Origin of the sequence: Pseudomonas profundi (assembly GCF_008638305.1) — a bacterium.
GTDB classification, from domain to species: Bacteria; Pseudomonadota; Gammaproteobacteria; order Pseudomonadales; family Pseudomonadaceae; genus Halopseudomonas; species Halopseudomonas profundi.
This window is the reverse complement of the sequence record NZ_VTPZ01000003.1, coordinates 1-57,671: the sequence shown is the minus strand read 5'-3', so window position 1 is coordinate 57,671 and position 57,671 is coordinate 1. Positions and strand designations below refer to the sequence as shown.

General features: G+C 59.6%; 49 protein-coding genes (1 of these 49 running past the window's edge). 24 read left to right on the top strand and 25 right to left on the bottom strand.

Annotated features, from left to right (window positions below; translation table 11 throughout):
- Both FZE95_RS05315 and FZE95_RS05310 read left to right on the top strand, forming a co-directional pair.
- A protein-coding gene (locus FZE95_RS05315) for an NAD(P)/FAD-dependent oxidoreductase (RefSeq protein ID WP_150299810.1) crosses the window boundary here: on the top strand, positions 1-1,029 show its 3' portion. The gene continues 126 nt to the left of window position 1, outside the view; 1,029 of the gene's 1,155 nt are visible here — the last part of the coding sequence; its start codon lies beyond the left edge, outside the window; the stop codon is at positions 1,027-1,029.
- Positions 1,030-1,417: 388 nt separating this feature from the next.
- On the top strand, positions 1,418-1,690 hold the full coding sequence (locus FZE95_RS05310) for an HU family DNA-binding protein (protein ID WP_150299809.1): 273 nt from the start codon (positions 1,418-1,420) through the stop codon (positions 1,688-1,690).
- An 85-nt stretch (positions 1,691-1,775) separates the two neighbouring features.
- Here the strand turns inward: FZE95_RS05310 and FZE95_RS05305 are convergent, their stop codons facing one another.
- The 3 genes from FZE95_RS05305 to FZE95_RS05295 all read right to left on the bottom strand — a co-directional run bounded on the left by FZE95_RS05305 (position 1,776) and on the right by FZE95_RS05295 (position 6,325).
- A complete protein-coding gene (locus FZE95_RS05305) occupies positions 1,776-3,179 on the bottom strand; it encodes an aminoacyl-tRNA deacylase and HDOD domain-containing protein (RefSeq protein WP_150299808.1) in 1,404 nt (467 codons plus the stop codon).
- A gap of 134 nt (positions 3,180-3,313) precedes the next feature.
- Positions 3,314-5,398 (bottom strand): ATP-dependent DNA helicase RecG, encoded by a 2,085-nt coding sequence (gene recG, locus FZE95_RS05300; RefSeq protein ID WP_150299807.1) that lies wholly within the window; start codon positions 5,396-5,398, stop codon positions 3,314-3,316.
- A 3-nt stretch (positions 5,399-5,401) separates the two neighbouring features.
- Positions 5,402-6,325 carry a hydrogen peroxide-inducible genes activator gene (locus FZE95_RS05295; protein ID WP_150299806.1) on the bottom strand — a complete coding sequence of 308 codons (924 nt, stop codon included), beginning with the start codon at positions 6,323-6,325 and terminating at the stop codon, positions 5,402-5,404.
- 72 nt (positions 6,326-6,397) lie between these two features.
- Between FZE95_RS05295 and FZE95_RS05290 the strand changes: the two genes are divergently transcribed.
- Positions 6,398-7,243, top strand: coding sequence for an SDR family oxidoreductase (locus FZE95_RS05290; protein ID WP_150299805.1), 846 nt, complete (start codon positions 6,398-6,400; stop codon positions 7,241-7,243).
- Positions 7,244-7,317: 74 nt separating this feature from the next.
- On the top strand, positions 7,318-7,743 hold the full coding sequence (locus tag FZE95_RS05285) for an OsmC family protein (RefSeq protein ID WP_150299804.1): 426 nt from the start codon (positions 7,318-7,320) through the stop codon (positions 7,741-7,743).
- A gap of 72 nt (positions 7,744-7,815) precedes the next feature.
- Here FZE95_RS05285 and FZE95_RS05280 read toward each other — a convergent pair whose 3' ends face one another.
- The 5 genes from FZE95_RS05280 to FZE95_RS05260 form a co-directional block, all read right to left on the bottom strand.
- A complete protein-coding gene (locus FZE95_RS05280; protein ID WP_150299803.1) occupies positions 7,816-8,196 on the bottom strand; it encodes a RidA family protein in 381 nt (126 codons plus the stop codon).
- Between the two features lie 14 nt (positions 8,197-8,210).
- A complete protein-coding gene (gene spoT, locus FZE95_RS05275) occupies positions 8,211-10,352 on the bottom strand; it encodes a bifunctional GTP diphosphokinase/guanosine-3',5'-bis pyrophosphate 3'-pyrophosphohydrolase (RefSeq protein WP_150299802.1) in 2,142 nt (713 codons plus the stop codon).
- A gap of 64 nt (positions 10,353-10,416) precedes the next feature.
- Positions 10,417-10,674, bottom strand: coding sequence for a DNA-directed RNA polymerase subunit omega (gene rpoZ, locus FZE95_RS05270; protein ID WP_150299801.1), 258 nt, complete (start codon positions 10,672-10,674; stop codon positions 10,417-10,419).
- 65 nt (positions 10,675-10,739) lie between these two features.
- Entirely contained in the window at positions 10,740-11,378 is a 639-nt protein-coding gene (gene gmk / locus FZE95_RS05265; RefSeq protein WP_150299800.1) for a guanylate kinase, read from the bottom strand.
- A 127-nt stretch (positions 11,379-11,505) separates the two neighbouring features.
- The gene (locus FZE95_RS05260) at positions 11,506-12,408 is read right to left on the bottom strand and encodes a LysR family transcriptional regulator (RefSeq protein WP_150299799.1); all 903 of its coding nucleotides are present in this window, start codon (positions 12,406-12,408) and stop codon (positions 11,506-11,508) included.
- 103 nt (positions 12,409-12,511) lie between these two features.
- Between FZE95_RS05260 and FZE95_RS05255 the strand changes: the two genes are divergently transcribed.
- Complete coding sequence (locus FZE95_RS05255) at positions 12,512-13,345, top strand: DODA-type extradiol aromatic ring-opening family dioxygenase (protein WP_150299798.1); 834 nt, start codon at positions 12,512-12,514, stop codon at positions 13,343-13,345.
- A 45-nt stretch (positions 13,346-13,390) separates the two neighbouring features.
- On the top strand, positions 13,391-13,912 hold the full coding sequence (locus FZE95_RS05250; RefSeq protein WP_150299797.1) for a cytochrome b: 522 nt from the start codon (positions 13,391-13,393) through the stop codon (positions 13,910-13,912).
- A gap of 31 nt (positions 13,913-13,943) precedes the next feature.
- On the opposite strand, the gene FZE95_RS05245 is transcribed toward FZE95_RS05250, so the two are convergent.
- Complete coding sequence (locus FZE95_RS05245) at positions 13,944-15,233, bottom strand: MFS transporter (RefSeq protein WP_190324501.1); 1,290 nt, start codon at positions 15,231-15,233, stop codon at positions 13,944-13,946.
- Positions 15,234-15,392: 159 nt separating this feature from the next.
- Between FZE95_RS05245 and FZE95_RS05240 the strand changes: the two genes are divergently transcribed.
- Positions 15,393-16,682 carry a DUF2254 domain-containing protein gene (locus tag FZE95_RS05240; protein WP_178100934.1) on the top strand — a complete coding sequence of 430 codons (1,290 nt, stop codon included), beginning with the start codon at positions 15,393-15,395 and terminating at the stop codon, positions 16,680-16,682.
- Between the two features lie 32 nt (positions 16,683-16,714).
- On the opposite strand, the gene FZE95_RS05235 is transcribed toward FZE95_RS05240, so the two are convergent.
- From FZE95_RS05235 to FZE95_RS05225, 3 genes are all read right to left on the bottom strand, one after another.
- Positions 16,715-19,873 carry an efflux RND transporter permease subunit gene (locus FZE95_RS05235; RefSeq protein ID WP_150299796.1) on the bottom strand — a complete coding sequence of 1,053 codons (3,159 nt, stop codon included), beginning with the start codon at positions 19,871-19,873 and terminating at the stop codon, positions 16,715-16,717.
- A complete protein-coding gene (locus FZE95_RS05230; RefSeq protein ID WP_150299795.1) occupies positions 19,873-20,961 on the bottom strand; it encodes an efflux RND transporter periplasmic adaptor subunit in 1,089 nt (362 codons plus the stop codon). Before FZE95_RS05230 ends, FZE95_RS05235 begins: the two co-directional genes overlap by 1 nt.
- A 458-nt stretch (positions 20,962-21,419) precedes the next feature.
- A complete protein-coding gene (locus tag FZE95_RS05225; RefSeq protein WP_150299794.1) occupies positions 21,420-22,286 on the bottom strand; it encodes a YicC/YloC family endoribonuclease in 867 nt (288 codons plus the stop codon).
- Between the two features lie 143 nt (positions 22,287-22,429).
- On the opposite strand from FZE95_RS05225, the gene rph reads away from it, so the two are divergent.
- Together rph and FZE95_RS05215 are read left to right on the top strand one after the other, a co-directional pair.
- Positions 22,430-23,149, top strand: coding sequence for a ribonuclease PH (gene rph, locus FZE95_RS05220; protein ID WP_150299793.1), 720 nt, complete (start codon positions 22,430-22,432; stop codon positions 23,147-23,149).
- 260 nt (positions 23,150-23,409) lie between these two features.
- On the top strand, positions 23,410-23,781 hold the full coding sequence (locus tag FZE95_RS05215) for a DUF4870 domain-containing protein (protein ID WP_371923570.1): 372 nt from the start codon (positions 23,410-23,412) through the stop codon (positions 23,779-23,781).
- A 63-nt stretch (positions 23,782-23,844) separates the two neighbouring features.
- On the opposite strand, the gene FZE95_RS05210 is transcribed toward FZE95_RS05215, so the two are convergent.
- Positions 23,845-24,624 carry an exodeoxyribonuclease III gene (locus FZE95_RS05210; protein ID WP_150299791.1) on the bottom strand — a complete coding sequence of 260 codons (780 nt, stop codon included), beginning with the start codon at positions 24,622-24,624 and terminating at the stop codon, positions 23,845-23,847.
- Between the two features lie 70 nt (positions 24,625-24,694).
- Here FZE95_RS05210 and pyrE point away from each other — a divergent pair, with 70 nt between their 5' ends.
- Both pyrE and FZE95_RS05200 read left to right on the top strand, forming a co-directional pair.
- The gene (gene pyrE, locus FZE95_RS05205) at positions 24,695-25,351 is read left to right on the top strand and encodes an orotate phosphoribosyltransferase (RefSeq protein ID WP_150299790.1); all 657 of its coding nucleotides are present in this window, start codon (positions 24,695-24,697) and stop codon (positions 25,349-25,351) included.
- 32 nt (positions 25,352-25,383) lie between these two features.
- Entirely contained in the window at positions 25,384-25,983 is a 600-nt protein-coding gene (locus tag FZE95_RS05200) for a DUF4124 domain-containing protein (protein ID WP_150299789.1), read from the top strand.
- A gap of 29 nt (positions 25,984-26,012) precedes the next feature.
- Here FZE95_RS05200 and FZE95_RS05195 read toward each other — a convergent pair whose 3' ends face one another.
- The 5 genes from FZE95_RS05195 to coaBC are packed head-to-tail and all read right to left on the bottom strand — an operon-like array spanning position 26,013 to position 31,630.
- Positions 26,013-26,459: an acyl-CoA thioesterase gene (locus FZE95_RS05195; RefSeq protein WP_150299788.1), complete on the bottom strand. Its 447-nt coding sequence runs from the start codon at positions 26,457-26,459 to the stop codon at positions 26,013-26,015.
- Positions 26,459-27,364, bottom strand: coding sequence for an acetylglutamate kinase (gene argB, locus FZE95_RS05190; RefSeq protein WP_150299787.1), 906 nt, complete (start codon positions 27,362-27,364; stop codon positions 26,459-26,461). The genes FZE95_RS05195 and argB overlap by 1 nt, the downstream gene beginning before the upstream one ends.
- Positions 27,365-27,384: 20 nt before the next feature.
- Complete coding sequence (locus tag FZE95_RS19955) at positions 27,385-29,919, bottom strand: phosphomannomutase/phosphoglucomutase (RefSeq protein ID WP_306110146.1); 2,535 nt, start codon at positions 29,917-29,919, stop codon at positions 27,385-27,387.
- A gap of 31 nt (positions 29,920-29,950) precedes the next feature.
- Positions 29,951-30,406 (bottom strand): dUTP diphosphatase, encoded by a 456-nt coding sequence (dut, locus tag FZE95_RS05180; protein ID WP_150299785.1) that lies wholly within the window; start codon positions 30,404-30,406, stop codon positions 29,951-29,953.
- 9 nt (positions 30,407-30,415) lie between these two features.
- Positions 30,416-31,630, bottom strand: coding sequence for a bifunctional phosphopantothenoylcysteine decarboxylase/phosphopantothenate--cysteine ligase CoaBC (gene coaBC / locus FZE95_RS05175; RefSeq protein ID WP_150299784.1), 1,215 nt, complete (start codon positions 31,628-31,630; stop codon positions 30,416-30,418).
- Between the two features lie 212 nt (positions 31,631-31,842).
- Here coaBC and radC point away from each other — a divergent pair, with 212 nt between their 5' ends.
- From radC to rpmG, 3 genes are all read left to right on the top strand, one after another.
- A complete protein-coding gene (gene radC / locus FZE95_RS05170) occupies positions 31,843-32,517 on the top strand; it encodes a RadC family protein (protein ID WP_150299783.1) in 675 nt (224 codons plus the stop codon).
- 182 nt (positions 32,518-32,699) lie between these two features.
- Positions 32,700-32,936: a 50S ribosomal protein L28 gene (gene rpmB / locus FZE95_RS05165; protein ID WP_150299782.1), complete on the top strand. Its 237-nt coding sequence runs from the start codon at positions 32,700-32,702 to the stop codon at positions 32,934-32,936.
- An 11-nt stretch (positions 32,937-32,947) separates the two neighbouring features.
- Positions 32,948-33,103, top strand: coding sequence for a 50S ribosomal protein L33 (gene rpmG, locus FZE95_RS05160; RefSeq protein WP_150276539.1), 156 nt, complete (start codon positions 32,948-32,950; stop codon positions 33,101-33,103).
- 86 nt (positions 33,104-33,189) lie between these two features.
- Here the strand turns inward: rpmG and FZE95_RS05155 are convergent, their stop codons facing one another.
- Both FZE95_RS05155 and desA read right to left on the bottom strand, forming a co-directional pair.
- A complete protein-coding gene (locus tag FZE95_RS05155) occupies positions 33,190-34,080 on the bottom strand; it encodes a peptidoglycan DD-metalloendopeptidase family protein (RefSeq protein WP_150299781.1) in 891 nt (296 codons plus the stop codon).
- Between the two features lie 188 nt (positions 34,081-34,268).
- The gene (desA, locus tag FZE95_RS05150) at positions 34,269-35,462 is read right to left on the bottom strand and encodes a delta-9 fatty acid desaturase DesA (RefSeq protein ID WP_150299780.1); all 1,194 of its coding nucleotides are present in this window, start codon (positions 35,460-35,462) and stop codon (positions 34,269-34,271) included.
- Positions 35,463-35,612: 150 nt separating this feature from the next.
- On the opposite strand from desA, the gene FZE95_RS05145 reads away from it, so the two are divergent.
- From FZE95_RS05145 to FZE95_RS05130, 4 genes are all read left to right on the top strand, one after another.
- Positions 35,613-37,916, top strand: a complete 2,304-nt coding sequence (locus FZE95_RS05145; RefSeq protein WP_150299779.1) for a putative bifunctional diguanylate cyclase/phosphodiesterase — start codon at positions 35,613-35,615, stop codon at positions 37,914-37,916.
- Between the two features lie 250 nt (positions 37,917-38,166).
- Positions 38,167-41,553: an ammonium transporter gene (amt, locus tag FZE95_RS05140; RefSeq protein WP_150299778.1), complete on the top strand. Its 3,387-nt coding sequence runs from the start codon at positions 38,167-38,169 to the stop codon at positions 41,551-41,553.
- Between the two features lie 213 nt (positions 41,554-41,766).
- A complete protein-coding gene (locus FZE95_RS05135) occupies positions 41,767-43,899 on the top strand; it encodes a methyl-accepting chemotaxis protein (protein WP_223824975.1) in 2,133 nt (710 codons plus the stop codon).
- A gap of 352 nt (positions 43,900-44,251) precedes the next feature.
- Positions 44,252-45,331 carry a DUF1615 domain-containing protein gene (locus FZE95_RS05130; protein ID WP_190324500.1) on the top strand — a complete coding sequence of 360 codons (1,080 nt, stop codon included), beginning with the start codon at positions 44,252-44,254 and terminating at the stop codon, positions 45,329-45,331.
- A 9-nt stretch (positions 45,332-45,340) separates the two neighbouring features.
- Here FZE95_RS05130 and FZE95_RS05125 read toward each other — a convergent pair whose 3' ends face one another.
- The gene (locus FZE95_RS05125; protein WP_150299776.1) at positions 45,341-45,802 is read right to left on the bottom strand and encodes a methyltransferase family protein; all 462 of its coding nucleotides are present in this window, start codon (positions 45,800-45,802) and stop codon (positions 45,341-45,343) included.
- A 171-nt stretch (positions 45,803-45,973) separates the two neighbouring features.
- Between FZE95_RS05125 and FZE95_RS05120 the strand changes: the two genes are divergently transcribed.
- From FZE95_RS05120 to FZE95_RS05095, 6 genes are all read left to right on the top strand, one after another.
- Positions 45,974-46,492, top strand: a complete 519-nt coding sequence (locus FZE95_RS05120; protein WP_150299775.1) for an ATP-dependent zinc protease family protein — start codon at positions 45,974-45,976, stop codon at positions 46,490-46,492.
- 244 nt (positions 46,493-46,736) lie between these two features.
- A complete protein-coding gene (pdhA, locus tag FZE95_RS05115; RefSeq protein ID WP_150299774.1) occupies positions 46,737-47,828 on the top strand; it encodes a pyruvate dehydrogenase (acetyl-transferring) E1 component subunit alpha in 1,092 nt (363 codons plus the stop codon).
- Positions 47,821-48,813 carry an alpha-ketoacid dehydrogenase subunit beta gene (locus FZE95_RS05110; protein ID WP_150299773.1) on the top strand — a complete coding sequence of 331 codons (993 nt, stop codon included), beginning with the start codon at positions 47,821-47,823 and terminating at the stop codon, positions 48,811-48,813. Before pdhA ends, FZE95_RS05110 begins: the two co-directional genes overlap by 8 nt.
- The gene (locus FZE95_RS05105) at positions 48,810-49,928 is read left to right on the top strand and encodes a dihydrolipoamide acetyltransferase family protein (RefSeq protein ID WP_150299772.1); all 1,119 of its coding nucleotides are present in this window, start codon (positions 48,810-48,812) and stop codon (positions 49,926-49,928) included. Before FZE95_RS05110 ends, FZE95_RS05105 begins: the two co-directional genes overlap by 4 nt.
- 252 nt (positions 49,929-50,180) lie before the next feature.
- Complete coding sequence (locus tag FZE95_RS05100; RefSeq protein WP_150299771.1) at positions 50,181-50,573, top strand: DUF2946 family protein; 393 nt, start codon at positions 50,181-50,183, stop codon at positions 50,571-50,573.
- 63 nt (positions 50,574-50,636) lie between these two features.
- Complete coding sequence (locus FZE95_RS05095) at positions 50,637-52,694, top strand: TonB-dependent copper receptor (RefSeq protein WP_150299770.1); 2,058 nt, start codon at positions 50,637-50,639, stop codon at positions 52,692-52,694.
- Here the strand turns inward: FZE95_RS05095 and FZE95_RS05090 are convergent.
- From FZE95_RS05090 to FZE95_RS05075, 4 genes are all read right to left on the bottom strand, one after another.
- Positions 52,691-53,869 (bottom strand): GGDEF domain-containing protein, encoded by a 1,179-nt coding sequence (locus tag FZE95_RS05090; RefSeq protein ID WP_150299769.1) that lies wholly within the window; start codon positions 53,867-53,869, stop codon positions 52,691-52,693. The genes FZE95_RS05095 and FZE95_RS05090 overlap by 4 nt on opposite strands.
- Positions 53,870-54,042: 173 nt before the next feature.
- Positions 54,043-54,840, bottom strand: coding sequence for an undecaprenyl-diphosphate phosphatase (locus FZE95_RS05085; protein ID WP_150299768.1), 798 nt, complete (start codon positions 54,838-54,840; stop codon positions 54,043-54,045).
- Between the two features lie 151 nt (positions 54,841-54,991).
- Complete coding sequence (gene trhP / locus FZE95_RS05080) at positions 54,992-56,290, bottom strand: prephenate-dependent tRNA uridine(34) hydroxylase TrhP (RefSeq protein ID WP_150299767.1); 1,299 nt, start codon at positions 56,288-56,290, stop codon at positions 54,992-54,994.
- A gap of 155 nt (positions 56,291-56,445) precedes the next feature.
- Positions 56,446-57,522: an AbrB family transcriptional regulator gene (locus FZE95_RS05075; RefSeq protein WP_150299766.1), complete on the bottom strand. Its 1,077-nt coding sequence runs from the start codon at positions 57,520-57,522 to the stop codon at positions 56,446-56,448.
- Positions 57,523-57,671 lie beyond the last annotated feature (149 nt).

Here is a 57,671-nt window from a genome sequence, read left to right as displayed (position 1 = left end):
TACTCCAAGCCGTTGTTGTCCACCGGCTTCGCCAAGGGCAAGGAGGCCGACGAGCTGGCCATGCAGGATGCCGCTACGATGGCTGCTCAGCTCGATGCTGAAATACTCGTACAAACCCGGGTCGACGCTATCGATCCGGCCACGCGGAGTCTGATGGTGGGTGAGCGGCGGATGCAATACAGCGATCTGGTCCTGGCTACCGGCGCTTTGGCCCGACAACTTCCAGGGGCCGAGGCGTTGGGCGAGCACGTACTGTCGATCAATGATCTGACTGACTATGCACGCTTTCGTCGGGCGCTTGTTAGCAAGCGCTCAGTGGCAATTATCGGCGCTGGCCTGATCGGCAGTGAGTTTGCCAATGATCTCGCAGCCGCCGGTCTCGACGTTCAGGTGATAGCACCGGACCGGACGTTGATGGCTGGACTGATCCCTACGCAGGTGGCTGAACCTGTCAGGGCTTCGCTGGAAGACCTGGGAGTAGGTTTCCATTTGAGCAAGGGTATCCAGCAGATGGACCTGACCGACGCGGGCGTGTGTATCACGCTGGAAGATGGCACCCGTGTAGAGGCCGAGCAAGCCCTGTCCGCCATTGGTCTTGTGCCCAACCGGGGGTTGGCTGAAGCCGCTGGGCTGGAGGTGGCCAAGGGCATCAGCGTCGATCGCCAGTTGCGGACGTCAGCCGAGCACATCTACGCGCTGGGTGACTGCGCGGAAGTGGCGTCCTTGAGCTTGATGTATGTGATGCCGTTGATGACCTGCGCGCGAGCGCTTGCAAAAACGCTGACGGGCAATCCGACCGAGATTAGCTATTCGGCCATGCCGATCATGGTAAAGACGCCGGCCTGTCCCCTGGTGGTTTCGCCGCCGCTCACCGCTACCGAAGGCGAGTGGACCGTCACCGGCGAAGGCTCGGACCAGCGTGCTCTGTTTCATGATTCGCAGGGCGTTTTACACGGCTATGCATTGACCGGCGCGGCTGTGAGGGAAAAGCTGCAATTGAACCGGGAACTCCCTGGCTGGTTAGTGTAGAAACGGTTTGCCCTGGCTCGCCCTGTCGAGCCAGTTCACTGTCGGCCAGAGGGCGAAGAATTCCAAGCCCCTTCTCAAAAGCCCCCATTCTGATTGTTGAGCAAAGGTGCCACCCAGAGCGGTTCAGCGCTCAGTGATTGCATCTTGCCTTCTGTTCTGAGCCAGTTTCCTTTTCGAAGTTTGCCCAAATAAGCGTCTCGTTCCGGGGACTACACGCCTTTTGTCGGAAAAAACCGCTCTCCTATCGCGGATGACTTCATCAGGGGCTGGCGCATAGCCGCTACTTCTGCGATGCTGATCTGGCTATGCGGTCCGTCCGAGAGGGGTTGGCTGCTGGCGCCGCTGCGAAGGACGCGGCGGAAAACAACAACAGATAACGAGGCTCTATATGCGTAAACCGGATCTCGCCGCGGCAATCGCCGACAAGGCTGACCTAAGCAAGGAACAGGCAAGCCGTGTACTCAATGCAGTTCTCGATGAAATCACCCAGGCACTGAGCAAGAAGGAAACTGTGACTCTGGTAGGTTTCGGAACCTTTCTGCAACGACATCGTGGCGCCCGTACAGGTAAAAACCCGCAAACAGGCGAACCTGTCCAGATCAAAGCCAGTAATACCGTCTCCTTCAAGCCAGGCAAAAGCCTCAAGGATTCGATCAATTAAGTGGTTGTCGGAGGCTGCGGTGTTATCACTGAGCCTCCGATCGCAGTACGCCTTCCTGAATCATTCCACGCCCATTGCCCCGATATCAGCCGTGCTGGTACACAGTGACCAGTTTGCGCAGCGCATCGCGCGCTTCAAGTACTTTGTCTGCCGCCTTGGCAGCGCTTTCTGCAGTCAGGCCTAGCCGCTCCAACAGAGCGGGCGGTATTGGCATTTCAGACCCGCTACCTATTCCTCTTTCGCTCAGTAGCGCCAGGCTAAGATAGGCCAGGTTGGCATACAGGTGCAAATTGCCCTGATAGTCCGGATCGTGTTGGTAGCGGATGGCGGTGGATATCTCGGCAGGCATATCCCAGTAACGCATCAGCCAACTGCCGATCTGGTCACGCGTCACGCCCAGCAGATGCTGGTCCACGAGATGCGGTGGAACATGCGGGTTGGCTTCGACATGCCGGCAAATCATCTTGAAGTGGGGCGGGAAGATATACGCCAGCACCAGATAACCGAAGTTATGCAGCAACCCTGCGAGATAGTTCAGACCCATTTCGGGACGTTTCGCAACGGGCATGGCCCGAGCAAGGCCATCAATCACAGCAGCGGTGTAAATCGCCTGTTCCCAATAGGGTGTGGTGCGTTCGGCTGAGTCTCTTGGTAGCGTGAAGGTCTTGCCCAGCGCAAGGCCCACCGCCAGGTTGATAACCAGGTCGAAACCCAGCACCCGGCTGATGGCGTCCTCCACCGAGCGGATTTTGCCGGGCGCGGCATAGAACGGCGACGATGCCCAGCTGACGACCTGCGCAGCCAGGCTCGGATCGGTTTCCACCACGTCGGCAAGCTCTTCGATGCTGGCGTCCGGGTTGACGCGCAGCTTCATGACCTTCTGCGCGGACTGCGGCAGCGGCGGAATTTCTATGGTTTCTTCCAGACGCTGACGCATGCGCAGGGCAGTGAAGTTGCGCACGGCATTACTAAGGTCCTGTTGGTCCTGCTCGGGGTCATCGGGCAAGCTGGCCAGGCTGCTCAGTGGCACGGAAAAACGGCCTGAGCTGGCCTTCGCCATCAGCACACGGGCGTCGGCCTGATCGAGTTCCAGGCACCAGCCTTGCAGGCCGCTATCCATCCACACCACAGGCTCATCTCCGAGGCTCTGCTCGAAGATCGCCGGTGAGTTGAACAGCATTGGCAGACCCGGCAGTTGACTCAGCTGGTGCTGGGTCAGCAGTCGCTGCAGGCGCTGATCACGCAATGGCTCAAGCTCGCGTCCGAGCAGTTCACCGACACGTTTAAGGTCGAGCAGATGATCGCGCGGGAATAGCGCCAGCACGCTCCCATCGCTGTCGGACAACAGGCAGGCCTGCACGCGGCGTGGGGTGACCTCTGTCTGCCCTGCCTGGCGTAACCGGTAACGTATTCCCTGTTGTTGCAGCTGCTTTTCAATCAGATCGGGCAGGCTGATGCCGTCGGTTTCAGTGGCCGAATGGGTATTCATGAATTGTCCTTTTTGCCGGTACCGCCCAGGGAGGCTTTGCGCTGATGGTAGCACGCAGGAACCGGTCGTGCTGTCGGGCCCAGGGTCTGTTGCAACAGATCCTGGGCCTTGACGCGACTAATTAGGGGTACCCATCAGACCTGGGCGAACTGTTGGCCGTGGGCGAGCCAACGATCAACCAGCGGCTGGACCTGCTGAGGGTGCTGGGTGGCGAGACTCTGCGCGGCACGTTGTACATGGGGTAGCAGGTCTGCGTCGCGGACCAGATCGGCAACGCGAAATTGCACCAGTCCGGTTTGTCGGGTGCCCAGCACTTCACCTGGCCCGCGCAGCTCAAGGTCCTTCTCGGCAATGACAAAGCCATCGGAGCTTTCGCGCATGATGCCAAGCCGTTCGCGACCCAGCGCCGACAGCGGGGCGTGGTAAAGCAATACGCAATGGCTTGCCGTACTGCCGCGCCCGACCCGTCCACGCAATTGATGCAACTGTGCTAGTCCCAGACGCTCGGGATTCTCGATAATCATCAGGCTGGCATTGGGCACATCTACCCCGACCTCGATCACCGTAGTGGCGACCAGCAGATGCAGATCGCCGCCCTTGAACGCAGCCATGATGTCGGCTTTTTCCGCCGCTTTCATACGACCATGGATCAAGCCGATCGACAGCTCCGGCAGGCTTTCGCAGAGCTCCGCCCAGGTTACCTCGGCGGCCTGGGCCTGCAACTGTTCGGACTCCTCGATCAGCGTGCACACCCAGTAGGCCTGGCGTCCCTGGGCGCAACCGGCACGCACACGCTCGACCACTTCTTCGCGGCGCGTGTCAGCGACCAGTACGGTGTTGATGGGTGTCCGCCCCGGCGGCAGTTCGTCAAGGACTGAGGTGTCCAGATCGGCATAAGCGCTCATCGCCAGGGTGCGGGGAATGGGCGTGGCGGTCATGATCAGCTGATGCGGAGAGAAGCGCCCCGCCGCGCCCTTGTCGCGCAACGCCAGCCGTTGCTGCACACCGAAGCGGTGCTGTTCGTCAATAATCGCCAGCCCCAGATTGTTGAAGCGCACTTCGGGCTGGAACAGCGCGTGGGTGCCCACCACCATGGCTGCATCACCTGTTGCGATAAGTTGAAGCTGATTAGCCCGCGCCTTGCCTTTGAGTTTCCCGGCCATCCATGCCACGGAAATGCCCAGCGGCGTAAACCAGCGCTGGAAATTGATGAAGTGCTGCTCGGCCAGAATCTCCGTAGGCGCCATGAGCGCGACCTGCCAGCCAGCTTCCAGGGCGTGCAGTGCAGTCAGAGCAGCGACCACCGTCTTGCCGGCGCCGACATCGCCCTGAACCAGTCGCAACATTGGTCGTGGCTGCTGCAGGTCGGCGATGACCTCACCGGAAACTCGCTGTTGTGCGCCGGTCAAGGGGAAGCCAAGCAGTCGCAGATAGTCCTGGGCCAACGCACCGCTGGCATGCATCGCTGGCGCCGCGCGCGAGCGGATTTCGGCGCGCAGACGCAGCATTACCAGCTGGTGTGCCATCAACTCTTCAAACGCCAGGCGATGTTGAGCCCAATGCCGCCCTTCCTCCAGGGCTTCCAGGTCGATATCCGGCGGCGGACGGTGCAGAGTGTGAATCGCCTCGCGCAACGGGGCGAGCCGATACTGCTGGCTGAACTCGACGGGCAGCAGATCAACCAGGCTGTTGCCCTGGTCCAGCCACTGCAAAGCGGCCTCACTGAGATTGCGTAACCGCTGCTGTGACAAGCCTTCGGTTGCCGGGTAGATAGGCGTCAGGGTCTGTTCGACGGGCGCGGACTGAGCGCTGTCGAGGCTGGACATTTCTGGATGATAGATTTCCAGCCCTGACGCGCCGGGGCGCACTTCGCCATAGCAGCGCCAGTGGCTGCCACGTTGCAGGTTGCTCTTCAACGCACCTGAGAAGTAGTAGAATCGCAGACTGATGGTGCCGCTGCCGTCCTGCAGCCGAACCAGCAAACTCTTGCGCCGCCCCATGACGACATCCGCACCGGCTACCACGCCTTCTATAACCGCATCCATGCCCGGGCGAAGCGCGCCGATCGGCGTTACGCGGGTGCGATCCTGATACCGCAGCGGCAGGTGAAAGAGTATGTCCTGAACACTTTTCAGTCCGAGCCGCTCGAGCTTCTCGGCTACCGCCGGCCCGATCCCCTTGAGGACGGTGAGCGAGGTACGTTCCGGCGCCGAGAGCATTGGTTACTCGGCGTCCCTGGTCACTGGCTTGACCGAGCACAGGCGAATCGAGTCGCTCAGCAGTTCCACTGCCTTGGGTCGCGGGAAACTGGCGCGCCAGGCCACCGCAACCGTGCGGTAGGGTGCAGGCGTGGTGAAGTTCTTGGTGACCAGCAGGTCGGAGCTGTAGTAGCGGTCATCGGCGGCGGACATCGGCAGCACCGTCATGCCGATGCCCGAGGCGACCATGTGCCGGATGGTTTCCAGCGAGCTGGATTCCACCGTGGTGTGGCGATGCTGTTCTTCACCCTTGCGGATGGTCGGACAAGCCTCGAGCACCTGGTCGCGGAAACAATGGCCTTCACCCAGTAGCAGCAGCTTGTCATCATCGAGCTCATGGAGATCGACCTTGTCGCGCTTGGCCCAGGGGTGCGAGGCGGGCACCAGTAAGCTGAATGGCTCGTCGTAGAGTGGCCGGGTCAACACATCCGGCTCACTGAAGGGCAGGGCGACGATGATCGCATCCAGCTCGCCGTTGCGCAGTTTGTCACGCAGGATGTGGGTGAAATTTTCCTCGATATACAGCGGCATTTCCGGTGCAACGCGATGCAGCTGCGGCACCAGATGCGGGAACAGGTAGGGCCCGATGGTATAGATCGCGCCGACCTTCAGTGGCGTGGAAATCTGATTCTTTCCTGCACTGGCCAACTCGCGAATGGTCAGCGCCTCCTCGAGCACCTTTTGTGCCTGGGAGACGATGCGCTCACCGATGGGCGTTACCCGTACCGCGCTCTTGCTGCGTTCGAAAATCATCACGCCTAGCTCGTCTTCAAGCTTTTTGACGCCTACGCTCAGGGTAGGCTGCGAAACATGGCACCGTTCAGCCGCGTGGCCGAAATGCTGTTCCTGGGCAAGGGTCACGATGTAGCGCAGCTCGGTAAGAGTCATGGCGGTATACTGGGCCTCAATAGATAGACCGGCCCAGCATAACGGGTTGATCGATAGAGGAAAACAATCAGAATGAAACAGGTGGTTATAGCGGGTTGTGGTGATGTGGGTACGGCTCTGGGTGAGCGTTTGAGCGCGCGGGGCTGGAAGGTATTCGGGTTACGGCGTAACACCTCGAATCTGCCCGACAACATCGAGCCCATCGCGGCCGATCTTACTCAGCCCGACAAGCCGGACGGCTGGCCGGACAAGATCGATTACCTGGTGTATTGCCCGGCAGCCGGCAAGCGTGACCCTGAGCTTTACCGCAAACTGTACGTTGAGGGCCTGGAGCATGTGCTGGCCTGGGCCCGCTCCGGGCGCAAAAAGCCACAATTTCTTCTGCAGGTGTCAAGCACCGGGGTATACGGTCAGTCAGACGGGGAGTGGGTGACGGAGAACAGTCCGGCGCTGGCCGAATCGCCTACCTCACGGATTCTTGTCGAAGCCGAGGACGTTGCCCTGCGCGGTGGTATCCCCTCCGCCGTGGTGCGCCTGGCCGGTATCTACGGCCCGGGTCGCAACCGCTTGATCGAACAGGTGCGCGCTGGGCTGTGTGTGCCGGTCGAACCACCGCAGTACACCAACCGCATACATAGGGATGACGCTGCAGCGCTGCTGGAGCACTTGCTGCAACAGGCCGAGCAGGATGAACTGCTGGCGCCCTGTTACCTGGGCGTGGATGACGAACCCGCGCCGATGCACGAAGTGGCTGCCTGGTTGGCCGAGCAGCTTGGCGTGCAATTACTTGACGAAGGCCCGACCAGTGGGCGGACCGGAAGCAAGCGCTGCAGCAATGCGCTGGCGCGTGAAAGTGGTTGGGAGCCGCAGTATCCGAGTTATCGCGAAGGCTATGCCCGGATGTTGAAGGACGCATAGCACAGCATTGAGCGATCCGGGATTCGAGTTGTCTTACTAAGGGTCTGAAAGCTTCAACCCACCAGGAGTCAACTATGAACAAGACCGCATCAGCGCATTGGGAAGGTAGTCTCAAGGAAGGTAAAGGCACTCTGTCCACCGAGAGCGGTGCCCTCGAATACAGTCCTTACGGATTCAACACGCGATTCGAAGACGGGCCGGGAACCAACCCGGAAGAGCTGATTGGCGCCGCCCATGCAGGATGCTTTTCCATGGCCTTTTCCATGCTTCTGGGCGAAGCAGGGTTTACCCCCGAAAAAATCGCCACCAATGCCTCGGTGACATTGGAGAAGCTCGAAGAAGGCTATGCCATTACCGCGGTTCGCCTTGATCTTCAGGCGCGGATCCCCGGTATTGAACAGGCGCAATTCGAGGAAATAGCCGAGAAGGCCAAAGCGGGCTGCCCGGTTTCCAAAGTGCTCAACGCTGAAATCACGCTGGAAAAAAGCCTCGACGATTGAGGCTGTATGCCGGAACGAAAAGAGGCGCCCCCAGGCGCCTCGATTCGTTCAGCTGCATGTCCGGCTGGATCTTCAGCCGACGACCATGATGCCATCCATTTCCACCGGCACGCCCTTGGGTAGCGCGGCGACGCCGATCGCTGCGCGCGCAGGATAGGGCTTCTGAAAGTAACGGGACATGACTTCATTGACCAGGCCGAAGTGGCTCAGGTCAGTCAGGAAGATGTTCAGCTTGACAATATCCTGCAGCTTGCCGCCGGAGGCTTCAGCAACAGCTGTCAGATTGTCGAAGACCTGGCAGATTTGCTGTTCCATGCCTTCAACCACTTCCATAGTGGCTGGGTCGAGCGGGATCTGGCCTGACAGATAGACGGTGTTGCCTACCTTGATGGCCTGGGAGTAGGGACCAATAGCCGCAGGGGCATTGTCACTGGTGATGACTTGCTTGTTCATGAGTGCTCCAGAATTCAGTTTTTCATTCGGGTAATGCGCAGGACGCCGCTTTGTGCGCGGATGCGCTTGATAAGTTGTGACAGGTGCAGGCGATCGCGGACCCGGATGACCAGTTGCACTACGCTGGTTCGGCCGTCGCGCTCGTCGACGCTGATCTTGTCGATGCTCGCGTCAGCCATGGCAATGCCGGTGGCAAGCTGGGCGATAATGCCGCGTTGATGTTCCAGCTCGACGCGCAGTTCGACGGTAAATTCGCCGGTGACGTCCTTGTCCCAGGTGAGATGCAGAATCTTTTCATCGCTGTGGCGGTTGTCTGCCAGATTCCGACAGTTGGCCTGGTGAATCACCATACCCTTGCCGGATGACAAAAAGCCGACGATCGGATCGCCGGGGATCGGGTTGCAGCAACGCGCGAAACTGACGACCAAGCCTTCGGTACCGCGTATGGCCAGTGGCAACTCGCTGATATTCGACGTTTCCTGGGATTCAGCAGCTGCATTTTCCACACTGGAGGTAGCTTCGCTGGCAATCAGCCGGCGGGCGACAACATAGGCCATCCGGTTGCCCAGACCTATATCGGCCAAGAGGTCGTCCAGAGTCGGCATGCGCGAATCCTTCAGCACCTGGGCGATCCTGGCCTCGGAGATATCTTCGAGTCTGGTATTGAAGCTGGCCAGGACCTTGTCGAGCAACCGCTCACCCAGCACGATGGATTCGGAATGCCGCTGATGCTTGAGGAAGTGCCGGATATTGCCACGCGCCTTGCCGGTAATTACAAAACTCAGCCAGGCGGGGTTGGGGCGTGCACCCGCTGCGGTAATGATCTCTACCGTCTGCCCGCTCTGCAGCGGTTCGGACAGCGGTGCCAGCCGGCGGTTGACCCGGCAGGCGATACAGCTATTGCCCACATCGGTATGCACGGCGTAGGCGAAATCAACCGGCGTCGCGCCCTTGGGCAATTCCATGATCCGGCCCTTGGGCGTGAAGATATAGACCTCATCGGGGAACAGGTCGATTTTGACGTTCTCGATGAATTCCAGCGAATTACCGGCGCGTTGTTGCAGCTCGAGTACGCCCTTGAGCCACTGACGGGTACGGGCGTGGTTGCCGTTGATCACTTCATCGTTGGACTTGTAGACCCAGTGCGCAGCGATCCCATTGTTGGCGAGCTCTTCCATTTCCTCGGTACGGATCTGGATTTCAATCGGTACGCCATGCAGACCGAACAGGGTGGTGTGCAAGGACTGATAGCCATTGGATTTGGGAATCGCAATGTAATCCTTGAAACGGCCCGGGAACGGCTTGTACAGACTGTGCACGGCGCCCAGTACGCGATAACAGGTGTCCGGTTTGTCGACGATGATCCGGAAGGCATAGACGTCCATGATCTCGTTGAACGCTTTGCGCTTGCCGCGCATCTTCTGGTAGATGCCGTACAGATGCTTCTCGCGGCCCATTACCTTGCCGGGCAAACCTTCTCGCTCAAGACATTCCTGCAGGGTACCGAGGATCTTGCCCAGCAGCTCCTTGCGGTGGCCGCGTGCGCTGCGCACAGCGCGGTCAATCATCCGCGAGCGCATCGGATGCATGGCCTTGAAGCCCAGATCTTCAAACTCGGTACTGAGGCTGTGCATGCCCAGGCGATTGGCGATCGGCGCGTAGATCTCCAGCGTTTCCTTGGCGATCCGCCGGCGCTTCTCTCCGGACAGGGCGCCCAGGGTGCGCATGTTGTGCAAGCGATCGGCAAGCTTGACCAGAATCACGCGGATATCGCGCGCCATGGCCAGGGCCATCTTCTGGAAATTTTCCGCCTGGGCCTCGGCCTTGGTCTCGAAGGTCATCTGGGTCAGCTTGCTGACCCCGTCGACCAGTTCGGCCACGGTGTCGCCGAACTGGCTGACCAGTGCATTCTTGGGGATGCCGGTATCTTCGATAACGTCGTGCAGCATGGCTGCCATGAGACTCTGATGGTCCATGTGCATGCTGGCGAGAATATGGGCTACGGCTAGCGGGTGGGTGACGTACGGCTCGCCACTGCGGCGGGTCTGGCCGTCATGGGCCTGCTCGGCATAGAAATAGGCGCGCCGGACCAGGTTGACCTGGTCCGGCTCAAGATAGCTTCCGAGTGATTCTGCAAAGACTTCTATACCGGACATGTATATCTCCTGCACCCGGCCGAGCGGGCACGAACGTCAGAAATGCATGTCCTTCGCAAGGGCGTTACTCCGCCAAATCGGATTCCAGCGAGTACAGCGGTTCCTGCTGATCCTGAATCGCTTCCTGGGCAAGAATTTCATAGGTGACCAGGCCTTCAGCGATTTCACGCAGCGCGAGCACTGTGGGCTTGTCGTTTTCCAGCGGAACCTTGGGCTCCTTGCCGCCAGTGGCAATCTGGCGTGAACGCTTGGTAGCCAGCATGACCAGCTCAAAACGGTTCTCTACATTTTCAAGGCAGTCTTCAACGGTAACGCGGGCCATGTGTACTCCGGAGCAACTAAAAAAGAAACGGACGCGTACCGAACAGGGACGCGGGACCTGACAGTCTACTTAACTGCTGGTGCTTCTGACAAGAGCGCAGCGAGCAGGCCGGAATGCCGGGTCTGCTGGAATGGCAGGCTGAGACGGCCAGATCGCAGGATGGCCTTCAGATCGTCGAGTGCATCCTGGAAACGATCATTGATGACGACATAGTCATATTCCACATAATGGCTCATTTCCTCAACAGCCTGCTGCATGCGGCGGTCGATCACGCTTTCTTCATCCTGCTGCCGGTTGTTCAGGCGCTCACGCAGATCTTGCAGCGAGGGGGGGACGATGAATATCGAGCGCGCCTGGGGCAACTTGCGACGCACCTGCTGCGCGCCTTGCCAGTCAATCTCCAGAATCAGATCAAATCCCGCCGACAGCGTGTTTTCCACCGTACTTTGCGACGTGCCGTACAGATTGCCAAACACTTCCGCGTGCTCGAGAAAATCAGCGTGTTCCACGCGCTCGATGAACTGTTCCCGGCTGACAAAATGATAATTCACCCCATCCACCTCACCGGGGCGCGGTGCGCGTGTGGTGTGCGAAACAGAAACGCGCAGGCTGTCTATCTGATCGATCAGCGACTTTACCAGGCTGGTCTTGCCCGCGCCGGATGGAGCGGAAATGATGTAAAGGGTGCCTGTGGCTGGGGTCATTTGCGTGTCCTGCGTGTACGGCGGAGCGAATTGGCCTGTGATTATAGGATTATTCGCTAGCCCCGTCATGACGGTTTTCCTTGCCGGTCAGGCTGCATCACGCGGCCGTACCCTCGGCGTAACGGGTTCAGGGGGGAGACGAGGCGAATTGTTCTGCAAGATAATCGATCATTACCCGGACTTTGGCCGGAGGCCGGCGATCGGGCGGGAAAAGCACATGGATCCCGCCAAGCTCGATGACTGGCTGATCCAGCTCCAGGGCAATCAGCTCGCCGCGAGCCAGTGCCTCACCGACGATGAAATGCGGCTGGTAGATGATTCCCTGCCCGCCGACAGCGGCTGCCAATAGAGCATCGCCATTGTTAGCTAGCAGGTTGCCGGTGATGGGCACCCGTATTTCGCCCTTGCTGCCGAACGCCCAGGATTGGCTGCCTTGCATTGCTGACAGGGTGTAACTCAGGCAATTGTGCTGGGCCAATTCTGCAACGCGGCGCGGTGCGCCCCTTTGCGCCAGATACACTGGCGCAGCGCAGAGCAGCATGGCGCTGTCGCCAAGCTTTCGTGCTTGTAGCGGGCTGTCGGCGAGACGACCAATCCGCACGGCAAGATCCCAGCCGCCGGTAATCAGATCCAGCTGAGCATCGCTCAGGCCCAGTTCAACGGTCACTTCGGGATGCCGGCGGCTGAATTCAGGAATCAACGGAGCGACGAAGCGTGCACCAAAGGACAGCGGGACATTCAGGCGAAGCAGACCGCTTGCCCTGGTGCGTAGTGAAGCGGCTTCGGCTTCGGCTTCTTCTATATCGGGCAGAATGCGCTGGCAGGCATCCAGATAATTACTGCCTGCTTCGGTGAGGCTGAGCCGCCGCGTGCTGCGGTGGAAGAGTTTGACGCCGAGTCGCGCTTCCAACGCATCGACATGTTTGGTCGCCATGGCGGGGGACATGCTCAGATGGCGCGCCGCTGCTGACAGGCTACCTGCGCTGGCGGCTCGCACGAAAACCCGCATACCGGTAATCCGATCCAGCATTTCATTTCCTACTATGAGTGATAACTGTTAGCGCATTTTAGCTAGTTCTCTACCTATGGTTGACACCTCATACTCGATCCAGACTTTTTATGAGGACTTTGACATGAACGACAATGGCGACGCTGCAACTGCTAAAACCGGGCCGATGCCCGTGTTCTTTATTCCCCATGGAGCGGGCCCGTGTTTCTTCATGGATTGGAGTCCGACGGACACCTGGGTACGGATGGAGGCCTTTCTCAAGGGTGTGGCTGATACCTTGCCGGCGCGTCCAAAAGCCATTTTGTTGATCTCAGCCCATTGGCTGGAGCCTGCGTTCAGCCTCACCGGTAATCCCCGCCCGCCACTGATTTTCGATTACTACGGCTTCCCACAACATACCTATGAACTGACCTATCCGGCCCCGGGTAGTCCGGAACTGGCCGAGCGGGTAGCGCAACTGCTTCATGAGGATGGTGCTGACGCTCAGCTGGACCGCGAGCGCGGTTTTGATCATGGCGTGTTCATTCCCTTGAAATTGATGTTTCCCCGCGCCGATATTCCGGTTGTGCAGTTATCGCTTCGCCGTGATTTTGATCCGGCAGCCCATCTGGAAGTCGGTCGGTCTTTGGCGGCCTTGCGCGATGAGGGCGTGCTGATTGTTGGCAGTGGCATGAGCTTTCACAACATGCCGGGCTATGGGGATCCGCGCTTCGCGGCGATCTCGGCCGAGTTCGACGACTGGCTGAGCGCGGCGGTGGAAAGCCAGCCGGACCAACGTGACAGCCTGCTCGCAGCCTGGACGCAGGCGCCCAATGCCCGCTTGTGTCATCCGCCAGGCGGCGAAGAGCATTTGCTTCCGTTGCTTGTGGCGGCGGGCGCGGCGTCGGGCTCGAGGGGTATCAAGGTGTATTCCGAGCAAGTCATGCAAACCAGTATTTCCGCCTATCGGTTCGGTTAGTTGGCCGAACGTTGCAGAATTTTCCCGTTACAGCAGGAGCAGTAGATGTCTATCGACACAAAAGAACGGTACGGCAGGGTCACCCGTGTATTCCATTGGCTGATGGCGTTGCTTATCGGCTGGCGATTATTGAAGTTTTTCGACCGTATCGCTGAAGGTGAGCACTGGATCGGTGAGACGCTGGTGCCATGGCACATCTCGATCGGGGTTCTGCTGTTTGTGCTGATTGCGCTGCGCATCATCTGGGCGTTAACGCAGCGCAACAACAGGCCCGAGCAGGATCCGAAGACTGCGATGCTGGTCAAGGGCGGACACTTTCTGCTGTATGCGGCCATGCTGTTGATGCCACTGACAGGCGTTATGGTAATGCTGGGTAATGGATATGGATTGACGGCTTTCGGCGTGCAGCTGGCAGCCAAAGGCGATGAAATCCCCTGGGCCGCTGCAGTGGGCAGTCTGCATTCCCCGCTGGCCTGGTTCCTGCTGGTCATGGTGGTGGGCCATATCGGCATGGCGCTCTTGCACCACTTCATCAAGCGTGACGGTGTGCTGCAGCGAATGGTATAGGCACTGAGCCCCGGGATGCCCCGGGGTCAGATCATTTAGGGTTTTGCCCGGCGCCCTGAGCTGACAGGTGCTCGGGTGAGGCATCTTCAAAACGCGATACCTGGCGCAGGGACCTGAACGCCAGCGCCCAGCCACCCACCACGCCGAGGGTACAGAACCCGCCGAGCAACGCGGCCGGTACTGCGCCGACCCAGGCGGCGCTGGTCCCGGCGCGGAATACGCCCAGCTCGTTGGACGAGCTGATAAACAGCATGTTTACCGCGTTCACCCGCCCACGCATGTTATCCGGCGTCGAAAACTGGATCAGCGCGGAGCGTATGTACATGCTGACCATATCGGCTGCACCAGCCACCAGAAGCGCAGCGAAGGACAACCAGAACAGTGTCGACAGTGCGAACACGATATTGGCCACACCGAATATCGCCACCGCGATGAACATGGTGATCCCGACATGATTATTGAAGGGTCTGGCGCTGAGATAGATCCCCACCAGTATTTCCCCTATGGCCATGGCGCTGCGCAACAGGCCCAGCCCTTCGGCGCCGACATGCAGCACGTCGCTGGCATAGATCGGCAGCAGCGCCACCACACCGCCCAGCAACACCGCAAACAGGTCCAGCGAAATGGTTCCGAGCACGATCGGGCGCGAGCGGATGAACCGGATCCCGGCGGTAAAGCGCTGCCAGCCGGTGGTGTCCTGAGCGGCCGGGCTCTGGTCGGCATATCGCACCGGGACGCGGGTCAGTAACAGCAGGCCGCCGGCAAAGCAGGCCAGGCACACCGAGTAGGTCAGTACGCCTCCGTCTATCGCATAAAGCACACCGCCGAGTACCGGGCCGAGAATGGTTGCGGTGCGCATGATCATGCTGTTGGTGGCAATCGCCTGGGCAAGGTGATCGCGCGGCACGATCTGTGGCAGCAGGCTGGTCAGCGCCGGTCCGATGAAGGCCCGGGAACAGCCGTACAGCACCAACGCGGCATAGAACCAGTACGCATCTTCGGCTTCATGCATGGAGAGCCACAACAGCACGCCGCTGCACAATGCCGCGCCGGTCCAGCTCAGTGCCAGTACCCGCTTGCGGTTGTAGCGGTCGATCAGATCGCCGGCTGGCATCAGCAAAACCAGCATCGGAATGAATTGCGCCAGCCCCACGTAGGCCAGAGAAAGGGGCTCGCCGGTTATCTCATAGACCTGCCAGGCGACCACGACTGCCTGGATCTGCATGGCGAACACGGCGATCAATCGGGCAATCACGAAGGCGATAAAGCCTGGCTGACGGTAGACGTTGGGGCGGCCTGTGGGCGTGTGAATCCGGGACAAGGAAGGCTCTCTTCGACAGTGCGAGACGGCTTGGCTGGTGCGGCAAGCTGAGCACTATAAAGCCAATCGCGCGTGCCGTCAGGGACACTATTGGCGTATCGCTGGTCAATAGGTGGGAATACCTGCGGCGTGTCGACCAGATTCTGGCGGAGAGAACGAATGATATCGAAGTGGCAATGGATACTGAGTCAGATTGGCCGCATGCTGTGGGTTCGGGCTTCGTTGTTCGCGCTGCTGGGCATTGGCTCTGCGTTGCTCGCCACCGCTGCGGACCAGTTCTGGCCAGGTGAGGCGCCGATCGACATTGCCGCCGAAGCGATAAGCGATATCCTCAACATCCTGGCCTCCAGCATGCTCGCGGTCACCACCTTCTCCCTCACCGTGATGGTATCCGCCTACGGCACGGCAACATCCAACATTACGCCACGCGCGACCCGCCTGCTGATGCAGGACACCACGACGCACAATGTGCTGGGCACCTTCCTGGGCTCATTCCTGTTCAGCCTGGTCGGCATTATCGCGCTGCATACCGAGATCTACGGTGAGCGTGGCAGGATGATCCTGTTTGCCTTCACCCTGCTGGTCATCATTATCATCGCTGCGACCATGCTGCGGTGGATTGAACATCTCACGCATTTTGGCCGCATGGGGGATACCACCGCCCGGGTCGAAGCGGTAGTCCGCAAGGCGCTGACCACGCGGATTGATAACCCGGCCATTGGTGCTCAGGCACTTTACGACCCGGTAAACGAGATCCCGCAATCCGCGCTGCCGGTTTATCCGGGCTCGACGGGTTATATAGGTCATATTGATATCGGGGAGCTCTCTACATGGGCACAGGAGAATCACGCTCATGTGTATCTGGTGAGCACCACTGGCTCATTCGTTAATCCGCTTGAGCCGATGGTCTGGGTAGACTGCCAGGCCGGTGAATTGCCCGACAGTATTTGCGAAGCCTTCACCATCGGCTCTGAACGATCCTTCGATCAGGACCCGCGGTTTGGTCTGGTGGTGATGGCGGAGATCGCCTCGCGAGCCCTCTCACCCGGGATCAACGATCCAGGCACCGCGATAGACGTGCTTGGGCGCGTGGTACGGCTGTTCTCGCACTGGAACGACGACCCGGAAATCGGGCCCATGGGGACGATGGCACACGCGCGGGTACACGTACCGCCGATGCAGTTGGATGATCTGTTCGACGACATATTCACACCGATAGCGCGTGACGGGGCAGCGCTGATTGAAGTACAGGTGCGCCTGCAAAAATCGCTGAGAGCGCTCGCCGACCGTGGCGGGCTATTCGCCGCGAGTGCTGCAAAATATTCAGTCCTGGCGCTCAAGCGCGCCGAGCTGGCGATGAATATGGAGGAGGACAAGGAGCGCTTGCGTAAGCTCTCGGACCAGGTGGTCAAAATGGCGAGCGCGGGGCAGGCTGGCTCGCGACGCTGACAGGGATGCCTTCTGACGTCAGGTCGCGCGGGCTATTTCTGTTTTGACAGACGACCTCGCCACTCCAGTACAAGGATGGTCAGTGCCGGCAGAAAAGTGACCGTTACTACCGCCGCACCGAACAACCCGAACAGCACGATGGCCCCAACGCCCCGATAAAGCTCTGTGCCTTCACCCGGCAAAAATACCAGTGGGGAAAGGCCGCACAGGGTGGTGAGCGTGGTCATGGCAATGGGCCGCAGGCGCGTCTGCACGGCGGCCACGACAGCATCCACCACGGACACGCCAGGTTGCTGCAGGTTCTGCCGGGCCTGGTCCACTACCAGGATCGGGTTGTTGACCACGGTGCCCATCAATATCAGGAATCCGAGCATGGTAATCATGTCGAAGGGTTGTCTCAGCGGCTCAAGCCCTGCCAAGGGTAGAAGCCCTCCGACAAGGTTCATCAGGGCAAGGCCGACGATGCCGCCGGCAACACCCAGGGGTATGGCAGTCAGGATCAGCAGTGGGAAGCCCCAGTGGGCAAAGATAGCCACCAGCATCAGGTAGACGATGACAATGGCGATCAGGAAGTTGCCAGTCAATGCGTCTCGCGTGGCGTTAAGCTGGTCGCTGGCACCGGAGATATCGACATTTACCGAAGCGGGCAGCTCGCCGCTGGTTCGCATGGCTTCCAGCAACTCTGTTCTGACCCGTTCCACCCCTGCTTCGAGAGGAACGTTCGCTGGCGGAATGATGTTCAGCGTTACGGTGCGTCGGCCATCCACTCGCCTGACTATGCTGGTGTCGACGGTTTCCTCGATATCAGCCAGGCTTGCCAGGGGCAGGGCCTGACCGCTTGCGGTATAAATTTGCACGTCGGCCAGCTGGTCCAGCTGGGGATCACGGCCTTGATTACCGTAGAGATAGATGTCGATTTTCTCGTCATCCAGAAAAAAATCGTCCACATAGGCGCCCTCCGTCGCCGCGGCGACCGTGAAGCCAATTGCGTCAGCATCGAGACCGAGTTCTGCCGCACGATCCCAGTGGGGGCGGATCTGGATGAGTGGCTGGGCCAGCCTCAATGTCGACGGCTGGCTCTGGATTCTGGGGTTGTCAAAGATTTCACCCGCACGCTGGTAGGCTGCGTTCGCCGCCTGATACACCGGTCCCAGTTCTCCGCCGGAAATGTCCAGATTGATGCTTCGAGTGCCGCCGTCGTTACTGGAGATAATCGATCCCTTGGTGGCAAACGCACGCATGCCGGGGAACTGTCGGTAAAACCGGGTGAGTTCGTCCATGAGCGCTGTGATATGGCGGGGATCGAGTGTTTCGGCAATCACCCGCACCTGCGCGGTCGTCACCTGCATGTTCAGATAGGCCAGTGGGGGCACCTTCGTTTCACCCGCTGCATAGGCGTCTCCGTCCGCGTTCACATGGGGCAGGAAATAGTCTTCGACCTGCTGAGCGATGCTCTGCATTTCGTCGAGGTTATAGCCAGGCGGGGCGGTCATGGCTGCGAACGTCTTGGGCTCTTCTCCCTCTGGCAAATATTCCGCTGGCGGGGTCAGCATCAGAATGATCCATATGCTCGCGGCGACGGTTATTGCAATCACCGTTAGACGACGCACAGAGCTGGCAACCAACCAGCTCACACCGGACATGATGGTTTTGGTCCAGCGACTGCCGGTTTCGTTGCCGTATTGGTCGGTAGCGACCGTCGCACGCCCAAAGTCGAGCCGGGCACATAACGTGGGAATCACGGTTACCGCTACCAGCATTGAAGCCACGATCGCGGCTGAAATGGCGATCGCAACATCGGAATAAAGCTGACCTGCTTCTTCTTCGATAAACAGGATGGGCAGGAAGACCAGAACAGTCGTGGCGGTGGATGCCAGCACCGAAGGCCAGACCTCCGTCACGCCGGTAATTGCGGATTGCAGGCGATCCAGGCCAAGACGCCGGTGCCGCTCGATGTTTTCGAGCACTACGATGCTGTTGTCCACGGTCATCCCGATGGCGAAGGCAATGCCTGCCAGGGAGATCACATTTACCGTACGGCCCGCCAGCAACAAGCCAATGAAGGCTGCTATCGCACACAAGGGTATGCCGATCACACCGGCAAAGGTCGCTGGCGCGGAGCGTAGAAACATGTACATCACCAGCGTGGCGAAGATCGCGCCGATACCCAGGTTGGTCCACACATTTGCCACTGACGCCTCGACGTAACGGGCATCATCCGAGGTCAGCTCAAGCTGCATTCCGGCCGGTTCCAGCACCTCTCGGTTGATGGTCTCCACCGCGTCCAGCATGGCGCGCTTGATATCGATGACATTGGAGCCGCTCTCACGCCGCACCTGTAAGCCAATGCCCCGCTGACCATTGATAATGGACAGCTCGCGGATGCGGGAGCGGCCCTGACTTACCTCGGCAACATCACCCAGGCGAATCACGCTGTCGCCCCGACGGGCAATCACCAGATCTTCCAGCGCTTTCACATCATCAAAGCGACCCACAGTTCGCAGCAGATACCGGCGCTTGCCGGCATCGATCTCGCCTCCCGAGGTATCCCGGTTGCGCGCAGTAATCGCCTGTCGCACATCCGTCAGGCCCAAGCCGCGTTGAGCCAGCGCAGCTTCCGCGACGGTTATCTGAATCTGCCTGTCCGCGCCGCCACCGACAGTGACCTCGGACACCCCGGACACACTTTCCATGCGTGGGCGCACCCGATCTTCAATAAAGTCGCGCATCAATTCGATATCCAGCTCCCGGGGATTACCCTCCAGGGTGGATACGCGAAAATACATGAAGGCATTGGCAGAGAAGGACGCAGCGACAATGCGCGGTTCGTCGACGTTATTGGGATAGCTGGGCACCTGGCTCAGCGCATTGTTGATCTGGATCAGCGTCTCGGTAATGTCTACGCCGAAGGGGAACTCCAACTCGATCTCTGATGAGCCGCTGGAGGCGGTAGCGGTCATGCGGCTCAGATTCGGCACGTTACGCAGGAAGCGTTCCTGCTCGATCAGAATTTCCTTTTCAATATCCTGAGGCGTCGCTCCGGCCCAGCTCGTCTCGACGGTAACCGTGCGCACCTCGACGTCGGGAATCATCTGGACGGGAATTCGAAGCGCCGCAGCGGCGCCCAGAATCGCCATTATCAATGCGATGACAGCAACCAGTGTGCCGTGTCTGATGATTCCGGCAAACATCAGTTGCTTTCGCCCCTGCCGCTGGCAAGGCTCACCTGGATGCCTTCACTCAGAGACTCGTTGCCGTGGGTAACGACTCGCTCGCCGCCCTGCAATCCATGCGTGACCTCGATCTGGCCCTCGAACGCGGTGCCCAGCTCAACACGTTTCTCCGTCACGGTGAATACGCCAGACTCCTCATGCGGCTCTGCCAGCCAGACAGTAACCCGGCCTTCCGGGTAACGGTTGACGGCATCCCTGGGCACGGTCAGCCCCTGTTTTCCGGTAGACAGGCGCAGAGTCGCCTGTACCGCCATTCCTGGCAGAAGCTTCACTGCTGTCGGAGCCCTGGCGCGTAGAAGAAAGGTGCGAGCAACCGAATCGGTCACGGGCACCAGGGTTTCGATTGTTGCCTTCAGGCTCTCGCCCTGATGCTCTATCTGCAAACGGGTGCGTTCATTAATGCGGGCGTAATGCGCCTGGGGGACCTGGAAATCCAGCCGCAGATTCTTGATATCCACCAGACGCAGCAGTTCATCGCCGGGCGTCACCCATTCCCCGAGATCGCGGAGACGTTGACTGACCACGCCGTCAAAAGGCGCCTCGATTCGGTGTCGTTGAAGGCTCACCTGGCGTGAGCGGCTTTCTGCTTCAAGCCGTTTCAGTGTCGCTGCTGCCGAAGCGGCGACGCTTTCCCGGGCACTGATCTCAGTGGCAGCAATGTTCCGGCCCGCGCCCACCGACTGGGCCTCCGTCATGCGGCGCCGCGCCTCGATCAGGGCGACCCGGCTTTCTTCTGCTGCGGCCTCGGCCTGCTCCAGCTGCAGAGCGGCCTGTTCGTCGTCGAGCCGCATCAGCAGGTCCCCGGCGGCGACACGGGTACCTGGCTCTACGGAAACCTGATCGAGCAAGCCGGCGACCGAGGTGGAAAGGCCTGACGATCGCATGGGGTTTACGGTGCCATTGAGCGGCACCTCGGCGACGATGTCCGTCGTGCTGACCTTCGCCACCCGAACCTCCGGACGGTTCTGTGCCAGCGCGCTGAGGCACGCGCTGGACAAGAGGAGCGCCAGGAAAAGACGCCCCGCTACCGATAACTGACTCAACATCCACTCTCCCCTGGCGGGTACTCAATCTGTTCAAAATCTGTATAAAACGAATACTAGGTGAATACCCGCCTCGATAATACGCGAGATCTTCTTCGCCAAATAATCGGGCCGCAGGTGCTCGGCCGCTCTACGCTCCGGGGAGCGAGACTCCCGGAAACGGATCTCAACCGGCTCAGGTCAGACCGATATCGATGGGCTTTGTGCATGAGCGGTGAGCACGACAAGCTGACAGGTCGTTGAGCCGAACAAGTCATATTCGGCTCATATATCAATGAGAGGGGTCGCTAACCAGAAGCAGCAAAGCTCATCGCAAACCGCGTTTTGACTGATATGCCAAAAGGGCTGCTCGCTCTACCCGGTAGCAGATGTAATGCGACCCTGTGATCGGGTGACCGATTGCCAGCAGTTGCTGTCGGTGGTTCAGATCAGCTGAATAAATTGATAACGATGCCTCAGCATCATTCAATATTCTGCACCTGCTCGCGCATCTGCTCGATGTACACCTTCAGATCCACCGCGGCCTGGGTGCTGCGGCTGTCGATGGCCTTGGAGCCGAGGGTGTTGGCTTCGCGGTTGAATTCCTGCATCAGAAAGTCCAGCCGGCGACCCATGGCAGCATTGCCCGAGAGTACGCGGCGGGTTTCGTTTACATGGGTGTCCAGGCGGTCGAGCTCCTCGGCAACGTCGATTTTCTGCGCTAACAACACGAGTTCCTGCTCAACGCGGGTATTGTCCAGATCCAGGCTGGCTTCGGCGAAGCGTTCAACCAGCTTCTGGCGGTGGGCGGCGAGCATCTCGGGCATCATCCCGCGCAATATCGCAACCCGGTCGATGATCGCGGTCAGGCGTGCTTCAAGCATGATTTTCAGCTCTGCGCCTTCCCGCGCCCGTTGTGCGCGCAGCTCGGCCAGCGCCTGGTCGAACAGGTCGCGGGCCTGCTTCAACAGTGTCGGCTGATCATGCTCGGCGCTTTCCATTACGCCAGGCCAGGCCAGTACTTCCAGCGGGTTGACCGGGGCAGGGTTGTCCAGCTTGTTGCTGATCTGGCGTGTCGCTTCGATCAGCTGCTCAACCAGCGGCTGGTTGAGCGTCAGTCCGCGGCTGTCATCTGCAACAGGGTGAAAACGCAGTGTGCATTCGACCTTGCCACGGGCCAGGGTTTTGCGCAGCTGTTCGCGCAGCGGGCCTTCCAGTTCACGCAGCGACTCGGGCAGCCGCAGACTGATTTCCAGGTAGCGATGATTTACCGAACGCATTTCCCAGGACAGATTTCCCTGTTTGCTGTTGAGCTCGCAGCGCGAGAAAGCAGTCATGCTGTAAACCATCGTTGGCCTCTTCGTCCGTTGAGTTGCATTGCAGTCGACTCGATTGTAACCCCTGGTCCGCAGCGGGAGTACCGGCGCTGTCATGCCAACCTCGCGGTCCGTATAATCCATCGCACATTTAATGCTGTACAAGGATTCGAATCATGAAACGACCCAGCGGCCGCGAAGCCGATCAGATGCGTCAGGTAACCCTGACCCGCCAATACACCAAGCACGCCGAGGGCTCGGTACTGGTCGAGTTCGGCGACACCAAGGTGATCTGTACGGCCAGTGTTGAATCCGGTGTGCCGCGATTCCTGCGCGGCTCGGGACAGGGTTGGATTACCGCAGAGTACGGCATGTTGCCGCGTGCGACCGGCGAGCGGATGCAACGTGAAGCGAGCAAGGGCAAGCAGGGCGGTCGTACGCTGGAAATCCAGCGGCTGATCGGTCGTTCGCTGCGCGCGGCGGTCGATCTGCACAGCCTGGGCGAAAACACCATCTACTTCGATTGCGATGTTATCCAGGCCGATGGCGGCACCCGGACAGCCTCGATCACCGGTGCCTGCGTGGCGCTGGTCGACGCATTGCGAGTGATGAAGCAACGCGGTGCCATCAAGAAAATGCCAACAGTCCAGATGATCGCTGCCATCTCGGTGGGGATATATAAGGGCGAGCCGGTTCTGGACCTCGATTACCTGGAAGACTCCTCGGCCGATACCGACCTGAACGTGGTGATGACCGACAAGGGCGGATTTATTGAAGTGCAGGGTACGGCCGAAGCCGCGCCGTTCAGCCCGGAAGATCTCAACGCCATGCTGGCGCTGGCTAAAAAGGGTGTTGATGAGCTGTTCAGCCTGCAGTTGGCTGCATTGCAGGACTGATCGATTGTAACGAGCCGTCGTCTCAGCCCTGGCACCTTCTGTCGAGGCGTCAGGGATCGGATGTTCCATTATGGGATCCACGTCGCTGTGGGTATGACACCCGTTCAGTCCGTTCAAGCTCGATGCTATGCTGGCGCTGCCAGGCCAGGCACAGACGATGTGTTCGCAATTCCGGTGGCGCTACGCCATTAGCCCGCCCGACAGGGACTGTCTCCAGTGGCCGGCATTATCAAAAAAACGGACAGGAGCGTCGCCACATGATCGAAGATCCGCAACACCCCCTCGAAACAACACCCGGGCCTGAAGCGCGCAAGTGGGCTTTGATTGCCCACCTTTCAGGCTTCCTTGGCTGCATCATCCCTTTTGGCAGTCTGGTTGGGCCGCTGCTGGTATGGCAGCTGAAAAAGGATCAGGCCCCGTTCATTGACGACCAGGCCAAGGAAGCGCTGAACTTCCAGATTACCGTCGCGCTGGCCGGTCTGCTGTGCATGTTGTTGATGGTCGTGGTAATTGGCTTCCTGTTGATCTGGGTGGTGATCATTGCTGCGGTTGTTTTGATGATCATTGCTGCGATCAAGGCAAATGAAGGCCAGGCTTATCGCTATCCCTTCTGCTGGCGGGTTATCAAGTAGTTGGTGAGCTTCAAGTCGCCGGTCGCGGCTTGAAGCTTCTATCAATGTGGGCAGCGGATCGCGTCAGATCGACAGGGTCCAGTCATATTCGATGATGACAGGAGCATGCTCAGAGAAGCGCACCTTGCGCGGGATCTGGGCGTTCTTCACGAAGCGGCGCAGGCCGGGCGTGAGAATCTGATAATCGAAGCGCAGGCCGAGGTTCAGATCCTGAGCCTGTTCGCTGTTCGGCCACCAACTGTATAACTCGGACTCACGGGTCACTTCACGCAGCGCATCGACATAACCCAGATTGCCGAATATCTCGTCCATCCAGGCACGCTCGGGCGCCATGAATCCAGGCTGCTCCTGGCAGTCGCGCCAGTTCTTTACGTCCAGCTTCAAATGCGCGGTATGCAGCGAGCCGCAATAGATGAACTCGCGTCGCTTGCGCCGCTGCTTGTTCAGATATCCGGTGAAGTCATTCATGAACTTGAATTTCTGGTTCAGGTCAGCGTCTCCGTTGCGCCCGGATGGCAACAGCAGAGAGGCAATGCTGACCTTGTCGAAATCAGCCTGAATGAAGCGGCCATAGCGGTCCGCCAGTTCAAACCCCAGGCCCATGATGATCGCCTTGGGTGCGGTCTTGGTATAAATGGCGACGCCGCCCTGGCTCGGCACTTCTGCTTCGAAGCAGTACTGCCAGTAACCTTCCAGCCAGTAGGGGTCCTGTTCCAGCTCAGGGGCAGTTACGCGAATATCCTGAAGACATATAACATCTGCGTCCTGTGTGCGCAGCCAGTCGAACAGGCCCCTGGCCGCTGCGGCCTCGACGCCGTTGACATTCAGACTGATAATTCGCATACATGGCTCCGTCAAATTCGTGCGTGTATGATAACTGAGCTTGCAGGATTTTTGTTAAGACGAGGGTGAGATGCACGAATATCAACGAGAGTTCATTCGCTTCGCGCTGGATAGAGACGTGCTGCGCTTTGGAGATTTTACCCTCAAATCCGGCCGTAAAAGTCCGTATTTCTTTAATGCAGGGTTGTTCGATGATGGCTCCGCACTGGCCAGGCTTGGACGCTATTATGCGCAGGCGTTTGTGCATAGCGATCTGGAAGATGTCGACATCATCTTCGGGCCGGCCTATAAAGGCATTCCGCTGGCTGCGGTAACAGCCGTTTCATTGGCGGAAAGTTTTGATCGCAATCTGCCATACTGTTTCAATCGAAAAGAAGCCAAGGATCACGGTGAAGGCGGGAGCCTGGTGGGCGCGCCGCTCCGGGGCCGGGTATTGATCATTGACGACGTTATCACTGCCGGTACGGCGATCAGGGAAGTGATGCAGATCATCAAGGAAGCCGGTGCCACACCGGCAGCCGTGATGATTGCATTGGATCGCGAAGAACGGGGGCAGGGTGAGCTGTCTGCTATCCAGGAAGTGGAGCGGGATTTCGGCGTTCCGGTGGTCAGCATAGTATCGCTGACCCAGGTACTCGGTTTTCTGCAAGAAGACGAAGCGCTTCGTCACCACCTGCCAGCGGTTGAGGCATATCGGGCGAAGTACGGTATTCAACAGGAAATTTGAGCCGGACCGGGCTCAGGGATGGGGTATCGGCGATGCGATGGACACGGCGGGTAGGCAGGTGGGTAGGACTGGGTGCGGTAGCCATGATGCCGGCCAGCGGGCACGCAGAGCTGTATCGATACATTGATGACCGCGGCGTAACGGTGCTCGACAGTCGGGTGCCGCCTGAGCACATCACCAACGGTTATGAAGTGCTGGATGCTCAGGGGCGCGTTCGGGAAATCATACCTGCCTCACCCACCCAGACAGAGCTTGAAGCGATGCGCCGCGCCCGTACCGAGCAGGAGCGTCAGCGCATCGCTGATTCCACCCTGCTGCGCCTGTACAGTGATGTGAACGATCTGGACCGCGCGCATGCTCGTCAGATCGCTCAGATTGACAACCAGATTGCCACCGCCGAGAGTGAATTGCAGGCTTTGCAGGCACAGCGTGAAGAGCTCCAGCGCAGGGCGGCGAGCCAGGAGCGAGCGGGCCGGCAGGTGGAGCCACGGCTCCTTGAGCAATTGGCAGAACTAGACGAGGAGTCGGGCCGTCTGCTGCGCCTGATTGACTCGAAGCGCGAAGAGATCAAGGACGTTGATCGCGGTTTCGCTGTCCAGCGTGAGCGCCTGTCACAACTGACGCAAGGTTGAACGCCAGGAACTGAATCCCGGCGATCACGCTAGTTGGCCGACGCGTCCTGCGGTGGGGTTTTCTCAAACGCGTGGACCGCTTCCCTGAACGCAGCGGGAACAGGCTTGGGGCGTCGACTCTGCTGATCGGCATGCACGTAGACCAGCTCACCCGTGGTCAGCAGCTCCTCGTCCCGATAGATCCCGATCTCGAATTGCATGCTTGAATTGCCCAGCCGGGCGATCCGCACATGCACATCCAGCACGTCGTCATAGTACGCGGGAGCCTTATACTCAAGCAGGGTGCGTACGGCAAAGAACTCATTGCCCTGCGCGCTGCTTGCGCCCTCGGTCGTTTGCTTGAGGGCGCGGAAGTACTCCGTGGTGCCAATATCGGCGTAGGTCAGATAATGACCGTTGAACACGATGCCCTGCATGTCAGCCTCAGCCCAGCGCACGCGCAATCGGGTGCTCAGGCGAAAATCGTCCCGCTGCATCACAACAGTTGCGTCTGATTGGTGATCAGGGTGCCGACGCCGGTATTGGTGAAGATCTCCAGCAGCACTGCGTTAGGGACCCGGCCATCAACGATGATTGCGCTGCCGGCACCGCCCTGTACCGCATCAAGGGCGCAACGGATTTTCGGCAACATGCCGCCGTAGATTGTGCCGTCCTCGATCAATGCATCGACCTGTGCGGTGGTCAATCCGGTGAGCACCTTGCCTTGCTTGTCCATCAGGCCAGCGATGTTGGTCAGCAGCAGAAGCTTCTCGGCCTTGAGCGCCTCGGCCACCTTGCCCGCCACCAGATCAGCGTTGATGTTGTACGAGGCGCCATCATCGCCGACCCCAATGGGCGCGATCACCGGGATGTAGTCATCTGAGACCAGGCGGTTGATCAGTCGGGTATTGACCTCGACGACTTCGCCAACCTGCCCGATATCGATGATCTCGGGCTTGTCCATGCCCGGTGTACGCCGCGACACCTTCAGCTTGCGTGCGCGGATCAGTCCCGCGTCTTTGCCGGTCAGGCCGATCGCAGCGCCGCCGTGGCGGTTGATCAGATTGACGATGTCTTTATTCACCTGGCCGCCAAGGACCATTTCCACCACGTCCATCGTCTGGCTGTCGGTAACCCGCATGCCTTCGATGAATTCGCTCTGGATGTTCAACCGGGCCAGTAGATCAGCTATCTGCGGCCCGCCCCCGTGCACAACGACCGGATTGATTCCAACGGTCTTCATCAGCACGATGTCACGGGCGAAGCTGTTTTTCAGCTCCTCGCTTTCCATGGCGTTTCCGCCGTACTTGATAACAATCGTTTTGCCGGTGAAGCGCTGGATATAAGGCAGGGCTTCGGTCAATACGCGGGAAACCTGGGCGGCAGCGTCACGACTCAACATGTTAATGATTCTCTCCTGATTCAGAATGGCAGCTGCAGATCAGGGGCTACGGCAGCCAGCTGATCGCGGAATAATTGTTGGACAAGCTCGAGGTCGTCTTGTTTGTCCGCTTCGAAGCGCAAGGTCAACATGGGTGTGGTATTCGACGCGCGGACCAGGCCCCAGCCGTGCGGATAATCAACGCGAATGCCATCCAGCGCGGTCAGCTTGCCCTGACCCCAGTCGGCCTGGTCGCGTAGCGCCTGAATAATCTCAAACTTGCGTTCTTCGCCGACGCGGATGTTCAATTCCGGTGTGCTAAGGCCGGTCGGATAGCGGTCCAGCAACTCGGCGCTGGTGAGGTTATCCGGCTGCACGGAGAGAATTTCCAGCAGGCGGCACGCGCTGTAGAGCCCGTCGTCGAAGCCGTACCAGCGTTCCTGGAAAAAGATATGGCCGCTCATCTCGCCGCCGAGCAGGGCGCCGACTTCCTTCATCTTGGCCTTGATCAGGGAATGCCCGGATTTCCACATCACCGGTCGACCGCCGAGCTTGCTGATCAGGGCAGGCAGACGCCGTGTGCACTTCACATCGAACACGACGTCGGCGCCGGGATTGCGCACCACGACATCCTCGGCCATCAGCATCAACAACCGATCAGGGTGAATCAGCTCGCCATCGCTGGTGACCACGCCCAGCCGGTCGGCATCGCCGTCGAAGGCAACGCCGATATCGGCGTCGTGCTGGCGGACCGCAGCGATAAGGTCGGCGACGTTTTCCAGCTTGCTCGGATCCGGATGATGATTGGGGAATTTTCCGTCCACCGTGCAGAACAGCGGTATGACGGTACAGCCAAGCTCTTCCAGCAATGACTGGGCGATAACACCGGCGACCCCGTTGCCACAGTCCACTACTACCTTGAGCGGGCGTGCCAGCGCGACATCTTCAACAATGCGCTGCTGATAGGCAGGCAGCAGGTCGCGCTGTTCGCGGGTGCCGTTGCCGGCGCTCAGGTCATTCTGTTCGAGGCGGGTATGCAGCGCCTTGATGCGTTCTTCCGAGAGCGTCTGACCGGCGATGACAATCTTCAGCCCGTTGTATTCGGCGGGGTTGTGGCTGCCGGTCAACACCACGCCGGAAGAAGATTCCAGCGTGTGGGTCGCGAAATACACCACCGGTGTCGGCACCATGCCAAGATCAATGACGTGGCAGCCGCTGTCCATCAGGCCTCTGATCAGTTGCTCTGACAGGCTTGGGCCAGATAATCGGCCATCCCGGCCGACGGCTATTTCCGATTGCCCGGACGTTATGTTTTCACTGCCGATTGCGCGGCCGATCCAGTACACGTTTTCTTCAGTCAGGGTCTGCCCGACCACGCCGCGGATGTCGTAAGCGCGGAATATCTCTGCGGGCACGCTCGGGAGAGCGCTGGGCGCAGGCTCGTTACCAGCCATATCGAAGGGGTCTTCCTCATCGAAAATATCCATGTCGAGGATATCGTCTTCGTCGAGTATCGGTGTGGTATCGGCGACTACCGGTGAACGGGACGCAACGGGTGCAGCGGCAACGGCAGAATCCGTGGTTGGTTGCTTTTCCCGTGGCGGGCTGGCACCTGGCGTTTGCCCGTGGCGTTGCGCCTGCTGCATGATTGCCTGCGCGACCGGTTCCAGCACCCCCAGGCGTAATCCAGCGACCTTGTGCCCTTTGGTGAGCTGGGACAGGACGTCGGCGTCCGCCTGTATGCTGGCGCACCATTGCCGCTGTAGCCAGAGCAGCCCCGCGAGCAGGCCGGCCAACGCTAGCAGCACCGCGGCGAGCAGCAGCAACGGATTGACCAGCCCGGAAGACAGCGCGCTGCCGGCCCGGAACTCCAGGCGCCAGGCCGGATTATCGGTGGGCAGTCTCAAGGCAGGGCCATGGCCTTCACCGTGCTGGTACAGGATCTGTTCCGGCGCGTCGGGAAACTGTTGAATCAGCGTGATGCGGCCGCTCTCGGGCGGCAGAGCCGGAAGGCTGTCTACCAGGCGCTGCATGTCGAATACGGCGATCACCGATCCGCCAATAGGCGCACTGGATGTTACCCGTAGCGGGCGGGCGGCATACAGACGCCATTCGGTGCCCACTTTATGCGCCTCGGCTGGAACGGGCATGTTGCGTTCGGCGCGGCGGATCATGTCCAGCGCGGCAAAGCTCAGGGGGGCAACGTCACTCTGGATATTGCTGGCGGTGCCGGGAAGATGGCTGTAGATCGCCAGCGCATCGGCGTAGATATGCCGCATTGAGCGAGTCAGAGCAGGGCTGCCGCCATTGGTCAGGGCGACCTGCAGCTGCGGATTGCTTGCCAGCGTCGTGAGGTCAGCGTCCAGCCGTTTCAGCGCTTTGTTCAGCGCACCGGCCTGTTGGCTGGCATACGCCTGGGCCATGTCCTGCGAATAACGTTGATTGCTTTCGCCGAATAATGTGAACCAGATCAATAGTGCGGCGGCACCCAGCCCGGCCAGAGCCATCAGCAAGGGAACCAGTGTTCCGGGCAACGCCGGGGATCGAGCCCCCGGTAACGCCTTGGTGAGTTTCATCTGTAACGCCTCCTTGCTCAGATGGATGTGCTCAATGGCTGCCCGTGTGGCCAAAACCACCTGCGCCGCGTGCACTGTTGTCGAAGTCGTCGACTATTTCGAGACTGGCCTGCAATACCGGTACCAGCACCAGCTGGGCAATGCGTTCGCCAGGCTCGATGGTGAACGCTTGCTGGCTGCGGTTCCAGCAGGACACCTTCAGCTCGCCCTGGTAATCCGAATCGATCAATCCAACAAGGTTGCCCAGCACGATGCCGTGTTTATGGCCCAAGCCTGAGCGCGGCAAAATCATGGCAGCCAGTCCGGGATCAGCGATATGAATCGCCAGCCCCGTTGGCAGTAACGTTGTCTGCCCTGGCTCAAGGATGAGTGGTTCGTTCAGCAGTGCGCGCAAGTCGAGGCCGGCCGAACCCCCGGTTGCATAGTGCGGTAGAGGCCATTGCTGGCCCAGGCGGGGGTCAAGTATCTTCGCTTGCAGCGCGTGCATCCTAAATCCTCAGGCAGTGGGTGGAGGGAGTTGGTCTGCGATAAAAGCAATGATCTGCCGGGCCAGCTTCTGCTTGCTGGCATGCGGCAGGGAGTGCTGTTCAAGCGCGCGGTCTATCAGCGTTACCGCATTGTCGTCACTATTAAACCCGATACCTGGCACACTGACATCATTCGCGACGATCAAGTTCAGGTTTTTTCGCTGCAGCTTGTCCTGGGCATAGGCGAGGACGTCGTTGGTCTCGGCGGCGAAGCCTACGCACCAGGGGCGCTGGGGATGATTGGCAAGGGCTGCGAGGATGTCCGGGTTGCGTACCAGCGACAGCGTCATACCGTCCTCGTTGCCGGGGGCTTTCTTGAGCTTGTTGTCGGCGCACTCGGCCGGGCGATAATCCGCTACAGCGGCGGAAGCGATAAACAGATCTGCCGGCAAGGCGTTCTGGCACGCGTCCAGCATTTCCTGTGCGCTGGTCACGTCGACACGCTGCACGCGCGGTGGCGTAGGCAGACTGACCGGGCCTGCGACAAGCGTAACCCGCGCCCCCGCTTCAGCAGCGGCGGCAGCCAGGGCAAAGCCCATCTTGCCGGAGCTGTGATTGGATATATAGCGCACCGGGTCAATCGCTTCACGGGTAGGGCCCGCGTTAATCAGTACGTGGCGGCCGGCCAGCGCGCCGTATTCGAAACATTCGGCAGCGCGGGCGGCGATGTCGGTTGGCTCCAGCATGCGCCCGGGGCCGATGTCACCACAGGCCTGCTCACCGGCAGCCGGGCCGAACACCTTCACGCCGCGTGATATAAGCGTGGCCAGGTTGGCCTGGGTGGCCGGGTCGCGCCACATGGCCTGATTCATCGCCGGTGCGATGGCGATCGGGGCGTCCGTCGCCAGCACCAGAGTGGTGAGTAGATCGTCGCCGCGGCCCTGGGCCAAACGTGCCATCAGATCGGCCGTGGTTGGGGCGATCAGTACCATGTCGGCCCAGCGCGCCAGCTCGATGTGCCCCATTGCGGCCTCTGCAGCCGGGTCGAGCAGATCACCATGCACCGGGTGGCCAGAGAGCGCCTGCAGCGTCAGCGGCGTAATGAACTCGCGCGCCGCCTCGGTCATGACCACACGTACCTCGGCACCGGCGTCACGCAGCCGTCTGACCAGTTCAGCGCTCTTGTACGCTGCTATTCCACCGCTAACGCCGAGCACAACCTGTTTATTGAACAACCGCTGCATTGTCTACCTCTCCCACGGCGTGCTTTGAAAGCGCCAAAAATACGGATTCTTTGAGGTTTTTCCTGATAAACGAGAAGCCCGTCAAATGCTCGCTAAGATACCACAGCGCTTGGCCCGCAGCATGCTCGACCTCGGCCGTTGCGGCTGCCTATACTCGGTTTCGATATAGATGCGTAAAGGTAGTACGCACCGCCCCCGCAAGGAGCATCTGAATGGCTATAACCGATTGGCCTCTGGCCGAACGTCCCCGTGAAAAACTGCTGAGTCAGGGAGCTGCCGCGCTGTCTGATGCGGAATTGCTGGCCATATTCCTGCGCACCGGCATTCCCGGACGCAGCGCTGTGGATCTGGCGCGCGACCTGCTGAGCGGGTTTGGCAGCCTGCGCGCTCTGTTGCAGGCCGATCTGAAACTGTTCTGCGGCCACCCGGGCCTCGGTCCGGCCAAATTCGTGCAGCTGCAAGCCGTCATGGAAATGGGCCGCCGGCATTTATATGAAGAGATGCAACGCGGCGACGCCCTGACATCGCCCGGTTCGGTGCGCCGCTACCTGAAAAGCCAACTGCTCGGTCTCCCCCACGAAGTCTTTGCCTGCCTGTTTCTGGATAACCAGCATCGAGTCATCGCGTTTGAGGAGCTGTTTCGCGGCACGCTGGACAGTGCCAGCGTATATCCCCGCGAGGTGGTAAAGCGCGCCCTGGCGCATAACGCAGCAGCGTTGATTCTCACGCATAACCATCCGTCGGGGGTTTCCGAGCCAAGTCAGGCCGACCTGATGCTGACGAGACGGTTAAAGGAGTCCCTGGCGCTGGTGGATATCCGCGTGCTCGACCATCTCGTCGTGGGGGACGGAGAGCCTGTATCCTTTGCGGAAAGGGGCTTGCTTTAATGAAAAAACATTGCCTGAAGAGGCGCAGTTTGATATAAAGCTCCGCTCTTCTCGGGGCTGTGCCCGCGTTGTCTTATTCAGGCAGCGCAGGATCGCACCATTTCATTGCCCCGGCTGGACAACAGATTCTTTTATGGCTTCCAACCAGTTCGGGTTGGGCAAGTGGTTGGAGAGGGTTAACCATGTCTCGAGTATGTCAAGTGACCGGCAAAGGCCCGGTGACTGGGAACAATGTTTCCCACGCTAACAACAGAAGCAAGCGTCGTTTTCTGCCTAACCTGCAGCACCATCGCTTTTGGGTTGAGTCGGAGAAGCGTTTCGTACGCCTGCGTACTTCCACCAAAGGTATGCGCATTATCGACAAGCGCGGCATCGATGCGGTGCTGGCTGAAATGCGCGCCCGTGGCGAAAAAATCTAAGGAGCACTTCCATGCGCGAATTGATTCGTTTGGTGTCTTCTGCCGGTACTGGTCACTTCTACACTACCGACAAGAACAAGCGTACTACGCCTGACAAGATCGAAATCAAGAAATTCGATCCGGTCATCCGCAAGCACGTGAACTACAAGGAAGCCAAGATCAAATAAGATCTTCGCTATCCAATAAAAAACCCGCCATGTGCGGGTTTTTTATTGCCTGGATTCTGCGGCCAGGCCTTCAGCAAAGCGGCGAATTACTCGCCGCCCACAGCGTAGTTGGGTTGGTCGGTAACCGGTTGTGAGAATTCAAAGGGGATCGAGACGGTATCCATGCCGACATTGCGCTGGATGACGAAGTGCAGGTGCGGCCCGGTGCTGTTGCCGGTGTTGCCCGAACGAGCCAGCGGGGTGCCGGTGCGTACGCGGTCGCCTGCCTTGACGCGAACTGATCCGCGCTGCAGGTGCAGGTAGACGCTCATGGTGCCGTCGTCGTGCAACAGCCGTACGAAATTGCCGGCAGGATTGCTGCCCCGGCCGCTCTGGTTGTTTTCCACATTGACCACCAGCCCCGGACGAGCCGCGAGGATGGGTGTGCCCTCGGGCATGGCAATGTCGATCGCATGGCGGCCTTTCGGGCCGGTGTGGCTGAAGCTTCCGCCAGGGCCCTGGGTGACCCTGAAAGGTCCGCCGTTCCAGGGTAGCGGGTATTTGGTAACGGTGGGCTGGGCGCGCGGATCGCCGATCGCATAACGCAATCGTGGTGTATAGCTCGCAGTCTTGCCTGCTTCAGGAACAAGCGTCACCAGACGGATGCTATCGCGTGGCGGTAGCACCCAGCGAATCGGCTTGTCCGGCGCGCCGGAAACATTGCGAGGCTTTTCAATGGTCAGCTCGATCTCGACCGGGGCGTGTAGTTCGTTGTTGACGATCAAGGTCTCACCACCCGCGTGCTTGCGAGTGGTGACATAGACCTTCTTTTCGATGTTTTCGACCATGGCGTCCTGGAATACCAGTTCGCGAGCGCCCTGTACCTTCTGATCGGTATAGGTGGTGACGCCGTTTTGATCGGTGAATTTGTAAATGGTAGAAGCGAGCAGCGCCGGGGTGAAGAGTAGTAGGCCCAGGCCGCAAATCAGGGTTCGCATCCGTTGCTACCGTCTTTGTCAGAGTATGTTGATCGGCAAGCATAAACGGAAGCAAACGCCGTTGCGACCCGCACGTTTGGGTTACCAGACGGCTGACACAAAATAGCCTTTCGACGCTATTCACCGGGTATAAAAAAGCGCACCGGGACAAGAGGTCCGGGTGCGCTTTTTGTCGTAACGGCTGCAGGCTAGCGGGCAGATACTGGTGCGGGCTGCAGGGAGTACGTCCGCAAAGAGGCAGCGAATTCCTGAAGCGCCTGGATGCGGCTGGCTTCTGCCTGGGCGCACCACTCGCGGAGCGCCTGCAGCATCTCATGACCGTTCGCGCTGGTGCGCGTCCAGATCTGTTGCAGTGCGAGTCGCTTCTCGTAAGTCACCTTGAGCACTTGACTGTGGGCGAGCATGGTCTGGATGCGCGCTTCATGCTCAGGCTCAAGAAGGCTCGGCTCACGACTCAGCAGGCGCTTGCCGCGGCTGAATAAATGTCGAATGGAATGATCAACGCGTCGCAGCTCCTGTTGCACCAATGGCTTGATCACCAGCTTGCGATATTGCGCCATGATCTGAAAACGGTTGTTCAGGATGGCCATCGCCGTGTCCATATCCAGGGTCTGCTTACCTTCCACCTGATGCGCGATCGGAGCGGTACGACGAACCTTTGCCAGCCCGAGCATGCTGAACACTCTGATCCACATCCAGCCCATATCGAACTCCCACTTCTTGACCGAGAGTTTGGCCGAGTTCGGGTAGGTGTGGTGGTTGTTATGTAGCTCTTCACCGCCAATCAGGATGCCCCAGGGCAGGATATTGGTTGCCGCATCCTTGCATTCGAAGTTGCGGTACCCGACAGCGTGTCCTAGCCCGTTGACTACGCCGGCAGCGAAGATCGGAATCCACATCATCTGCACGGCCCAGACGGTCAGGCCCAGAACACCAAACAGCGCCAGATTGATCAGCAACATCATACTCACGCCACCATTGGGGAAGCGCCCGTAAACGTTGCGCTCCATCCAGTCATCCGGACAGTTCTTGCCGTAGATGCGCAGCGTTTCCTCGTTCTTGGCTTCTTCCATATACAGCTCGGCGCCCTTGCGCAGCACTGTGGTCAAGCCTTTGTGAACAGGGCTATGCGGGTCGTCGGGGGTTTCGCATTTGGCGTGATGCTTGCGGTGGATCGCAGTCCATTCGCGGGTATTCATGGCTGTGGTCATCCACAACCAGAATCGGAAGAAGTGTTTGAGCGCCGGGTGCAGCTCGAGAGAGCGGTGCGCCGAATACCTGTGCAGGTATACGGTCACGCTGACAATGGTGATATGGGTCAGCACCAGTATGACGGCGAGCACTTGCCAGCCGGAAGGGTCGAGTAAACCGTTGTACCACATAGCAGATTGAACCTCTGACAGAATGGGGAGCAGGAACACTGTCCCTGACTGCTAGGAATCAGTATGTAGCAATATCTGCCTGTTTGCATGACCACAAGTCGTCAAGCAGCTAAGATGAGGCCTGATTTTGCAAGAGAATAATTCAGACCTATGAGCCTTAGCCGAAGCGCGTTTCGCGTAGCGATGTTGTATTCGACGGTGGCCATGTTGTGGATTCTGTTTAGCGACTACCTGCTGGTTGCGCTTGGCCTGGAGCCTGTGACTCAGCGGTGGATGCAGACCTACAAGGGCATTCTCTTCGTTGTGGTGACCACGGCACTGGTGTTCTTTGCATCGCTTCGGCATTTGAACCGCCGCGCCGAACAGCAACGTCTGCTGCAACTCAATCAGGAGCGTTTCGATCTGGCGCTTGCCGGTTCCAATGATGGCGTGTGGGATTGGGATATCGAAGCCGGAAGCGTGTATTTTTCTGACCGCTGTCTGGAGATCATCGGCTATCCGCGCGCTTCTGACGTCGATCTCGGTGTCGTCTGGTTGCAGCGGGTGCATCCTGATGACCTTGCCGCGACCCGGCAGGCGATTCGCTCACATTTTCGCGGGGCCACCGAGCGGTTCGACAATCATCACCGAATAAAGACTCTGAACGGCGACTACGCCTGGATCCATGCCCGCGGCAGGGCTATCCGCAACGCGCAGAACCGGGCCGTGCGCCTGATCGGAATTGTGCGGGACGTCACCGAGCAGAAATTGAACGAGGAAAGCTTGCAGCAGGCAACTGTGGTGATGGAAAGCACCACCGAGGGCGTTGTGATCACTGACGCTCAAAATCGCATCGTCAGCGTCAACCCCGCGTTTTGCAGAATCACCGGTTACGATGCTGAAACGGCGATTGGACAGACGCCTTCGTTGCTCAAATCCGGCTGGCATCCCGATCAGTTCTACACGGAGTTATGGCGGCAATTGCGCTCGACGGGCACTTGGCAGGGTGAAATCTGGAACCGCAGGCAGGACGGCGAGATCTATCCGCAATGGGAAACAATCAATGCCGTGCACGACGAGAGTGGTGGTCTTTCGCACTATGTCGCGGTGTTTGCCGATATTTCACAGATCAAACGGTCTCAGGAAGAGATAGATTTCCTTGCTCATCATGATCCACTCACCCGCCTGCCCAATCGTCTCCTGATGATCGAACGACTGGGCAATGCGCTATCCCGGGCCAAGCGCAACGATAACCGTCTGGGGCTGATCTTCATCGATATCGATCGATTCAAGGCGATCAACGACAGTATGGGGCATACCGCTGGCGATGAGCTGCTGCGGGCCGCCGCCGAGCGTATCGCCGGTCTGTGCCGCGAACAGGATACCCTGGCAAGGTTGAGTGGTGACGAGTTCATCATGCTGGTGGAGGATCTGGCCGAGGCAGCGGATCTGACCCCTTTTGCCCTGCGTGTGCAGCGCGCTTTCGATAAGCCATTCGATATTGACGACAGATCCCTGCATCTCAGTTGCAGTCTGGGGATGAGCGTCTACCCGGAAGACGGAGAAGACAGCGGAGAGCTGCTCAAGAATGCAGACACGGCCGTCACCCTGGCGAAGAAGAATGGCCGCAACACCTATGCCTTTTATACCCAGGCCCTTACCCATCATGCGCGCCGGCAGATGACACTCGAGTCCGACCTGCACAAGGCCATCCGGGATGAACAGCTACGCGTGTATTTCCAGCCCCAGAAGGACCTGACCAGCGGTCAAATTGTGGGCATGGAGGCGCTGGTACGCTGGGAGCATCCGAAGCTGGGCATCATTTCGCCTATGGATTTTCTGCCGGCAGCTCAACATGCCGGGCTGATGTCGGTAATCGACGAGTACGTTCTGCATGTCGCCTGTGGTCAGATGCGGCGCTGGCTGGATAGGGGGTTCGCGCTTGAGACGATGGCGGTGAATATGTCGGGTTACTGGCTGCAGCGAGGCGAGGTCATCGCCGCCGTACAGGCGGCACTGAAGGATACCGGCCTACCCGCACATTATCTCGAGCTTGAGGTTACCGAGGACGAGATCATGGAACACGGCGAAAAGAGCGGCCCGGTGCTGGACGCGCTGCGCAACCTCGGCGTTAAACTGGCGATCGACGACTTCGGCACGGGCTATTCGTCACTCTTGCGCCTCAAGCGATTACCGGTCACCAAACTCAAGATTGATCGCGGATTCACTATGGATCTGCCTGGCGATATCAACGACAGCGCCATCGCGCGGGCGATTATCGCTCTGGGCAAGAGCCTGCAACTGACCATCACGGCCGAAGGCATCGAAACGCTGGCCCAGGAGAGCCTGCTTGGTGAGCTTCAGTGCGACTATGGTCAAGGCTATCTTTACAGCAAACCAGTCCCGGCGGAACAGCTGGAAGCTTTGTTGCGTAAGTCCTTTCCTGATCACGATAAGCCGGCCAGCACACCCTAGCGCTCGGATGATACTGATGTGCCATCGCTGAGGCGGGCGGACTGGCGTCGGGGTCTCGTTGAATGGTCCGCGATACCCTGTTGCGAGCTTAATTTGCCTAGTTTGGTATAGAAACTGCAGTAACCCTCCTCAGTGTTCAGAGCACACCACAGTGTGCCGAAACGCACTTATTTAGCGCATGTGAAAAGCATTCAGATATATCAAAACGCCATTATGGTGCTGGGTCTGTGGTGCATTGGGGAAACAGGGAATGTCATTCGAGACGATAGACGTATTATGGATCGTGCTGTGCGCCGGTCTTGTCTTCAATATGCAGTTGGGCTTCCTCTGCCTGGAGTCAGGCCTGACTCGCAGCAAGAACGCAATAAACGTAGCAGTAAAGAACATGGCGGATCTAAGCGTAGCCATCGTTCTGTACTGGCTGTTCGGCTTCGGACTCATGTTCGGCAGCAGCGCCAATGGCTGGTTCGGCACCGGTTTCTTTATGGTCTCGTTCGACGATACCTGGCGCGCCGCCTTTTTCCTGTTCCAGGCGATGTTCTGCACCACCGCAGCGACCATCGTTTCCGGAGCGGCCGCTGAGCGAATGCGCTTTAGCGGATACCTGGTCGTAACCGTCATCGCCGCTGGACTCATATATCCGTTGTATGGCCACTGGGCATGGGCCGGGGCTTTCAGCGAGTCGGTTGGTTGGCTCGCTGCGAGAGGGTTTACTGACTTTGCTGGCTCAACGGTCGTGCACTCAGTCGGCGGTTGGATTGCATTGGCTGTGATCCTGGTGTTGGGGCCAAGACGGGGCCGATTTGAGCTGGATCGTGAGGGTCGGAGCCTGCCGGGTTCGAATCTGCCGGTAGCGATGCTCGGCGGGCTTTTGCTCATGTTCGGTTGGTTCGGCTTCAACGGCGGAAGTACCTTTCGTTTTGACACCATAGTGCCGGGCATCATCGCGAATACTGTTCTGGCTGGCGTGGTTGGCATCCTCGGCGGCATGCTGGCCTCGTGGCTACGCTGGCGTCATGTCGATCCGGTTTATCCGTTGAACGGGCTCATTGCCGGAATGGTTTCCATAACTGCCAGTGCGCATGTGGTCTCCGCCGGCTCCGCGGTGATGATCGGTTTCACCGGAAGCCTGGTGATGTACGGCGCTGACCGGCTGATGTATCGCTGGCGGATCGACGACGCGGTGAGTGCGGTACCAGTGCATCTTGCCAGCGGCATATGGGGCACCCTCGCGGTTGCCCTGTTTGCTGACCTGGAGCTGCTGAACACCGGACTCAGCCGCTGGGAGCAATTAATGGTGCAGTTCGAAGGCATCATGGTGGCGGGGTTGTGGGCGTTTGGGGTGACCTGGATATTGCTGCAGACTATCAGTCGCTGGTTGCCGATGAGAGTCAGCACCGAAGCGGAAATGGTAGGGCTGAATGTTTCCGAGCATGGTGCCCGTACCGAACTGATTGAGCTTTTGGATGCCATGGAGGCTCACCAGCACGACGGACGTTTCGAACAGGAAGTACTGGTCGAGCCGTTCACCGAGGTGGGCCAGATTGCAGCTCAATACAACAAGGTGATTCGCGCGCTTCGCAGCGCCGTGGGCATGACTCAGGCCATCGTCCGCGACATTCGCGACGGCGTTGTAACCTGCTCAGCCGAAGGGCTGCTGACGACCTGCAATCCGGGTGCGGAGCGGCTGTTTGGCCGGGGCGCCTCAGATCTGATTGGTCAGCCCATACGGGGATTGGTGGCGGAGCAGGGCTGGGGTGGTCTGCCCCTGCCCGAGGCTGGCAACGAGCTGAAGCAGGAAGTGTTGTTCACTCGCCACGACCAGTCGTTCGTTGCCGAGCTGACTGTGAGCCGCGGCGCCTTGGACGACCCGTTTTATACCTGCATGATTCGGGACATCACCGAACGCAGGCGGGTAGAGCAGCAGCTATTTCAGGAAAAGACGCTGGCGCAGGTTACGCTGGCTTCGATTGGTGATGGCGTTATCACCACCGGCCCTGATGGCCGGGTGCGGTATCTCAACCCGGTAGCCGAAAAGCTCACTGGCTGGAGCGCTGAACAGGCCAGCGACCGGCCGCTTGAGGAGGTCTACCAGCTATTCGACGAGCAGACTGACGCGCCACTTGGGAATCCGGTTACGGCCCTTTTGCGTCGACATCGCAGAGCGCTGGTGGGTCAGGGTGAAATCATATCGCTGCTGCGAAAACGGGATGGCGAGCAAGTTTATATTCAAGATGCCGTCGCCCCGATGCACGATCAGGAAGGGCGGATTATTGGGGCAGTGCTTACATTTCGGGATGTCACCTCTACCCGGCGGATGGCCAATGAGTTGTCTCACCAGGCTGCACACGATGCGCTCACCGGCTTGGCCAATCGTTCCGAATTCGAGCGACGCCTGGCGATGGCCGTTCAGGCTCACCAGGAGAGCGACCGTAAACAGGTTCTCTGCTACATGGATCTTGACCAGTTCAAGATAGTCAACGATACCTGTGGGCACGCTGCAGGCGATGAGTTGCTGCGCCAGCTTGCTCGATTATTTCAGACCCGTATTCGCAGCTCGGATGTGCTGGCGAGGTTGGGTGGGGATGAGTTTGGGTTGTTGCTGGTTGGGTGCTCGCTTGAAGAGGCGATACCGGTTGCTGACGATATTCGCAGCCTGATTGAAGATTTTCGCTTCAGCTGGGAGAACAGGACTTTCGCCATCGGGGTCAGCATCGGTCTGGTGCTCATTGGTGAGCAAATGCATTCTCTCGGCGAATTGTTGAGTGCTGCAGACAGTGCTTGCTACGCAGCAAAGGATGCCGGGCGTAACCGCATTCACATCTATCAGGCCGATGATCAGATATTGATCGAGCGTCGCGGTGAGATGCTCTGGGTCAACCGGATCAGAGAAGCGGTGGACCGGGATTTGCTCCGTCTGTATGTCCAGCCAATCATACCTGTACATGCGGAGCCCGGCGGGCCTCGCTACGAAGTGCTGGTGCGAATGCTGGGCGACGATGGACGCATTATCCCACCAGGCGCGTTCATGCCCGCCGCCGAGCGCTATGATCTGGCGACGGCAATTGATCGCTGGGTAGTGGGCAACTTTCTGGCCTGGGTCGGTGATTATCAACGTCGTAGCAAGGGCCCGCTCGGACACTACTCGATCAACCTGGCTGCAGCATCCCTAGGCGAGGACGGTTTCCTCGAATTCGTGCTCGACACCATCAAGCGTCATCAGATACCTGCCAGCTGTATCTGTTTTGAGATTACCGAAACCAGCGCGATCGCCAATCTCAGTCGTGCAGTCATATTCATGCAACGGCTCAAGACTATCGGTTGCCACTTTGCGTTGGATGACTTCGGATCGGGGCTGTCATCCTTCGCCTACCTGAAGACGCTGCCGGTGGACATCCTGAAAATAGACGGGGTGTTCGTTAAGGATATCGAGACGGACCCGATCGCCGCAGCCATGGTCAGTTCAATCAACACCATAGGCCATGAGATGGGTTTGAAGACCGTCGCGGAGTATGTGGAGAACGAAGCCATTCTCGAGCGGTTGCGCGAGCTGGGGGTGGACTATGCCCAGGGCTACCTCCTGGGCCATCCCCGCCCTCTCAGCGAGTTGGACGGGGTGCGGATGATGCCGAGATAGCATAGCGATGATCTTATCTGCTGATGTCGGTCGATGCGTTGGCCGCCGCCAGAGCAGCGGACCTGTTGCGGACCGGAACGTAGCTCATCGTAATAAAGCAAAACCACTTGGCTCCGCCGCCGACCGCGTGGCGCACAGGAAACTGGAACACCAGAATCATAGACCTCTGGCCCGCTGCTTGCTTGAGTCGGGTCGTGCATAAGGAATTCAGGGATGTCTCTACATAGCGATCAAATGGTGCTTACCCAGACAGAACGTAAATGGCTGCCTTGGCTAGGTCCAACCGGCAAGCTGCGAATGGGGTGGGCCTGTTGGATAAATAACAATCGCTACGGGCAGCTCAAGGACATATTCGAGAGCATCGCTCAGACGCGGGTCCGCCTGTTGCAGCAATGGTGCGATAACCAGTGGAACACGCTTGCATCGGTATCCCAAAGCATGAGTGCGCAGACCCATGCGCCAGACAGCGATCGACTTGGCCAACTGCTGAAGAAGATGCCGGATGCCTCGGAATTATTCATCATCAACAGCAGTGGTGAGGTCACTGCCAGCAGCGCTCGGCATGGCGCGGCCTTTAAACTCGATACCGCCGCCGTACAAACCGGGCTACAGAAACCCTTCTTGCATGGCCCTTATGTGGACGACCGAACCAAGTCGCTTGGCCCGTCCACGTCCAGCTTTCACGACGCCGTGACACTGATGTTTTACCAGCCCATGTCCAACGGAGGCTGCCTGTGTGCGCGGATACCCAATGACGTGGTGGGCGATTTGATCCAGCGTGAAGCTGGACACATCTACCCGGAGTCTGGCGACAACTATATTTTCATGGTCGATTCCCGTTTTGACAGGACTATCGAGCAGGGGCGTGCGCTCTCCCGCTCGCGTTTCGAAGACGACACGTTCAATCATGGTGACAACCTCAAGAGCGGTATCCGGACGGCCTGGGGCCAAGTGAGCGTACGGGAGCACACTGAGCTCGAGCTACGTTTTACTGACCCGGCGACCGGTCAGCTCCACCCGGGTGTTCGTGAAACCATACGTAAGGGACATAACCTCTACGTCGCCTACCCAGGCTATTCGGACTACCGCCACATTCCGGTTATCGGCAAAGGGATCACCTTCAGCCTTACCGGCTCACCGGATCGCTGGGGCATGATGTGCGAAGCCGACCTGGAAGAAGTTTACCGCTACCGTTCGCTGAGCTACGACCTGATGAGGCTGTTCCTGGGTCTCATGCTGTTCATCAGCCTGTGTCAGATTGGTACCGCTTATTCTGGTCTCGGCCAAGCTGCGGCCAGTCTGTTGAATCTGTCCGCCGTGGGCCTGTCTGCTTTCTGGTTCTGGCGTCGGGGTACCAAGCGTTTGGCCAGGCGCATGGGTCGAATGACCGAGATCATACGCAACATAGCGGAGGGTGAAGGCAATCTGAGGCAGCGGCTGGATACCTCACGCTTTGTCGCTGACGAAACCGGTGAGCTGGGGCGCTGGGTCAACAGCTTTCTGGACAGCCTGGATACCATCGTAGGCCGAGTGAAACAGGCCAGTCATCATGCAGTACAGAATAGCGAGCAAATGCTGGGGCATAACCGCGGGGCGAGCGATATGGCCGAAGAGGTAACCGAGAACATTGCCCAGATGTTAACCATGATCGAGGCTCAACTGGCAACGGTCAGCAGTGCCTCGGTCACCGCTGCCGAGATGAAAAAGACCATGGCAGAAGTGGTCGACTCTGCTCGCCAGCGGCTGGACGTGGTGTGCAGTGGTACGCAGAAGATTCGCGATATTGTCGCCACCTCGGCCCTCAGCGTACAGAAGCTGGATCAGCGATCGGGCGAGATTGTGGGGATGGTTTCGGTGATCAGCGACATCACCAGCCAGACCAACCTGCTAGCGCTGAATGCGGCTATCGAAGCTGCACGCGCAGGTGAACATGGTCGCGGCTTCGCCGTTGTAGCCGACGAGGTGCGTGCACTGGCCCTGCGTACAGCCAGCGCCGCAGAAGAAATCAGCCGCGGGGTTACGTCCATTCGCGACGCCACACGGCAGGCGGTGGAACTGATGGAGCAGGGCGTATCCGATGTGGATCTACAGTTGCAGGACGCAGGCAACGCCTCGGACGACAACGACGTGTTGCATAGTACCGTCGAGCAGCTGTTTGAGGTGATTTCGGTAATGGAGACCAATAGCAAGGAGCATGGCCGTCAGGCTAGCCAGGTCGCAAGCGCTACGGAATCAATGGGTGATGTGGTCCGAACCCTGCGTATCAGTTCAGATCAGGTCAGAGAAACTGCGCAACGCTTGCACCAATTATCCGACACCTTCCAGGTCAGCGCTGACCGCGCCTGAGGGCTGAAGGCCCGTCAGACGAAATCCTGTGTCCGCTAATCGGGTGGATGATTACCACATGGCTTAAGCATCTGGCACACTTGAGACATTCACAACCCCGTTGACCGCGCCGCCGCAGGACAGCGTTGTACAGCGGCAGCGCACTTTGACGCCCGGCCTGGGTCAATACCTATTCGGTCGCCGCGCGGGCATTTCCCTGCGTGGCGAATGGCACTGACTCGACCACAAGTAACCGCTAAACATGCTTTCAGATCATATCCCGCAGTCCCGTTTTTCCTTGTCCTGTCCAGTCACGTTCGGAGCGCGGTTCGAGGTTGAGCGCGCAGGTCTCGTTCGACGCTGCGCAGGATCGATGCTGCTGATCGGCCTGGGGATATTGGCTGGTTGCAGCACGCGGCCTGGTGTGACGCCGCCGGAGCATCGGCCGGCTGCAGTTCAGGCGCAGGTACTGCGGTTACTGCCTGCTGACGTGGCAGACCGGGACGGCTGGGCGCGGGATATTCAGGTGGCGTTCACCACGCTTGATATCGAGCCGGATGCGCAGAATATCTGCTCGGTACTGGCGGTCACCGCACAGGAATCCACCTTTCAGGTGGCGCCGCCGGTTCCTGGCCTCGCCAAAATTGCGCGGGAGGAGATTGACCGTCGTGCGAGCACACTGCGCATCCCCGGATTTCTGGTCAATGCCGCACTGCAGATGGAATCGCCAACGGGCGAGACCTATGAGAAACGCCTGAGTCAGGTGCGCTCGGAAAAGCAGCTTAATGCCGTCTTCGACGATTTCATCAGCGTGGTCCCGCTTGGCAAGCAGCTGTTCGGCAGCTTCAATCCGGTACAGACCGGCGGGCCGATGCAGGTCAGCATCGCCTTCGCCGAGACGCAGCGGGACGTCTATCCCTATCCGATCAGCGGATCAATGCGTGATGAAGTCTTCACCCGGCGCGGCGGGATGTTCTTTGGTATTGCGCACCTGTTGGGTTACCCGGCTGACTACACGCGTCCGTTATACCGCTACGCCGATTTCAATGCTGGCTGGTACGCCAGCCGTAACGCCGCCTTCCAGAACGCCGTCAGCAAGGCCACGGGTATAGCGCTGGCGCTGGACGGCGACCTGATTGTGCATGGCTCCAGCACAGTGGGTGCCACCGAGCGCGCGGTGCGTTCGCTGAGCAAACAGCTCGGCATGAATGACAACGGCATCAGGCGCGATCTGGAAAAGAGCATTGAGCTGGAGTTTTCCGATACCCGCTTGTACAAGCGGCTATTCGAGCTGGCTGACACGCTGGAAGGCGAACCTTTGCCGCGCGAGATGATTCCCCGGATTACCCTGGAAAGTCCCAAGATTACCCGGGAGCTGACCACCGGCTGGTTTGCCAATCGGGTCGATGAGCGGCGCAGACAATGCATGGTGCGGGCCGGTGCGGCCCAATAACCGGGAAGGCTAGAACCAGCGGCGCACTGACTGACAATAGCGGCTGTACTCGCTGCCAAACTTCTCACTGAGCATGCGTTCTTCGGGGCGAATCTGGAAACGGTTCATGTACAGCACAAAGCCGGGCAGAACCAGGAAGGCGGATGGGCTTTCCAGCCACACCGCCCAGGCAGCGAGACAGAGCGCAAAGCCCAGGTACATGGGATTGCGGCTGGATCGGTAGATACCCGTGCTGACGATCGAGGTTGCGCGTTCCGGAGCGGTGGGGTCGACGGTGGTCCTGGCCTGGCGGAAGTTGATAACACCCGCCACGGCGATGAACACGGCCGCCGCAGCGAGCAACCCGGCGAGGGCGGAGGCTCCCGGGAGGCTCGAGTTTAGATCTGCGAACAGGTGCGAAATCACCCACATCAGCAGCATGCAGAGCGTCACCAGTACTAGCGGTGGTACCTTTAATTCAAGTTTGTTCAAAGCACTTTCCCTCGTACGTCCGTGTGGGTTTTGTATACCTCTCTCGCAGCCGTAGACGCAAGCCTCGTTCGATATTTGCTTGAGCGGGCCGTCCGACGTGCGGTAGGCGCTGCGCCGAACAGTCTTTCAGCTGTGTGGTCGTAGAGGCTCCACAGTACTCATGAGGTTTCCATGTATTTGAAAACGGTAGCTTTCTTTTCCAGTCTGATGATGCTCTCTACGGCAGGATTGGCTAACGAACGGACCGTATACGGTGTCAGCGAGAACGCCCGGCTGGCCGATTTGGCGTTGGACGTGCCGGCCAAGCTGGATACAGGGGCAGTGACTGCATCGTTGAGCGCTTTGAATATCGAAATGTTTGAACGCGAGGATGGCGACTGGGTGCGTTTCGATCTCGCCGTCGACGGCGCCAAACAAGGCCAGACGCTGGAACGCCCGGTTGTGCGCATCAGCCAGATCAAGCGCCGCTCCGATGACATTCCCGATGGGGAAACCAAGGACTACACCACGCGTCCAGTGATCGAGATGGATGTTTGCCTGGGCGGCGAGCGGGAAAATATCGAAGTGAATCTGACCGATCGCACCGCGTTCTCATACCCCTTGCTCATTGGCTCTACCGCCTTGCAGCAGTTCGATGCGGTGGTTGACCCCAGCCTGAAATACTCCGCAGGCGCGCCTGGCTGCGCCTGATCTGTCTGGCAGTTGTCCAATTGCTGGCCGGTTCTTGCTATCCGGTCAGCAGGCCTGATTCTCTGATCTATACTGCGAACTAACCGGTTTCGCGCGTTGCAATGACGCCAGCCGGGTACCCGCGATCCGGGTGCTTGCAGAGACGCTGGTCACAAACCAGCCCAGAACAACAGGCCGACCCACAGGTCCGGTCAGCAACCGCCACCGGCGGCAGTCGTAACGCGCCGGTCGAGGAGGTCAGTCCATGCCGTTGACTGTTCAGATTCCCTATACCCGTCTAATTGATGATCACGGACAGCCGCAGGCCGATCTGCCTGCCTGGATCGATGATCCACAGTTGTTGCGTGCGTTCTATCAGGACATGGTGCTGGTGCGCGCCTTCGACCAGAAATGCGTTGCGTTGCAGCGAACCGGCCAGATTGGCACCTACGCCTCGACGCTGGGGCAGGAAGCCATCGGCGCGGCGGTGGGTCATGCCATGACCGCCGAGGACGTGCTGATCCCCTACTATCGCGATACCTCCACGCAGCTGCAGCGCGGCGTTGCCATGCACGAGATCCTCCTGTATTGGGGGGGCGATGAGCGCGGCAGCGCCTGGGAAAATCCCGCGGTGGCGGAGGATTTCCCCATCTGCGTGCCCATCGCGACCCAGGCTTGCCATGCCTGCGGCGTTGCCTCGGCGTTCCGCATACGTCAGCAGGCCCGGGTAGCGGTAACGACCTGCGGAGATGGCGCGACCAGCAAGGGCGACTTTCTCGAAAGCCTGAACCTGGCGGGGGTCTGGCAGCTGCCCGTGGTGTTTGTGGTGAACAACAATCAATGGGCCATTTCAGTCCCGCGCAGCCTGCAGACCGCCGCGCCCACGCTGGCGCACAAGGCGCTTGCGGCCGGCATTCCGGGCGAGCAGGTGGACGGCAACGATGTGCTGGCGGTGTATGACCGGGTAAGCCAGGCGATTCAGCGCGCCCGCGCCGGCAAAGGCGCAACGCTGGTTGAATGTGTGACCTATCGTCTGGGCGATCACACCACCGCCGATGATGCCAGCCGCTACCGCTCTGCTGATGAGCTCAACGCCGCCTGGAAGCACGAACCCATCGGACGCCTGCAGCGATTCCTGCACGATCATGGGCTCTGGGACGAACAGCAGGAGCAACAGCTGCAGCGCGACATTACTGAGCGCATCAATGACGCAGTCGAGCGCTTCCGCAACATGCCGCCGTCGGATACCGCTGCCGCCTTCGATTATCTGTATGCCGAACTGCCGGCGCAGTATCAGGCGCAGCGTGAGCAGTTGCAGGCGCGGCTGGATGCGCGGGGAGGGACCGGCCATGAGTGAGCAAGCCAGCATTTCCATGGTGGAGGCAATCAATCTGGCCCTGCATCGCGCCATGCAGGATGACCCGGACGTCGTCGTGCTGGGCGAGGATATCGGCACCAATGGCGGCGTATTTCGCGCCACGGTCGGCCTGCATGAGCGCTTCGGCTTCCGGCGGGTAATGGACACGCCTCTGGCGGAAACGCTTATCACCGGGATCAGCGTGGGGATGGCTGCGCAGGGGCTAAAGCCGGTGGCGGAGATCCAGTTCATGGGATTCATCTACGCCGGCATGGAGCATCTGGTCTCGCATGCCAGCCGCCTGCGCAGTCGCACCCGCGGCCGGCTCAGCTGCCCCATGGTGCTGCGTACACCGCATGGCGCAGGTATCCATGCGCCGGAACATCATGGCGAAAGCACCGAAGCATTATTCGCGCACGTTCCGGGCCTGCGGGTAGTGATTCCTTCTTCGCCGCGCCGCGCCTACGGGCTGCTACTGGCAGCCATTGCCAATCCCGACCCGGTGATCTTTCTCGAGCCAGCGCGGCTGTATCGCTCGGTGCAGCAGGTCGTGCCGGACGATGGCCAGGCCTTGCCACTGGATACCTGCTTCACCCTGCGCGAGGGCCAGGATCTGACACTGGTCAGCTGGGGCGCGGCCCTGAAGGAAACCCTGGAAGCCGCAGCGCTGCTGGCTGGAGAGGGCATCGATTGCGAAGTGATTGATGTCGCCACGCTCAAACCGCTGGATACCGAGACCCTGATAGCCTCGGTGTGCAAGACGGGACGCTGCGTGGTGGTGCACGAAGCCGCGCCGAGCTTCGGTCCGGGCGCGGAAATCGCTGCGCTATTGCAGGAACAGGCGATGTACGCGCTACAGGCGCCGGTGTTGCGCGTGACCGGTTTCGATTGCGTGATTCCCTATGCCCGGCAGGAAATGGCCTATCTGCCGGATGTCGGTTCGATCTGCCAGGCCGCACGAAACGTGATGCAGGGGGACGTATGAAACAGTTCAAACTGCCGGATCTGGGCGAAGGCCTGCAAGAGGCCGAGATTGTTGAGTGGCACGTGCAGGCAGGGGATGAGGTCGAGGTTGATCAGCTGCTGGTGTCGGTGGAGACCGCCAAGGCGATTGTCGATGTGCCGTCTCCCTATGCTGGCGTGATCAGCCGGTGTTTCGGCAAGCCGGGAGATTTGCTCCATGTGGGTGAGCCACTGGTCGGCTTCGAAGGCGAGGCGGAGGACAGCGGCACCGTAGTGGGCAACTTGGGAGCCGCGAGCGGCTCCAGTGATCTGGCTGCGGATGACTTCCATATTGGCGCCGCGCCCTCCACCCGGGATTTTCAGCCGGCCCGCGCAGCGCCGGCGGTACGCGCGCTGGCGCGCAAGCTGGATGTGGAGCTGGGCCGGGTGAGCGGGTCGGGCCCGAATGGCTTGATCACCGAGCAGGATGTGCGCTCGGCCAGTGAAGGCCCGGCCGGGTTCGAGGGGACGGCTTTGCGCAGCGTGCGGCGGACCATGGCCAAGAACATGGCCCGCGCGCATGCTGAGGTGGTACCGGTGATGATCGTCGAGGATGCCGACTTGCATGGCTGGCCGACCAGCGCCCGGGATCCGATTATCCGGCTGGCGCGGGCTATTGCGAAAGCCTGCCTGGCCGAGCCGGCGCTGAATGTCGCATTCGATGGCCGGCGCTTGAGTATCCAGACCCATGACAAGGTTGACCTGGGCGTCGCCGTGGATACGCCGGACGGGCTATTTGTGCCGGTGCTGCGCGATGTCGCCAGTCGCGAAGCCGAAGACCTGCGCGAAGGCCTCGCACGGCTGCGCCGGGATGTGGCGAACCGCTCCATCCCACCCTCGGAGCTGATGGGCGCAACGATCACCCTATCCAACTTCGGGACCCTGTTTGGCCGCTATGCCAGCCCGGTGGTCGTCCCGCCACAGGTGGCGATTGTGGGCGCCGGGGTTATACGTGATGCGGTGGTGGCGTGGCAGGGTGAACCGGCGGTGCATCCGATTCTGCCGATATCGCTGACCTTCGACCACCGCGCCGTAACCGGCGGCGAGGCAGCGCGATTTCTGAAGGCGTTGGTGGAGGATCTGGAGCGTTCTTCCTGAGCGGCCGGACCCGCCCGGTTTGCGCCAATGCCACGGATGGCGCATGCATACTTCACGGCGCGCCGGAATTGCCGCCTGCTCCGGTTGCCATTTTTAATACAGCTGGCCGCGCTTGATGCGGATCAAGCCCAACGGCGAATAAAACCCTGATACTGTCTCTGCCGTTCGTACCGGGACCCCGTTCCCGGCGCGATACCAGACCCTCAAGCGCAGCGGGGCTATCGGGTGCCTTCTTCTTCACTATCCAGGCCGATGAGTAACAGGACAGCAAGTCGGGGCACGCGTGCCTGGTTAGCTGTGCTGTTTGGCTGGTGTGTGATATTCAACGCAGTGATTTGCTGCGTGCACAGCAGCCATGTCGTTGCCGTCGCCCTGGCCAGTGATTCGCTTGAAAGCTGTGTTGAACATGACGATGGCATGCCGGGCATGGCTTCCAGCATGCCGGACCAGAGCGGCGCCAATCTGGCGGCCTCGTTAGGCTGCCCGCTGTGTTCCTCCGCCGGCGGTATAGCGTTGAGCTCGTATTGGCCGCCTGTGCTGGTTCCCCTTGAACAGTCCTTCGCGTCCAGCGTAACGCTGACTGTGCCCCTCACCACCACCGAACACGCGCCCAGCCAGCCGCGTGCGCCCCCAGCCGTCTCCTGATCCTTCAACACATTCGCTCCGGACCGCCGGAAACCGATTACTGATCGATATGAGACAACCACCATGTCGCACTCTTCCTTTGTGCCCGCTTTACTGTGCCTGGCCGTCGCCGCAGCCAGCAATCCTGCCTGGTCCGCTGAAGACCATTCCCGGCACGCCGGGCACCAGGCGCTGCAACTGGCGCCACGGGTGATTACTGCCGTGCAGCAGGATTCACCCCTGACCATCATCACTGACCCAAAACAGGCTCGTCAGCCGATCCCTGCCAGCGATGCGGCTGATTATCTGAAAACCATTGCCGGGTTTTCCGCCATTCGGGGCGGAGGGAGCAATAGCGATCCGGTACTGCGCGGCATGTTCGGCTCTCGGCTGAAACTGCTGACCAACGGGGGTGAAATGCTCGGTGCCTGTCCGTCGCGAATGGACGCGCCATCGTCCTATATTGCGCCGCAGAACTTTGATCAGCTGACCGTAATAAAAGGACCTCAAAGTGTCGCCTGGGGGCCGGGCGCGTCGGCTGGTACCGTTTTGTTCGATCGGCTTCCGGAGGAGTTCGATGAGCCAGGTAGTCGGATGGACGCCACGGCTGTGGCCGCCTCCAACACCCGGCGGGATGTGCAAGTTGATGGCGCGCTGGGTAATCGCGACGGTTATCTGCGTCTGAGCGGCAACCGTTCGCGATCCGGTGATTATGAGGATGGCGACGGCAACACCGTTCCCTCACGCTGGAACAAATGGAATACCGATCTGGCCCTGGGCTGGCGGCCGGATGACGACACCTTGCTGGAGCTGAGCGTCGGTGCTGGCGATGCCGAAGCGCGTTATGCCGGACGGGGTATGGATGGCTCGCAATTCGAGCGCGAAAGCCTGGGCCTGCGCTTCGAGAAAACCCTGTATGACGGCGCGTTGCGCGAGCTGAAGGCCCGCTTCTATTACAATTACGCGGATCACGTGATGGACAATTACAGCCTGCGCACACCGCCAGCCACCGGCATGATGGCTGGGCCGCGGGCGACCAACGTGGACCGGCGCACGCTGGGTGCGCGCGTCAGCGCGACCTGGGAATGGGATGAGCTTGAAGTGCTTGCCGGCGTGGATGCGCAGCGCAACATCCATCGCACCCGAAGCGGTATGGGCGTGGACAGCTACAGGGATCAATCATGGCTCAAGGATGCCGAGTTCAGTCAGATGGGAGTATTCTCGGAGCTGACCTGGTCGGTCAGCGACAGCCGGCGCTGGATCGGCGGGCTGCGGCTGGACCAGCATCACGTCGAGGATGAGCGCGCCACCGTCACTGGCGCAATGATGGGCATGGCGATGCCTAACCCCACTGTGAATGCCAGCCGACGCCAAACCCTGCCCAGCGGCTTTGTCCGGCTGGAGCAGGATCTGTCTGATGTGGCTGCCACTGCCTATATTGGTGTAGGACACGTACAGCGTTTTCCTGATTATTGGGAGCTGTTCTCGCCCAAAGGCTCACCCGGAGCGGTCAACGCCTTCGACGGCGTTGAGCCGGAACAGACCACCCAGCTGGATCTGGGCGTTCAATATCAGCGCGAAGGGCTTGAGGCCTGGGTATCAGCCTATGCGGGCGTGGTTAACGACTTCATTCTGTTTGATTATGCCGGCAGCGCCAGTACCGCGAACAATATTGACGCGCACATCATGGGTGCCGAAACCGGTGTCGCCTATGAGCTGACGGACAACTGGAAGACCGACGCCAGCCTGGCCTGGGCCTGGGGCAGGAACCGCGGTGATGGCGAAGCCTTGCCGCAGATGCCGCCGCTCGATGCACGATTCAACCTGAGTTATGAACGGGCCAACTGGAGTGCGGGTGCGCTCTGGCGCGTGGTTGCCGAACAGAACCGCACGGCAATCAACAAGGGCAGTGTGGTCGGGCAGGATCTCAGCGACTCCTCAGGTTTCGGCGTCTTGTCGCTCAACGGTGCCTACCGTTTCAGTGAAGCGGTTACGCTGAGTACAGGGGTGGATAACCTGCTCGACAAGACCTACGCCGAACACCTCAACCTGGCAGGCAATGCCGGGTTTGGTTTCCCGGCAGAGACTAGAATCAACGAGCCCGGCCGTACCCTGTGGGCCAAGCTGGATGTGAGTTTCTAGACCGCCTCGGTTTCAGCTGTGCGCCATTCGCTGGCGCATAGCTGATCACGTCCGCCGTTCTTGGCCACATACATTCGAGCGTCAGCCATTTTCAATAGCTGGCGGTAGGCACCGGCGCGGTCAAAGCAGCGTTCTGCCAGCCCGATGCTCGCAGTCAGTGGAGTCCCGTCTGGTCGCTCCCCTAATCCGGCACTACGCAGACGTTCGATTGCTTTGCGCGCCTGGGTCATGTCGGTATCGGGCATGATCAACAGGAATTCCTCCCCGCCCCAGCGCACCAGACTATCCGAGCTGCGCAGGCAATCCAGCACGCAGCTGGCCGAATCGCGCAGCACCTTGTCCCCGGCATGATGACCGAAGCTGTCGTTGATGCTCTTGAAGAAATCCAGGTCAATGAATGCGACCGCGAGCCCGCTGTTGTTACGCTGGGCCGCTGCCCATTGCAGGTTGAGAATTTCCTCGCCGCTGCCCCGCGAATACACCCCGGTCAAAGGGTCACGAATGGCCTGGCGAATCAATGCGATCATGAAGGCCAGTTGGCTCATGCAGGCCAGACTGGTAACCCCTGCAATCGATACCAGCAGCCAGAACGCGCCAACAAACGAGGGCCAGTTCAAGGTACTCCAACTCAGATAGCCAGCCAACGCCTGGGCCAGCAGCAACACCAGCCCCAGTGCGAGGTTTTCCACCAGCGTGAGCGGAAAAATGGCCAGACCCGCCACCAGTACGAAGGGCAGAAAGGCATAGCCTGCCCCCACTGCGCCGGAAAAATCAGTCAGGCTGTAACTGCCCAGCAGCGTATGCGAAACGACATAAAAAACAGTCGGAATGGCAAACAGAATGGCGATCGCCCGGTAGGCATCGAACAGGTTTCCGCTGGGCCGGTACATCAGCAGCAAGCATACGAAGGCGGCGCAGACACTCAGGCGCAGCGCTCCCAGCATCAACCAGAGGTGTAGCGGGAAAACCAGCGCATCGACGATGCTCCAGAGCGGTGTCAACGCGGCAAACAGGAACGCAAACAGCCGGACCCGATTAACGATCAAAGTAGCGCGGCGTTGGCTGAGCAGAAAATTATGCCGGTGCGGAGATAGCAGCCGGGGTATCTCGCTAGCGGCAAGTTCATTGGGGAGCAGAGAGCTCAATCGGTCCCTGAGAGCATCTAGTAGCAGCATTTGTTATCGAGTCGCTGGTTATTGCCGTGGACATTCCAGCGGCATCATGGCTTTTCGATATTATTCAAGCATGGCTATCAGGATCGCTTATTGATCCTGATCATAGACGAGGCGGATTAGAATTTGTTGTTACCAGAGATCCGGCGCAGCGGGCGCTGCGCCGGATCGCTCAGTCAGTAGAAGATCCACAGCAGGGCTATACCCAGAACGATCCGGTAGATCACGAAGGGCTGCATGCCGATGCGGTTGATGAATTCCAGGAAGAAATGGATACACAGGTAGGCGCTGATGCCGGATGCGACGATGCCCCCCGCCATGGCCAGCCAGTCGACGGCCACGTTGGCCTGAATCAGGTCCAGCGTTTCCAGCCCACAAGCAAGCACAATGACGGGGATCGACAGCAGGAACGAAAAGCGCGCCGACGCTTCCCGGCTCAGGCCCATGAGCAGGCCGGCGGTCATGGTGATGCCAGACCGCGAGGTGCCGGGGAACAGCGCTACGGCCTGGAACAGACCAATGACCGCGACATCCTTCCAGTTCATCTGATGCTCGGTGCGCTGGCCCTTGTGTCGCCAGTCCGCCCAGCTCAACAACAGGCCGAACACGATCAAGCCGGCGGCGATATACACCGGGGAGCGCAATACGGTTTCGATCGTATCCTTGAATGCCAGGCCCGCCAGACCCACCGGGATGGTGCCGAGGATCACGGCCCAGGCCAGTTTGGCATCCGCATCCAGTTGCCGGGTGGCCAATGAGCGCGTCCAGCTGGTAGTCATGCCCAGGATGTCGCGGCGAAAATAGATCAATACCGCTGACAGGCTGCCCAGATGCAGGGCGACGTCGAAGGCAAGGCCCTGGTCTGCCCAGTCGGTCAATACCGGTACCAGAATCAGGTGCGCCGAGCTGGAAACCGGGAGAAATTCAGTGATGCCCTGAACGATCGCCAGAACGATAACCTGCAGCCAATCCATAGAAATCTACACTCCGATAAATGCCGGCCGCGAGCGACCTGTTCAGACAGCGCAGGCGGGCGGAGCTGGATGTCCGCCCACGGCTGCGTTGTAAGGCAGCATTATGCCGAAAAAATTCCGTTGCTCTATGAAAAAGCCGCACGTGATGCAATCAATCTCTCAGACAGCGCAATAGCAGCCCCATTTCCGCGTTGACGGGGGCGAGCCGAGGGATGCGTACCACGTGCCCGTCGCCCGGTGCGACATCGATGGAGCGTCCCTGGCGATCCTGCAGTGTTTCCAGAACCAGAGGGTAATTCCCCTGCGGTGTCATCAGCTCCAGCTGATCGCCGACCTTGAAGCGGTTCTTGACGGCAATAGTTAACCAGTCGCCGTTATCTTCCAGTACCTCGCCAACAAACTGGTGACGCTCCATCCGCGAGGCGCCCTGTTCGTAGTTCTGATAGACGCCCGGCGGGTGGCGGCGGTAGAAGCCTTCGGTGTATCCGCGGTTTGACAGGCTTTCCAGATCATCCATCAGGCCTAGGTCGAAGGGCCGGCCCGCGACAGCATCGTCAATCGCCTTGCGGTAGGTTTGCACGGTCCGTGCGACATAGAAATGCGACTTGGTGCGTCCTTCGATCTTGAGCGAATGCATGCCCATATCAACGAAGCGCTGCACGTGCTGGACCGCCCGCAAATCCTTGGAGTTCATGATGTAGGTGCCGTGCTCGTCTTCTTCGATAGCCATCTGCTCGTCCGGCTTGTCACTTTGATTAAGCAGATACACCGGCTGGGCCGCCACTTCCTTGACCACCGATTGGATATTGCCTTCTGCGGTTTCCTGCGCCGGTTGCAGATCATATTTCCAGCGACAGGCATTGGTGCAGGCGCCTTGGTTGGCGTCCCGGTGATTGAAATAACCGGAAAGCAGGCAGCGTCCGGAATAGGCGATGCAAAGTGCACCATGGACGAAGACTTCCAGCTCCATGTCCGGACACTGGCGACGAATCTCTTCCAGCTCATCCAATGACAGCTCGCGGGACAGGATCACCCGCTCCAGTCCCTGCTGCTGCCAGAATTTTACAGTCGCCCAGCTTGTGGCGTTAGCCTGGACAGACAGATGCACCGGCAGTGCAGGCCAGCGCTCGCGCACCAGCATGATCAAGCCGGGGTCGGACATGATCAGGGCGTCCGGCCCCATCGCCACGACTTCCTCCAGGTCTCGGAGATAGGTGGCCACCTTGTTGTTATGCGCAGCAATGTTACTGGCCAGGTAGAACTTTTTGCCTTGGGCGTGGGCTTCGGCGATGGCCTTGGTCATTACCGCCGGGTTGTGGAAATCGTTCTCACGCACGCGCAGGCTGTAGCGGGGCTGGCCTGCATACACCGCATCGGCGCCGTAGGCGAATGCATAACGCATGGCTTTCAGGGTGCCGGCCGGAGCCAGCAATTCGGGGGCTTGGGGCATGACGCAATCCTGTGTACAAGACAAGAAAGGCGCGGAGGATAGCGGCGCGGGCCGAGCCGGGCATTGATCAGGCTCAAGAATGAGTCATGAAGTAGCAGGGCCACTGATACCCCCGATCAGTGGTCCTTTCAAGCACCCGCTCGCCACGCTTTGCTTCAGCGGTTCATTCGGCGCGCCACGGTTATCAGCGCCTGTGCGCACAGTTTGCCGGTGAAGACTACGCCGATCAGTCTCAGGGTTTGCAGCGCGACGACAAAACTGGCATCGGAGCCGGTCTCGACTGCAATGATCGCCATGGCATCCAGCCCGCCGGGGGAAATCGCGAGAAACACCGAGAGAAAATCGCGGGAAAACACCCAGCTGATCGGCCAGGCGAGGCCGGTGGTCAGCAGTATCAGCGCCAGGTTGGCGGTGATAATGGTCGGCATCAATCTGGCGACGCGCAGCACTGTTGCGCGATCAAAGCGCAGGCCGATGTAGCTGCCGATGGCGCCATAGGCCACTGCGAGGATCGGCTCAGTGAGGGTGATATCCAGCCAGCCCAGCAGCTGCAAGGCGCTGCCGAGAATGACCGGCGTCAGCAATGCCCCCGAGGGGACGAATCTGCCGCTCAGGGCACCGATGAATGCGACCAGCAGGGTGGCAGCCAGACCAAACAGGCTCAGCGGGACATCAGCGGCGTCCGAGGAGGGCTGCATGGCCTCTGGCCCGACGACCATATGACTTATCCACGCGCCCAGCATGACCACGCATACCACCCGCACATACTGCATGCAGGCAACCAGGCGACTATCGGCGCCATCTTCCTCTGCCATGGCAATCATGGCTGAGGCGGCCCCCGGCGCCGTACCCCAGGCGGCAGCACTGGCAGGGATGCCGCCGAAGCGGATCATGCCCAGGCCCACGACAGCACTGAGCAGCAGCGTCACCAGGGTCATGATCAGCATCAGATGCCATTCGGAGGCCATTGCCAGCAGCACGCCCAGCGTGACGGAGTTGGCCACCATCAAGCCGACAATACCTTGCCCGGATCGAAACAGCAGCCGGGGAACATGGATATTGCTGCCGGCCACGCCCATGCACACGGCGACGATCATCGGTCCGAGGAACAGTGCCGCGGGCAGTCCAATGTAATGCAGCAGATAACCCGCCAGACCGCCGCCGCCAACCAGAATGATCCATTGAAGCCAATGCGGCAGAGCGCTAAGCAGTGTGGGGAATTCGTTTTTCATCGCCTGTCTTTTTGCAAGGTATCAGGGCGTACAGCGAAGCGCGTTATGCAACGCGCGGTTCATACGAACTATGGATAAAAAAACCCGGCCACAGGGCCGGGTTTCAGGTACCGCTCAAGCGTTACTTACAGCTTGCCGTCCAGCTCCGG

What these genes read in the sequence shown, in the direction of transcription:
- FZE95_RS05295 (WP_150299806.1), bottom strand. Translation starts at nt 6,325, where the DNA reads ATGACTCTTACCGAGCTGCGCTACATCGTGACCCTTGCCCAGGAACAG.
- amt (WP_150299778.1), top strand. Translation starts at nt 38,167, where the DNA reads ATGTCATTCGAGACGATAGACGTATTATGGATCGTGCTGTGCGCCGGT.
- FZE95_RS05310 (WP_150299809.1), top strand. Translation starts at nt 1,418, where the DNA reads ATGCGTAAACCGGATCTCGCCGCGGCAATCGCCGACAAGGCTGACCTA.
- trhP (WP_150299767.1), bottom strand. Translation starts at nt 56,290, where the DNA reads ATGCCCCAAGCCCCCGAATTGCTGGCTCCGGCCGGCACCCTGAAAGCC.
- FZE95_RS05120 (WP_150299775.1), top strand. Translation starts at nt 45,974, where the DNA reads ATGTATTTGAAAACGGTAGCTTTCTTTTCCAGTCTGATGATGCTCTCT.
- FZE95_RS05280 (WP_150299803.1), bottom strand. Translation starts at nt 8,196, where the DNA reads ATGAACAAGCAAGTCATCACCAGTGACAATGCCCCTGCGGCTATTGGT.
- rpmB (WP_150299782.1), top strand. Translation starts at nt 32,700, where the DNA reads ATGTCTCGAGTATGTCAAGTGACCGGCAAAGGCCCGGTGACTGGGAAC.
- FZE95_RS05230 (WP_150299795.1), bottom strand. Translation starts at nt 20,961, where the DNA reads ATGTTGAGTCAGTTATCGGTAGCGGGGCGTCTTTTCCTGGCGCTCCTC.
- pyrE (WP_150299790.1), top strand. Translation starts at nt 24,695, where the DNA reads ATGCACGAATATCAACGAGAGTTCATTCGCTTCGCGCTGGATAGAGAC.
- FZE95_RS05260 (WP_150299799.1), bottom strand. Translation starts at nt 12,408, where the DNA reads ATGCTGGATCGGATTACCGGTATGCGGGTTTTCGTGCGAGCCGCCAGC.
- gmk (WP_150299800.1), bottom strand. Translation starts at nt 11,378, where the DNA reads ATGACCCCAGCCACAGGCACCCTTTACATCATTTCCGCTCCATCCGGC.
- FZE95_RS05075 (WP_150299766.1), bottom strand. Translation starts at nt 57,522, where the DNA reads ATGAAAAACGAATTCCCCACACTGCTTAGCGCTCTGCCGCATTGGCTT.
- FZE95_RS05250 (WP_150299797.1), top strand. Translation starts at nt 13,391, where the DNA reads ATGTCTATCGACACAAAAGAACGGTACGGCAGGGTCACCCGTGTATTC.
- FZE95_RS05100 (WP_150299771.1), top strand. Translation starts at nt 50,181, where the DNA reads ATGAGTAACAGGACAGCAAGTCGGGGCACGCGTGCCTGGTTAGCTGTG.
- FZE95_RS05105 (WP_150299772.1), top strand. Translation starts at nt 48,810, where the DNA reads ATGAAACAGTTCAAACTGCCGGATCTGGGCGAAGGCCTGCAAGAGGCC.
- FZE95_RS05255 (WP_150299798.1), top strand. Translation starts at nt 12,512, where the DNA reads ATGAACGACAATGGCGACGCTGCAACTGCTAAAACCGGGCCGATGCCC.
- FZE95_RS05235 (WP_150299796.1), bottom strand. Translation starts at nt 19,873, where the DNA reads ATGTTTGCCGGAATCATCAGACACGGCACACTGGTTGCTGTCATCGCA.
- pdhA (WP_150299774.1), top strand. Translation starts at nt 46,737, where the DNA reads ATGCCGTTGACTGTTCAGATTCCCTATACCCGTCTAATTGATGATCAC.
- spoT (WP_150299802.1), bottom strand. Translation starts at nt 10,352, where the DNA reads ATGTCCGGTATAGAAGTCTTTGCAGAATCACTCGGAAGCTATCTTGAG.
- recG (WP_150299807.1), bottom strand. Translation starts at nt 5,398, where the DNA reads ATGCTCTCGGCGCCGGAACGTACCTCGCTCACCGTCCTCAAGGGGATC.
- FZE95_RS05240 (WP_178100934.1), top strand. Translation starts at nt 15,393, where the DNA reads ATGATATCGAAGTGGCAATGGATACTGAGTCAGATTGGCCGCATGCTG.
- FZE95_RS05135 (WP_223824975.1), top strand. Translation starts at nt 41,767, where the DNA reads ATGTCTCTACATAGCGATCAAATGGTGCTTACCCAGACAGAACGTAAA.
- FZE95_RS05305 (WP_150299808.1), bottom strand. Translation starts at nt 3,179, where the DNA reads ATGAATACCCATTCGGCCACTGAAACCGACGGCATCAGCCTGCCCGAT.
- FZE95_RS05155 (WP_150299781.1), bottom strand. Translation starts at nt 34,080, where the DNA reads ATGCGAACCCTGATTTGCGGCCTGGGCCTACTACTCTTCACCCCGGCG.
- FZE95_RS05195 (WP_150299788.1), bottom strand. Translation starts at nt 26,459, where the DNA reads ATGCAGCGGGACGATTTTCGCCTGAGCACCCGATTGCGCGTGCGCTGG.
- FZE95_RS05210 (WP_150299791.1), bottom strand. Translation starts at nt 24,624, where the DNA reads ATGCGAATTATCAGTCTGAATGTCAACGGCGTCGAGGCCGCAGCGGCC.
- FZE95_RS05110 (WP_150299773.1), top strand. Translation starts at nt 47,821, where the DNA reads ATGAGTGAGCAAGCCAGCATTTCCATGGTGGAGGCAATCAATCTGGCC.
- rpmG (WP_150276539.1), top strand. Translation starts at nt 32,948, where the DNA reads ATGCGCGAATTGATTCGTTTGGTGTCTTCTGCCGGTACTGGTCACTTC.
- FZE95_RS05130 (WP_190324500.1), top strand. Translation starts at nt 44,252, where the DNA reads ATGCTGCTGATCGGCCTGGGGATATTGGCTGGTTGCAGCACGCGGCCT.
- coaBC (WP_150299784.1), bottom strand. Translation starts at nt 31,630, where the DNA reads ATGCAGCGGTTGTTCAATAAACAGGTTGTGCTCGGCGTTAGCGGTGGA.
- dut (WP_150299785.1), bottom strand. Translation starts at nt 30,406, where the DNA reads ATGCACGCGCTGCAAGCGAAGATACTTGACCCCCGCCTGGGCCAGCAA.
- rph (WP_150299793.1), top strand. Translation starts at nt 22,430, where the DNA reads ATGAAACGACCCAGCGGCCGCGAAGCCGATCAGATGCGTCAGGTAACC.
- FZE95_RS05200 (WP_150299789.1), top strand. Translation starts at nt 25,384, where the DNA reads ATGCGATGGACACGGCGGGTAGGCAGGTGGGTAGGACTGGGTGCGGTA.
- FZE95_RS19955 (WP_306110146.1), bottom strand. Translation starts at nt 29,919, where the DNA reads ATGAAACTCACCAAGGCGTTACCGGGGGCTCGATCCCCGGCGTTGCCC.
- FZE95_RS05145 (WP_150299779.1), top strand. Translation starts at nt 35,613, where the DNA reads ATGAGCCTTAGCCGAAGCGCGTTTCGCGTAGCGATGTTGTATTCGACG.
- FZE95_RS05290 (WP_150299805.1), top strand. Translation starts at nt 6,398, where the DNA reads ATGAAACAGGTGGTTATAGCGGGTTGTGGTGATGTGGGTACGGCTCTG.
- FZE95_RS05090 (WP_150299769.1), bottom strand. Translation starts at nt 53,869, where the DNA reads ATGCTGCTACTAGATGCTCTCAGGGACCGATTGAGCTCTCTGCTCCCC.
- rpoZ (WP_150299801.1), bottom strand. Translation starts at nt 10,674, where the DNA reads ATGGCCCGCGTTACCGTTGAAGACTGCCTTGAAAATGTAGAGAACCGT.
- argB (WP_150299787.1), bottom strand. Translation starts at nt 27,364, where the DNA reads ATGTTGAGTCGTGACGCTGCCGCCCAGGTTTCCCGCGTATTGACCGAA.
- desA (WP_150299780.1), bottom strand. Translation starts at nt 35,462, where the DNA reads ATGTGGTACAACGGTTTACTCGACCCTTCCGGCTGGCAAGTGCTCGCC.
- radC (WP_150299783.1), top strand. Translation starts at nt 31,843, where the DNA reads ATGGCTATAACCGATTGGCCTCTGGCCGAACGTCCCCGTGAAAAACTG.
- FZE95_RS05225 (WP_150299794.1), bottom strand. Translation starts at nt 22,286, where the DNA reads ATGGTTTACAGCATGACTGCTTTCTCGCGCTGCGAGCTCAACAGCAAA.
- FZE95_RS05095 (WP_150299770.1), top strand. Translation starts at nt 50,637, where the DNA reads ATGTCGCACTCTTCCTTTGTGCCCGCTTTACTGTGCCTGGCCGTCGCC.
- FZE95_RS05085 (WP_150299768.1), bottom strand. Translation starts at nt 54,840, where the DNA reads ATGGATTGGCTGCAGGTTATCGTTCTGGCGATCGTTCAGGGCATCACT.
- FZE95_RS05285 (WP_150299804.1), top strand. Translation starts at nt 7,318, where the DNA reads ATGAACAAGACCGCATCAGCGCATTGGGAAGGTAGTCTCAAGGAAGGT.